The sequence below is a fragment of the Deefgea rivuli DSM 18356 genome (assembly GCF_000620145.1).
Lineage (GTDB): Bacteria > Pseudomonadota > Gammaproteobacteria > Burkholderiales > Chitinibacteraceae > Deefgea > Deefgea rivuli.
The window spans coordinates 372,028-427,467 of the sequence record NZ_KK211081.1 but is presented as its reverse complement, the minus strand read 5'-3'; the positions used below and the strand labels follow the sequence as shown (position 1 = coordinate 427,467).

General features: G+C 51.4%; 61 protein-coding genes and 4 tRNA genes (1 of these 65 only partly in view). 36 read left to right on the top strand and 29 right to left on the bottom strand.

Going from position 1 to position 55,440, the window contains the following annotated elements; all coding sequences use genetic code 11:
• From Q320_RS0112045 to Q320_RS0112035, 3 genes are all read left to right on the top strand, one after another.
• Positions 1-169, top strand: the 3' portion of a protein-coding gene (locus Q320_RS0112045; protein ID WP_027469206.1) for a DMT family transporter. The gene continues 719 nt to the left of window position 1, outside the view; only the last 169 of its 888 coding nucleotides appear in the window; its start codon lies off the left edge, out of view; the stop codon is at positions 167-169.
• A gap of 15 nt (positions 170-184) precedes the next feature.
• Positions 185-694 carry a bifunctional adenosylcobinamide kinase/adenosylcobinamide-phosphate guanylyltransferase gene (locus Q320_RS0112040; RefSeq protein WP_027469205.1) on the top strand — a complete coding sequence of 170 codons (510 nt, stop codon included), beginning with the start codon at positions 185-187 and terminating at the stop codon, positions 692-694.
• A 155-nt stretch (positions 695-849) separates the two neighbouring features.
• On the top strand, positions 850-1,101 hold the full coding sequence (locus tag Q320_RS0112035; protein WP_027469204.1) for a hypothetical protein: 252 nt from the start codon (positions 850-852) through the stop codon (positions 1,099-1,101).
• Between the two features lie 416 nt (positions 1,102-1,517).
• Here the strand turns inward: Q320_RS0112035 and Q320_RS0112025 are convergent, their stop codons facing one another.
• From Q320_RS0112025 to Q320_RS0112005, 5 genes are all read right to left on the bottom strand, one after another.
• Positions 1,518-2,171, bottom strand: a complete 654-nt coding sequence (locus tag Q320_RS0112025) for a hypothetical protein (protein ID WP_027469202.1) — start codon at positions 2,169-2,171, stop codon at positions 1,518-1,520.
• 95 nt (positions 2,172-2,266) lie between these two features.
• Positions 2,267-2,845, bottom strand: a complete 579-nt coding sequence (locus tag Q320_RS0112020; RefSeq protein ID WP_027469201.1) for a TMEM175 family protein — start codon at positions 2,843-2,845, stop codon at positions 2,267-2,269.
• 89 nt (positions 2,846-2,934) lie between these two features.
• Positions 2,935-3,999, bottom strand: coding sequence for a histidinol-phosphate transaminase (gene hisC, locus Q320_RS0112015; protein WP_027469200.1), 1,065 nt, complete (start codon positions 3,997-3,999; stop codon positions 2,935-2,937).
• Between the two features lie 136 nt (positions 4,000-4,135).
• Positions 4,136-5,494 (bottom strand): sensor domain-containing diguanylate cyclase, encoded by a 1,359-nt coding sequence (locus Q320_RS20915; RefSeq protein WP_051534697.1) that lies wholly within the window; start codon positions 5,492-5,494, stop codon positions 4,136-4,138.
• Positions 5,494-6,252: a GntR family transcriptional regulator gene (locus tag Q320_RS0112005; RefSeq protein ID WP_051534696.1), complete on the bottom strand. Its 759-nt coding sequence runs from the start codon at positions 6,250-6,252 to the stop codon at positions 5,494-5,496. The genes Q320_RS20915 and Q320_RS0112005 overlap by 1 nt, the downstream gene beginning before the upstream one ends.
• Before the next feature lie 265 nt (positions 6,253-6,517).
• Between Q320_RS0112005 and Q320_RS0111995 the strand changes: the two genes are divergently transcribed.
• On the top strand, positions 6,518-10,210 hold the full coding sequence (locus Q320_RS0111995; protein WP_027469198.1) for a sensor domain-containing diguanylate cyclase: 3,693 nt from the start codon (positions 6,518-6,520) through the stop codon (positions 10,208-10,210).
• 419 nt (positions 10,211-10,629) lie between these two features.
• Here Q320_RS0111995 and Q320_RS0111990 read toward each other — a convergent pair whose 3' ends face one another.
• The 7 genes from Q320_RS0111990 to Q320_RS19690 form a co-directional block, all read right to left on the bottom strand.
• On the bottom strand, positions 10,630-11,022 hold the full coding sequence (locus tag Q320_RS0111990) for a type II toxin-antitoxin system HicB family antitoxin (protein WP_027469197.1): 393 nt from the start codon (positions 11,020-11,022) through the stop codon (positions 10,630-10,632).
• Between the two features lie 43 nt (positions 11,023-11,065).
• Complete coding sequence (locus tag Q320_RS0111985; RefSeq protein ID WP_027469196.1) at positions 11,066-11,248, bottom strand: type II toxin-antitoxin system HicA family toxin; 183 nt, start codon at positions 11,246-11,248, stop codon at positions 11,066-11,068.
• Positions 11,249-11,328: 80 nt separating this feature from the next.
• Positions 11,329-13,044: a DNA cytosine methyltransferase gene (locus Q320_RS0111980; protein WP_027469195.1), complete on the bottom strand. Its 1,716-nt coding sequence runs from the start codon at positions 13,042-13,044 to the stop codon at positions 11,329-11,331.
• Positions 13,041-13,577, bottom strand: a complete 537-nt coding sequence (locus Q320_RS20910) for a hypothetical protein (protein WP_051534695.1) — start codon at positions 13,575-13,577, stop codon at positions 13,041-13,043. The genes Q320_RS0111980 and Q320_RS20910 overlap by 4 nt, the downstream gene beginning before the upstream one ends.
• Positions 13,571-14,233: a beta clamp domain-containing protein gene (locus Q320_RS20905; RefSeq protein WP_027469194.1), complete on the bottom strand. Its 663-nt coding sequence runs from the start codon at positions 14,231-14,233 to the stop codon at positions 13,571-13,573. Before Q320_RS20905 ends, Q320_RS20910 begins: the two co-directional genes overlap by 7 nt.
• Before the next feature lie 66 nt (positions 14,234-14,299).
• Positions 14,300-15,247: a phosphoadenosine phosphosulfate reductase domain-containing protein gene (locus Q320_RS0111965; RefSeq protein ID WP_027469193.1), complete on the bottom strand. Its 948-nt coding sequence runs from the start codon at positions 15,245-15,247 to the stop codon at positions 14,300-14,302.
• Between the two features lie 63 nt (positions 15,248-15,310).
• Complete coding sequence (locus Q320_RS19690) at positions 15,311-15,625, bottom strand: helix-turn-helix transcriptional regulator (RefSeq protein ID WP_035853522.1); 315 nt, start codon at positions 15,623-15,625, stop codon at positions 15,311-15,313.
• Between the two features lie 32 nt (positions 15,626-15,657).
• Here Q320_RS19690 and Q320_RS22135 point away from each other — a divergent pair, with 32 nt between their 5' ends.
• Positions 15,658-15,783 (top strand): hypothetical protein, encoded by a 126-nt coding sequence (locus tag Q320_RS22135; RefSeq protein ID WP_281174243.1) that lies wholly within the window; start codon positions 15,658-15,660, stop codon positions 15,781-15,783.
• A 100-nt stretch (positions 15,784-15,883) separates the two neighbouring features.
• On the opposite strand, the gene Q320_RS21620 is transcribed toward Q320_RS22135, so the two are convergent.
• The 8 genes from Q320_RS21620 to Q320_RS19680 form a co-directional block, all read right to left on the bottom strand.
• A complete protein-coding gene (locus Q320_RS21620) occupies positions 15,884-16,099 on the bottom strand; it encodes a hypothetical protein (RefSeq protein WP_156939057.1) in 216 nt (71 codons plus the stop codon).
• Entirely contained in the window at positions 16,100-16,321 is a 222-nt protein-coding gene (locus Q320_RS0111945; protein WP_027469191.1) for a hypothetical protein, read from the bottom strand. It abuts the gene before it with no gap.
• Between the two features lie 2 nt (positions 16,322-16,323).
• A complete protein-coding gene (locus tag Q320_RS0111940; RefSeq protein WP_027469190.1) occupies positions 16,324-16,893 on the bottom strand; it encodes a hypothetical protein in 570 nt (189 codons plus the stop codon).
• Between the two features lie 78 nt (positions 16,894-16,971).
• Positions 16,972-17,157: a hypothetical protein gene (locus Q320_RS0111935; protein WP_027469189.1), complete on the bottom strand. Its 186-nt coding sequence runs from the start codon at positions 17,155-17,157 to the stop codon at positions 16,972-16,974.
• Entirely contained in the window at positions 17,157-17,561 is a 405-nt protein-coding gene (locus Q320_RS0111930; protein WP_027469188.1) for a hypothetical protein, read from the bottom strand. The genes Q320_RS0111935 and Q320_RS0111930 overlap by 1 nt, the downstream gene beginning before the upstream one ends.
• Positions 17,562-17,721: 160 nt before the next feature.
• Entirely contained in the window at positions 17,722-18,297 is a 576-nt protein-coding gene (locus tag Q320_RS20900; protein WP_084282615.1) for a helix-turn-helix domain-containing protein, read from the bottom strand.
• 110 nt (positions 18,298-18,407) lie between these two features.
• A complete protein-coding gene (locus Q320_RS0111920; RefSeq protein WP_027469187.1) occupies positions 18,408-18,980 on the bottom strand; it encodes a hypothetical protein in 573 nt (190 codons plus the stop codon).
• An 88-nt stretch (positions 18,981-19,068) separates the two neighbouring features.
• Positions 19,069-19,842, bottom strand: coding sequence for an XRE family transcriptional regulator (locus Q320_RS19680; RefSeq protein ID WP_035853519.1), 774 nt, complete (start codon positions 19,840-19,842; stop codon positions 19,069-19,071).
• Between the two features lie 97 nt (positions 19,843-19,939).
• Between Q320_RS19680 and Q320_RS19675 the strand changes: the two genes are divergently transcribed.
• From Q320_RS19675 to Q320_RS21610, 21 genes are all read left to right on the top strand, one after another.
• Positions 19,940-20,152: a hypothetical protein gene (locus tag Q320_RS19675; RefSeq protein ID WP_035853517.1), complete on the top strand. Its 213-nt coding sequence runs from the start codon at positions 19,940-19,942 to the stop codon at positions 20,150-20,152.
• 121 nt (positions 20,153-20,273) lie between these two features.
• Positions 20,274-20,786 (top strand): phage regulatory CII family protein, encoded by a 513-nt coding sequence (locus Q320_RS0111905; RefSeq protein ID WP_027469186.1) that lies wholly within the window; start codon positions 20,274-20,276, stop codon positions 20,784-20,786.
• Between the two features lie 23 nt (positions 20,787-20,809).
• The gene (locus Q320_RS0111900; protein WP_156939056.1) at positions 20,810-21,007 is read left to right on the top strand and encodes a hypothetical protein; all 198 of its coding nucleotides are present in this window, start codon (positions 20,810-20,812) and stop codon (positions 21,005-21,007) included.
• Positions 21,004-21,972, top strand: coding sequence for a hypothetical protein (locus Q320_RS20895; protein WP_051534693.1), 969 nt, complete (start codon positions 21,004-21,006; stop codon positions 21,970-21,972). The genes Q320_RS0111900 and Q320_RS20895 overlap by 4 nt, the downstream gene beginning before the upstream one ends.
• Before the next feature lie 13 nt (positions 21,973-21,985).
• Positions 21,986-22,597: a hypothetical protein gene (locus tag Q320_RS20890; protein WP_027469184.1), complete on the top strand. Its 612-nt coding sequence runs from the start codon at positions 21,986-21,988 to the stop codon at positions 22,595-22,597.
• A 97-nt stretch (positions 22,598-22,694) separates the two neighbouring features.
• Complete coding sequence (locus tag Q320_RS0111885) at positions 22,695-23,147, top strand: hypothetical protein (protein ID WP_027469183.1); 453 nt, start codon at positions 22,695-22,697, stop codon at positions 23,145-23,147.
• A gap of 286 nt (positions 23,148-23,433) precedes the next feature.
• On the top strand, positions 23,434-23,802 hold the full coding sequence (locus Q320_RS0111880; RefSeq protein WP_027469182.1) for a DUF8602 domain-containing protein: 369 nt from the start codon (positions 23,434-23,436) through the stop codon (positions 23,800-23,802).
• A gap of 211 nt (positions 23,803-24,013) precedes the next feature.
• Positions 24,014-24,841, top strand: coding sequence for a hypothetical protein (locus Q320_RS0111875; protein ID WP_027469181.1), 828 nt, complete (start codon positions 24,014-24,016; stop codon positions 24,839-24,841).
• Positions 24,751-26,520, top strand: coding sequence for a terminase large subunit (locus Q320_RS19660; protein WP_084282613.1), 1,770 nt, complete (start codon positions 24,751-24,753; stop codon positions 26,518-26,520). The genes Q320_RS0111875 and Q320_RS19660 overlap by 91 nt, the downstream gene beginning before the upstream one ends.
• On the top strand, positions 26,520-27,743 hold the full coding sequence (locus Q320_RS19655; RefSeq protein ID WP_051534691.1) for a phage portal protein: 1,224 nt from the start codon (positions 26,520-26,522) through the stop codon (positions 27,741-27,743). Before Q320_RS19660 ends, Q320_RS19655 begins: the two co-directional genes overlap by 1 nt.
• Complete coding sequence (locus tag Q320_RS19650) at positions 27,733-28,269, top strand: HK97 family phage prohead protease (protein WP_051534690.1); 537 nt, start codon at positions 27,733-27,735, stop codon at positions 28,267-28,269. The genes Q320_RS19655 and Q320_RS19650 overlap by 11 nt, the downstream gene beginning before the upstream one ends.
• A 2-nt stretch (positions 28,270-28,271) precedes the next feature.
• Positions 28,272-29,507 (top strand): phage major capsid protein, encoded by a 1,236-nt coding sequence (locus tag Q320_RS0111855; RefSeq protein ID WP_051534689.1) that lies wholly within the window; start codon positions 28,272-28,274, stop codon positions 29,505-29,507.
• Between the two features lie 44 nt (positions 29,508-29,551).
• Positions 29,552-29,905 carry a hypothetical protein gene (locus Q320_RS0111850; RefSeq protein ID WP_027469179.1) on the top strand — a complete coding sequence of 118 codons (354 nt, stop codon included), beginning with the start codon at positions 29,552-29,554 and terminating at the stop codon, positions 29,903-29,905.
• 61 nt (positions 29,906-29,966) lie between these two features.
• Positions 29,967-30,515: a head-tail connector protein gene (locus Q320_RS20885; protein WP_051534688.1), complete on the top strand. Its 549-nt coding sequence runs from the start codon at positions 29,967-29,969 to the stop codon at positions 30,513-30,515.
• Positions 30,512-30,826 (top strand): phage head closure protein, encoded by a 315-nt coding sequence (locus tag Q320_RS0111840; RefSeq protein WP_027469178.1) that lies wholly within the window; start codon positions 30,512-30,514, stop codon positions 30,824-30,826. Before Q320_RS20885 ends, Q320_RS0111840 begins: the two co-directional genes overlap by 4 nt.
• Positions 30,823-31,311, top strand: a complete 489-nt coding sequence (locus Q320_RS0111835) for an HK97-gp10 family putative phage morphogenesis protein (RefSeq protein ID WP_027469177.1) — start codon at positions 30,823-30,825, stop codon at positions 31,309-31,311. Before Q320_RS0111840 ends, Q320_RS0111835 begins: the two co-directional genes overlap by 4 nt.
• The gene (locus Q320_RS0111830; RefSeq protein ID WP_027469176.1) at positions 31,308-31,712 is read left to right on the top strand and encodes a hypothetical protein; all 405 of its coding nucleotides are present in this window, start codon (positions 31,308-31,310) and stop codon (positions 31,710-31,712) included. Before Q320_RS0111835 ends, Q320_RS0111830 begins: the two co-directional genes overlap by 4 nt.
• Positions 31,713-31,715: 3 nt before the next feature.
• Complete coding sequence (locus tag Q320_RS0111825; protein ID WP_027469175.1) at positions 31,716-31,901, top strand: hypothetical protein; 186 nt, start codon at positions 31,716-31,718, stop codon at positions 31,899-31,901.
• Positions 31,885-32,811: a phage tail tube protein gene (locus Q320_RS0111820; RefSeq protein WP_027469174.1), complete on the top strand. Its 927-nt coding sequence runs from the start codon at positions 31,885-31,887 to the stop codon at positions 32,809-32,811. The genes Q320_RS0111825 and Q320_RS0111820 overlap by 17 nt, the downstream gene beginning before the upstream one ends.
• Positions 32,812-32,854: 43 nt before the next feature.
• Positions 32,855-33,190 carry a hypothetical protein gene (locus tag Q320_RS21615; RefSeq protein WP_027469173.1) on the top strand — a complete coding sequence of 112 codons (336 nt, stop codon included), beginning with the start codon at positions 32,855-32,857 and terminating at the stop codon, positions 33,188-33,190.
• Between the two features lie 62 nt (positions 33,191-33,252).
• A complete protein-coding gene (locus Q320_RS21610; RefSeq protein ID WP_035853515.1) occupies positions 33,253-33,525 on the top strand; it encodes a DUF1799 domain-containing protein in 273 nt (90 codons plus the stop codon).
• Between the two features lie 6 nt (positions 33,526-33,531).
• On the opposite strand, the gene Q320_RS21605 is transcribed toward Q320_RS21610, so the two are convergent.
• Positions 33,532-33,708 (bottom strand): hypothetical protein, encoded by a 177-nt coding sequence (locus Q320_RS21605; RefSeq protein WP_156939055.1) that lies wholly within the window; start codon positions 33,706-33,708, stop codon positions 33,532-33,534.
• Between the two features lie 12 nt (positions 33,709-33,720).
• Between Q320_RS21605 and Q320_RS0111800 the strand changes: the two genes are divergently transcribed.
• The 9 genes from Q320_RS0111800 to Q320_RS0111760 all read left to right on the top strand — a co-directional run bounded on the left by Q320_RS0111800 (position 33,721) and on the right by Q320_RS0111760 (position 46,992).
• Complete coding sequence (locus Q320_RS0111800; RefSeq protein WP_027469172.1) at positions 33,721-37,182, top strand: tape measure protein; 3,462 nt, start codon at positions 33,721-33,723, stop codon at positions 37,180-37,182.
• Between the two features lie 9 nt (positions 37,183-37,191).
• A complete protein-coding gene (locus Q320_RS0111795; protein ID WP_027469171.1) occupies positions 37,192-37,788 on the top strand; it encodes a hypothetical protein in 597 nt (198 codons plus the stop codon).
• Complete coding sequence (locus tag Q320_RS0111790) at positions 37,788-38,345, top strand: hypothetical protein (RefSeq protein ID WP_027469170.1); 558 nt, start codon at positions 37,788-37,790, stop codon at positions 38,343-38,345. Before Q320_RS0111795 ends, Q320_RS0111790 begins: the two co-directional genes overlap by 1 nt.
• The gene (locus tag Q320_RS0111785; protein WP_027469169.1) at positions 38,345-38,767 is read left to right on the top strand and encodes a DUF6950 family protein; all 423 of its coding nucleotides are present in this window, start codon (positions 38,345-38,347) and stop codon (positions 38,765-38,767) included. The genes Q320_RS0111790 and Q320_RS0111785 overlap by 1 nt, the downstream gene beginning before the upstream one ends.
• Before the next feature lie 2 nt (positions 38,768-38,769).
• Positions 38,770-44,940: a phage tail protein gene (locus Q320_RS0111780; RefSeq protein ID WP_027469168.1), complete on the top strand. Its 6,171-nt coding sequence runs from the start codon at positions 38,770-38,772 to the stop codon at positions 44,938-44,940.
• 2 nt (positions 44,941-44,942) lie between these two features.
• On the top strand, positions 44,943-45,476 hold the full coding sequence (locus tag Q320_RS0111775) for a DUF4376 domain-containing protein (protein ID WP_027469167.1): 534 nt from the start codon (positions 44,943-44,945) through the stop codon (positions 45,474-45,476).
• Positions 45,477-45,560: 84 nt separating this feature from the next.
• Entirely contained in the window at positions 45,561-45,845 is a 285-nt protein-coding gene (locus Q320_RS0111770) for a phage holin family protein (RefSeq protein WP_027469166.1), read from the top strand.
• Positions 45,845-46,387 (top strand): glycoside hydrolase family 19 protein, encoded by a 543-nt coding sequence (locus Q320_RS0111765; RefSeq protein ID WP_027469165.1) that lies wholly within the window; start codon positions 45,845-45,847, stop codon positions 46,385-46,387. Before Q320_RS0111770 ends, Q320_RS0111765 begins: the two co-directional genes overlap by 1 nt.
• A 92-nt stretch (positions 46,388-46,479) precedes the next feature.
• Positions 46,480-46,992: a hypothetical protein gene (locus Q320_RS0111760; RefSeq protein WP_027469164.1), complete on the top strand. Its 513-nt coding sequence runs from the start codon at positions 46,480-46,482 to the stop codon at positions 46,990-46,992.
• Positions 46,993-47,279: 287 nt separating this feature from the next.
• On the opposite strand, the gene Q320_RS19635 is transcribed toward Q320_RS0111760, so the two are convergent.
• The 3 genes from Q320_RS19635 to Q320_RS0111740 form a co-directional block, all read right to left on the bottom strand.
• Positions 47,280-47,585 (bottom strand): Arc family DNA-binding protein, encoded by a 306-nt coding sequence (locus Q320_RS19635; RefSeq protein WP_035853513.1) that lies wholly within the window; start codon positions 47,583-47,585, stop codon positions 47,280-47,282.
• A 259-nt stretch (positions 47,586-47,844) separates the two neighbouring features.
• Positions 47,845-48,843 (bottom strand): tyrosine-type recombinase/integrase, encoded by a 999-nt coding sequence (locus tag Q320_RS0111745; protein ID WP_027469163.1) that lies wholly within the window; start codon positions 48,841-48,843, stop codon positions 47,845-47,847.
• Positions 48,844-49,052: 209 nt separating this feature from the next.
• Positions 49,053-49,139 (bottom strand) — tRNA-Leu (locus Q320_RS0111740).
• Between the two features lie 357 nt (positions 49,140-49,496).
• Between Q320_RS0111740 and Q320_RS0111730 the strand changes: the two genes are divergently transcribed.
• Positions 49,497-49,994 carry a hypothetical protein gene (locus Q320_RS0111730; protein WP_027469161.1) on the top strand — a complete coding sequence of 166 codons (498 nt, stop codon included), beginning with the start codon at positions 49,497-49,499 and terminating at the stop codon, positions 49,992-49,994.
• Positions 49,995-50,093: 99 nt separating this feature from the next.
• Here the strand turns inward: Q320_RS0111730 and Q320_RS19630 are convergent, their stop codons facing one another.
• The 5 genes from Q320_RS19630 to Q320_RS0111705 form a co-directional block, all read right to left on the bottom strand.
• Complete coding sequence (locus tag Q320_RS19630) at positions 50,094-52,640, bottom strand: family 20 glycosylhydrolase (protein ID WP_035853511.1); 2,547 nt, start codon at positions 52,638-52,640, stop codon at positions 50,094-50,096.
• Between the two features lie 363 nt (positions 52,641-53,003).
• The gene (locus tag Q320_RS0111720) at positions 53,004-54,911 is read right to left on the bottom strand and encodes a B12-binding domain-containing radical SAM protein (protein WP_027469160.1); all 1,908 of its coding nucleotides are present in this window, start codon (positions 54,909-54,911) and stop codon (positions 53,004-53,006) included.
• Between the two features lie 191 nt (positions 54,912-55,102).
• Positions 55,103-55,187, bottom strand: a tRNA-Leu gene (locus Q320_RS0111715).
• Between the two features lie 57 nt (positions 55,188-55,244).
• Positions 55,245-55,318: transfer RNA gene (locus tag Q320_RS0111710), tRNA-Cys, on the bottom strand.
• 45 nt (positions 55,319-55,363) lie between these two features.
• A tRNA-Gly gene (locus Q320_RS0111705) sits at positions 55,364-55,439 on the bottom strand.
• Position 55,440 lies beyond the last annotated feature (1 nt).

Sequence of the window (55,440 nt, the reverse complement as noted above, 5' to 3'; positions counted from 1 at the left end):
CGCAGTGAAAGCCAGCAATTACATTTATTTGATCCCGCTGATTACGATGCTGACCGCCGTACTGATCTTGGGCGAGCGAATTACCGCCATCGGCGGCGCAGGGGCGCTATTGATCTTGATGGGGGTATATTACGCTGAGCATGGTATGAAAATGCCTACAATTAAGTAGATAGGGTAGGTATATATGAAACTCATTGTAGTAACCGGCGCACAAAAAAGCGGCAAAAGCCGCTACGCCGAACAGCGCGCTTTGGCGCTGTCGGATCGCCCGGCGTATTTGGCGACGTCGCGCGTTTGGGATGATGACTTTGCCGAGCGCATCCGCCGTCATCAAGTTGAGCGCGATTCGCGTTGGGTGAATTTAGAGCAAGAAACCGATCTGGCGGCGCATGGTTTTGCGGGCGACGTGATCGTGCTCGACTGCATTACCTTGTGGCTGACTAATCTATTTACCGATTGTGAATACGATAGAGACGCTACCTTGATTGAAGCGAAAACCCGCTGGGCGGATTTTGTTGCCGCGACACCGCAAACGGTGATTGCCGTCGGCAATGAAATCGGCTGGAGCCTACACGCCGAAACGCAAATGGGCCGCCATTTTGTCGACCTGCACGGCAACTTTATGCAATTCGCTACGGCGCAGGCTGAGGAAGTTGTGTTGATGGTGGCGGGGCTGCCGCTGAAGGTGAAGTAGCGAGTACGTCTGCCTAGAGGCTGATTTTTTACACCTTGAGTGTTTAAATTCCAGCTGTTGCTTTATCTCTAAAATTGCTCTGTTTCTAACACCAATCAATATTTAGACTGACTTGTCTTGTATTATTTTGATTTTTAATGATGCAGGGGATAGCAATGAAAAAGGTGAGTTGTTTTTTATTGTCTTTGATGTGTGCCAGTAGTTGGGCGCAAACCGTTACGATTCAGCAAGATGGTAAAGCGGTGGCAACCATTGAGCTAAGCAAGAATCTTGATATTAATATGCAAGGTGATCAATGTTTGGCTGACAAATTAACATCGAGTATACGTTGCACAGGTAATGTCAAACTAGACTCGCGCAACGGATCAATCAAATTGCAAGCTGAAGATATCGTCGTTAAAGATTGAGTATTTTTTGCGGCCAGCCAAAGAGATTATGCTTAGGTATAGAGTTGTAGCCTTTATAAATGAATAGCTTTAGCTCTATACCTAATTTTTAAATGAAATTTCATTTCATCATGTTCCCATAAGTAATAATGGCGATGATGCCATCGCTAAATGCTTCCACGCGATTCTTATTCATCGGCTTGGATTTGTTTGTCGCTGCTTGGGGCTACTGAGCTGGAACTGCATTTGCGAAACCCAGCGAATGTTGGGCTTCGCATCTTACTAATATTTTTTTGCAAAATTTATGTCAACGCTGTGACTAGCGCCGCGTATTTTGCATCGATACCAATCGAAATCCACAAGAATTGCTCAATTCGTGGTGCTTTGAAATGGCAAACCAAAATTGTGGGTTCGTGTAGTACTTGCGTCACTTATGTTTAGCGCAGTGGAAATCTCGCAGTGAGTTCGTTGGGTTTGCTGAGTAGCGCTTTAGCAAGGTCTTCGTACAATCCTGTGCTGCATTGTTCAGGCGTTAAAACTTGCCAGTCATCTTCAAATTTATTGAGATTGCGGATATTGAGCCGGATTGTTCCGGCTTTGTAGTCGTTTTCGAAACGGAGCCGAGTTGGGAATTCGGGCAGGATGGTAATGTTGGTTTTGAGTAATTTGCCATCGGCATTTTTAACGAATTTTTCTTCAATTTTGCAGCCAAAATTCCAGAGCCGATCTTTGAGGTATTTCACTTCATTCAGCGAGGTATAGCTCGCTTGCAGTGGCGCGCGCGCCAGCCAGTTAATTGAAAACTCAATGTATTCATAATAATTAATGTCTTCAACTTGAAAACTGCGCGCGCGGGTGATGCAATCTTTCATGGCCACGTGGCTAAACTCACCGAGGCCAAAAATAAGGTAAGCGTGTGGGCTTTGAGGTTTTAGAACTTGAAGCTGCTCAGCTAGGCTACGGAAGTATTCAAAGATTTGCCCCATTTGCTCTTGGATCAGCGCCAAATTTTGCGCATCTTTTTCACGCTCGGCCGCATTATCTTGCTGTAGGGCTTCGGCGTTTTGTTTGAGTTCGTTGAGTAAATCCATTCTTTGTTCGGCCTGTAAGTGTATCTACCTATTTTACATTGGATTGATCGTCAATGTTGGGTAAGTAATTATTCGATCCCAGTTGATTTCTGTCTTTATTTCTCCGCCAACGCCGTTTCAATCCGGCGATCCGGCACCAGCCACATTAGTGCGACAATGACGTACAAGGCGCCGGATATCCACGGTGCGTAAAAAGACAGCGCGATCCCGATTGCGTATAAAAGCGGTGAGATTTTGCCTTTTCTATCGTGACCAATCGCAGTCAGCAACTTCGAGCTGGCACAATCGGTGCTGATAATCGCGTATTGCAGCAGCCAATACGCAAATGAGGCCATTAGCAGTACGACGCCGTACACGGCCATTGTCGGCGCTGCAAAATGATTTTCACCCGCCCAAGCAGTGGCAAATGGAAATAGCGATAACCAAAACAAAAAGTGCAAATTCGCCCATAAGACGCGCCCGGTCACGTGCGGCGTGGCTTGCAGCATGTGGTGATGATTGTTCCAATAGATACCGACATAGGTAAAGCTGAGCAAATAGCTTAAGAACACCGGAATTAAAGGGCGCAAAGCGCTAAATTCAGCGCCGTGTGGCACTTTAAGTTCCAGCACCATGATGGTGATAATAATGGCGATGACGCCATCGCTGAATGCTTCCAAGCGATTCTTATTCATCGGTTTGGCCTTCGTGGGTTTGAGCTAGGTGACTGGGAACTACGTCTACAAAACCCTGCGAATGCAGGGCTTCGCATCATGCTAATGCTTTACTGCAAAATTTCCGTCAACGCCGCCACCAGCGCTGCACATTCTGCATCAGTGCCAATTGAAATCCGCAAAAATTGTTCAATCCGTGGCAGCTTGAAATGGCGAACCAAGATGGCGCGTTCGCGCAATGCTTGCGCGAGTTCTGCAGCATCGCGTTCTGGATGACGCGCAAAAACAAAATTAGCATGCGATGGCAACACGTCAAAGCCCAATTGCTGCAATTGAGTGGTTAGGGTATCGCGGCTAGTATTAATGGCTGCGCAGGTTCGGTTGAAATACCCTGTGTCTTCAATGGCAGAAACCGCGCCCGCCAGCGCGACGCGATCCAGTGGATAGGAATTGAAACTATTTTTCACGCGTTCTAAACCCGCAATTAAATCCACATGGCCAACGGCAAAACCGACGCGCATGCCGGCGAGCGAGCGCGATTTAGATAAGGTTTGCACCACCAATAGATTGTCGTAACGCGTCACCAGTTTGATGGCGCTCTCGCCACCAAAGTCCACATAAGCTTCATCCACAACGACGACTTGCTCAGGATGCGCTTGCAGCAGCGCTTCAATTTGCGCCAATGGCAGCAAAATTCCGGTCGGCGCATTGGGATTTGGGAAAATAATCGCGCCGCCGCCGGTGTAGTCGCTGGTGTCGATTTCAAAGTCGGCATTCAGTGGCACGGTACGATATTCAATGCCATACAGGCCGCAATACACCGGATAAAAGCTGTAGCTGATGTCGGGAAACAGCAGCGGCGCATCGTGTTTGAGCAGCGCTTGGAAAGTATGCGCCAGCACTTCGTCTGAGCTATTGCCAACAAACACATTGGCGCGCGTGATGCCGTCCGCGTGGTGGTAATGCGCCACTGCATCTTTGAGCGCGTCGCCATTCGGATCGGGATAGAGCCGCAAATGATCGTTCACCGCCTCACGCATCGCCATAATCGCTTTGGGCGACGGGCCATACGGATTTTCATTGGTGTTCAGTTTGATCAGATTGGTGATCTTCGGTTGCTCGCCCGGCGTATACGGCGTAAGGGCGTGAACAACAGGGCTCCAGAAACGGCTCATGGCTATGATCTTTTGACGTGGGCGAAAGCTGATTTTACCAAGAACACGTTAAATGGGAATGCCAGTTTGGCTTGCAGATGAAATATAGGCGTAGTTAAGCATTGGAACTGTAGCTCGCGCGGCGCGGCGTTTGTTTTTATTGCGTATCACTATTGGCGATGCAAACCTGATTTCTTCCCGATTTTTTGGCGGTATACATTGCGCTGTCGGCACGCACCATGACTTGGTTGAGCGTTTCGTTTGCCAAAGTTTGAGCTACACCTTGGCTGATGGTGTAGTGAAATGCGGCTTGGGCGGGGGGCTGAATCTGAGTGTTTTCAATCACGACCCTTAATCGCTCTGCGACTTCTTGCGCTTTGGCTAAATCGGTATCGGGTAATAGAATCACAAATTCTTCTCCGCCTGCTCTGGCCATTAAATCAGTTGATCTGAGGGTTTTTAGGCATTGGATGGCGAGTTTAAGTAAAGCTTGGTCGCCTACTTCATGGCCATATGTATCATTGATTTTTTTGAAATGATCGATATCCATCATGATGACAGACAGCGGTTTTTGGCTGCGTTTGGCACGATCAATTTCTTGATCTGCGCGTTCGTATAGCGCGCGGCGGTTTAATAAACCGGTGAGTGGGTCGGTGTGCGCGGCGACTTCTAATTTGGCAATTAATTCGGTGTTTTCGTTGATCAAGCGAATCAGGCTGTTATTGACGTCACCGAGGGCGACGGCGCTTTGTTTTTCCGAGGTGAGATCGGTGGCGAGTTCGAAAAAGATTTGTTCGGTAGATTGGGGAGATTGCAATGCAATCAGCAGTGATCTCGCCCAAAACGAGCTGCCATCGCTGCGCGTGCCGGTGAATTCAAAAGTGACCGGATTACCTTGTTCTGCCAGCGTCAGGTAATCGCTAGTTTCCATGCCGAAAGGCAGTAGGCCAAACTCAATGCGGCGGCGACCAAGCATCGCTTTGGCGGTATTGCCGGTCAGACGGGCAAATTGCTCGCTGACATAAGTAAAGCGGCCTTGCCGATCCAGCATGGTAATTAAGGCATGATCTTGTAGCGCTCGGAACCAGTTGGCTTGGCGGCTAACGAGGGTTTGTAATTCTTTGCGTAATGTATTTTCCGCAGAAACCTCGATGGCGAAGCCCGCCAGCCCCGTGAGTTCGCCTTGATCATCAAATAAACACGAACGATGAATACGAAAAATTCGAGTTTGGCCATGCCGGTCTTGCAGCTCTAGTTCCGAGGTCGCTGTTTGTAATCGAGCGATCAGGCGAAATTCTTCAAACTGAATATGTTCTACGATCCAGCGTGGCAAATAATCGGCATCTTGGCCGCTGGTTTCGGATGTTGTGACCGATTCAAGAATCGTTTGCCAAGCTTGGCTACGCCAGACGTAATTGAGCTGGATGTCTTTGACCCAGGCCGCCACAGAGAGCTGATCTAGCAAGGCAAAACTGCAAGTCTCAAAGGGCGATTGGAGTGGGGCTGTTGTATCCATCAGTCATTAAACTCGACGACATAACGATAATAATCGCTACGGAAATAGGAGTAGGTGAGTTCGAGTGCATGGCCGTTTTGCAGATAGCCCACTCGGGTGAGCCGCAGCAGAGCCTGGCCTTCTTGAAAACCGCACTGCAATGCCATATCGGCATCGCAGCGATAGGCGTCAATTTCTTCAATGGCTTTGGTAATAATGAGCTGATGCTCGGCCATGTAGGCATAGAGCGAGTTGCCAATTGACAGCGGGTCGGGCAGAAAATGGCTGGGCAGACTGCTGCACTCATAGCCAATTACTTGTTCATTGGCGGTGCGTAGGCGGGATAGGCGGCTCACTGTTTGACCGACCTGCAAATTAAGCCGCCATTGTTCGATTAAATCGGGTTCAGCAACTTCGCGTTTGAGCCAGACCGAGCCGGGTTTAAAGCCTCGTGCTCGAAGTAGATCGGAAAGGCTACTGAGTTTAGAAACGGGTTGGTCAATTTTGGGTGTGATTTGGTAATTGGCATCGGCGGTGAATTCGATCCAACTGTCATTCACCAGTAACGCATAGACTTGCTGTACGGCGTGCGCTGAAATATTAAAAATATCCGCCAACGTTTGCACTGCAGGGAGTAATTCGTTGGGTTGCCAGAAGCCCGCTGAAATCGCGATTTTAATTTTTTGCAGTAATTGAACTTCGATGAGTTGTGGGGAGGCTCTGTCCGGTGCCAGCGCCATCAGTTTTCGATTGCGATTATCTGCTGCCATTGCATTCATAGCGATCTATCCATTTCACGATGAACTTAGCATAGTCGAGTTGCCTAAATATCCAAGGCCAAAGCTTGGCAGCTGTGTGCAAGTCAGCGCAATGATTTCTAGTTTCCTATCTTACTTGAGATGGAAAATGGATAATATTGATGAATTCGGCCGCGATATTGGCATTGGACATGCAGCCTGTCATTTAGTGAATTTACCGTGCCAATTTGAATTGTAAACGCCTTGAGTGCGTTATCCATGATAAGCAAATCAATTGAAAAATAGAATGATGATTTTAAACTTCCAAGAATGGTCCAGTGTGATTCGGCGCAATTTGCTGCTGAGTACGCTGGTATTAAGTGCTGCCTATATTATTTGCGGCAAATTGAGTCTGTTATTGGCGATTCCGCCAGGCTACGCTTCTGCGATTTTCCCTCCGGCAGGTATTGCACTCGCCGCCGCGTTTATTGCCGGAAAACGCACTGCTCCCGGTATTTTGTTGGGCTCATTTTTACTCAATCTTTGGATTGGCTATGACAATAGTCAGCAATTAAGTTTACTCGGCTGCGGCGTGGCTTTTTTAATTGCCTGTGCTTCGCTGCTGCAAGCTATCGTGGGCGGCGTGTTATTACGCAAGGTGATTGGCTATCCAGCCGCGTTCGATAATTTACGGGATGTATTAAGCTTTCAAATATTGTCTCCCGTAATCTGCCTCATTAGCGCAACGTTGTCGGTGAGCAGCTTGATGCTGCTTGGTTTTTTGCCGAGCAGCAGTTTTATGCTGAGCTGGCTGATCTGGTGGGGCGGCGATACGCTGGGTGTGCTGGTGCTGTTGCCTCTCACCATGGTGGTGGCCGGCGAGCCAAGGGCATTGTGGCGCAAACGCTTGAGTACCGTTGCAATCCCGATGATCTTTGTATTTTCTATGCTGGTGATTTTGTATGTGAATGTGAGCCATTGGGAGCAAAAAGAATCGCTAGTCGAATTTCGCCTGCAATCCCAAAGAGTCGCCGATACGATTCAGGCGCGTTTTGATGAGCAGGAGTCATTATTGGAGCAGACCAAGGGTCTGTTTGCGGGTGACGATCATGTGACAGCGGACGAGTTTCAGCGCTTTACACAGCAAGCACTGAAGCGCTTTCCAATGATCAAAGCCATTGAATGGGCACCACGGATCGAATCGGTAAATCGACAGCAATTTGAAACGGCGCAACAGGCACAATGGCCTGATTTTAAAATTCGTGATCGCAATATCGCCAATACGCTGCAAGCGGCTGGCGAGCGGCCATTCTATTTCCCGATTACCTACGTTGAGCCCCGTCAGGGCAATCAGATTGCATTTGGTTTTGACATCGTTTCGACTCGTGAGCGCTCGGATACTGTACAGAAGGCTATCCGCACCGGCCGTAGCACTGCAACGCCGCCCCTGCATTTATTGCAATCCCCCAATCTGTATGGCTTTTTATTATTGCATGCGGTTCAAAATAGTCGGTCTGGCGATGGTGTGGTGCTGACTGTCATTCGTGCCGATGAATTTTTGGAAAAGTTGTTACCCAAAGACAAAGAGCTACTTTGGATACGCTTAACTGATGTGGGAACGGCTCAAGAGGTTTACAGCAACTTTCCCAAGGCGGCTCCAGCAGCGGCTTGGCAGCAAAAGTTGATTTTCGGGCAACGGGAGTTTTTATTTGAAACAGCGCCTAGCCCGATTTACTTAGCCAAACATCGCGGCTGGCAAAGTGCCTTGGTGTTGGCGGCGGGCGTTTTGGTCACTGGTTTGCTGGGCTCGTTTTTGATTTTAGGCACCGGTTACACCGCGCGTGTTGAAGCTTTGGTGGAGGAAAAAGTCGCAGAACTATCTGAAAGTACCGAAAAGCTGACTGGCCTGTATGAATTATCCCCACTAGGTATTGCGCTCACCGATATGCAAGGCCGCTATATTGATTTCAATGCTGCATTTCAACGGATTAGCGGTTATTCCGCAGAAGAGTTGCAAAGTTTAGATTACTGGGTTTTAACGCCCAGAAAGTATGAAGCACTGGAGGCTGAGCAATCGAAAGCGCTCAAAGCGCACGGTCGATATGGGCCGTATGAAAAAGAGTATTTACGCAAAGATGGTTCACTTGTGCCGATTAGCCTGAATGGTTTGTTATTGCATGGCAAAAATGGTGAGCAATATATTTGGTCGATTGTTGAAGATATTTCATCACGGAAAATCAGCGAACAAGCTTTGCGTGATAGTGAAGAGCGTTGGAAATTTGCACTTGAAGGTGCTGGTGACGGCGTATGGGATTGGAATTTGCAAACAGGAGAATTATTCCTATCCAAGCAGGAAATGGAGATTCTTGGCTATGCGGGTGAAGAAGCGCGGCAAACGACGATTGATTTCTGGGTTGCGCTACAGCACCCACAAGATTTGGTGCAACGCAAAGTTGCATTTGATGAGTATTTAGCTGGCAACACGCCGATTTATACTTATGAATTTCGCACCCAAACTAGCAGCGGGCGCTGGAAATGGATTCTGGCCCGTGGCATGTTGGTTAGCCGGAGCGATGACGGTCAGCCACTGCGTATGATCGGTACACATACCGATATTGACGATAGAAAGCGTAAGCAGGTGCAGAACACCACGCGTGCCACCGTAATGGAAATGCTGGCGCGTGGTGAAAAACTACGCCATGTGCTCGATATTATGCTGGTCAATTTAGGTGCCGAAAGTGATGAATTGGCCTACGTGGTATTTAGCATTGAGGGCGATGCGGCTCATGCGATTGCCAGCAGTCACATCGATTTATCCTGCTTTGAGTCGCCTATTTGTGTGGAGCAGTCTGCATTAGATGAACAGTCCATCGCATCGCCAAGTGCACCCATTCATCCAGCCATCTTGAACATTGCCTATCTACGCGGTTTGAATGAGCAAGCGCAAACGGCTGGATTCGAGCTGTGCTGGTCTGAGCCTATTGTCTCGGGCGAATCCACGCTTGAGGGCATGCTGGTGTCTTTCCGGCTACAGGCAGCCCAAGTTCTGCCTGATTTAGAAGAGCAGCATCAAGCCGCCAATGTGATCAGTATTGCCATGCAGCATGAACGCTCTGAAGAGCAGCTACTGCTTGCCAATTCGGTTTATGTCACCAGTAGCGAAGCGATTATGGTGGTCGACACACAAAACCATATTCTGGCGGTGAATCCCGCTTTTGAAGCCATTACCGGCTTTCTTTCCCATGAAGTGACTGGAAGAGATCCAAAGCTCTTACGCTCGGATCGACAAACTGCCGCTTTCTACGAAGAAATGTGGCAAACCCTAGGGGAAACGGGAGCTTGGCGTGGCGAACTATGGAATCAACGCAAGGATGGCAGTCTTTATCCTGTCGCGATGAGTATTGATACCATTCATGGTGACGATGCGGGCGTGCTGCGCCGGATTGCGGTGTTCTCGGATATTACGGTCCAAAAAATGGCCGAAGAGCAGGTGAGTTATTTAGCGCACCATGACTTACTAACCAATTTACCGAATCGACTCTTATTTGTGGATCGCCTGTCTTTAGCGCTGGTGACCGCGCAGCGCAGCCAAGCTCGGCTGGCCTTGCTGTATGTCGATCTGGATCAATTTAAACCGGTGAATGACAATCTAGGTCATGCCATCGGTGATAAATTATTGCAGCAAGTCGCCAGTCGTATGCTGGAATGCGTGAGGGAGTCGGATACCGTTGCGCGAATCGGCGGGGATGAGTTTGTGGTGATTTTGCCCGCAATACAGTCTGCCGAAAATGCACGGCGCGTCGCGGAAAAAATTCGTGTTGCACTGGAAAATGTATTTGAGATCGAGGGTCATGCAATCAATATCTCATCCAGTATCGGCGGCGCGCTCTACCCAGATCATGCCACTGACGAAGATCAATTGATGCAGCATGCCGACCACGTTATGTATCTCGCCAAGAAAAATGGCCGTAATGCGGTCTACTTTTATGGAGAAAGCTAAATCGCTTAGCGTGATTGAATGAATTACAGGGTTGTATCCTGCGCGAGCAGCCCTGTTTATTTCAACAGTTTTACGGTTTAGCAGTTTTTTTAGCAGTCGTCTTTTACGCGGTATTGTGATTGGTCTGCACGATTTTTTAGGCAACAAAAAACCCCGCAAAGCTGAGCTTGTCGGGGTTAATGTTTTTGTGGTGCGCAACACGTGCAACGCAAAGTGGCTTAGATAAAGGGCTGTGTTGATTTGCGGGACACTCAGGGGACTGGGTTAAAACAAAACGGGACAATTGGGTTTTATCTGGTGTTCCAAGTTCAGTTCGAGTCTCTGTTTGACACCGTACTTGGTGGGTAGATTACCCAGCTTTGCTCAAAAGATAAAGCCCGCGATGAGCGGGCTTTGTGTGTTTTGTTTTGAGTGTGTGTTTAGTGCGCATGAGCTAGTTTCTCTAGCGCAGCCTCAGCTAGCCAGCCGCTGCGATTTTTGGTTCTTTCATCAATCCGTTGAATTAAAAGCCCTGGCAGGGTGACGTTTACTTTTTCGGCCTTGCCTAGATAACGAGAAATGTCCATCTCAACAACGCCCCAAATAAAACCAGCGAACTCAGGATTGCTAACGTGTTTGCTAACGGGGCTGGGTACTGGAATAAGTTCGCCGTCTTCGGCTAGGCCTTCCAGATGTAAGGCAATCGCTTCTTTGGCTTGATTGATTGCGTCATCTAGGGTGTCGCTGGCTGAATAGCAGCCTGGCAAATCAGGCACGATCACGCCGAAAGCGTGTTGCTCGTCGCCTGGTTCAATAGCAATTGGATAAAACATGGTGTAACTCCTTACGCGTTTTCTGTGTCTGGAAAAACCAGCCTCATACGAGGCCGGCTTGTTTCTTAATGCTTTTTACTGTGCCGATTGGTAAGTCTTTTTTCGGGTGGGGTACTGTGACTCGCCCTGCTTTCGTTGGGTGCTTGTACTGCTGATGGCTCCCTTTCGTTGCGACTAAATACCAGCCGTCGGTGGTTAACATTTTGATTATTTCCTGACTTGTCATCGCGCTCCTTTATGTGTTGATGGGGTTACTATAACCCCAATTAAATCAAAAGGCAATAACTCTAGAGTTATCAATTATTTTTATGCTGCAATTCTCTCTAGTTCTTTGCGCTCTTTAGTGCTCCAAGCTGCCAGCTCAGGCAAGTTCGCACGGATAAACGCAGTGGCGGGTGGTGGCGGTACGCTATTGCCGCACATTTTCACTTGGTCGGATTTGGTGAAAATTCGTCCATCGTGGCCGCGATCAATGATGTAGTTGAGTGGGAAACCTTGGCAGGCGTACAGCTCGGCTGGCGACAGCATGCGCAGGCCGATATCGACAATTACCCAAGGATCGCCTTCGATCCAAACCGTGACCAGCGCTAAGCGATCGCGGGTTGTGATCGTCGCGGCGGGTTCGTCGAGCGATCGCATATTGTCTGTGCCGTAATAGCTAATCAGAAACGCAGCGCAACGTAATGCGCGCTCGGTATCTTCTGGTGCTAGCGTGTACTCAACCAAGGCGTGATGCGTGCCATTCGCGGTAATTGTTCCGAGTGGCTCGGCAATATCTTCGCTGTCACAGTTTTTACGGAGCGTCACTAAATTGGCGGTAACGAGCTGCTGTTGACTGCCCGTGTTCGTTATCGTGCTGGTCGGTTTGCGCGCGTCATGGCCTGGTGTTGTATTAAATCCGCCGTTGGCTTGCATCATGTAGGCGGTTGCTAGGGCGTGACCGCCGCCGCTGGCAACAACGGTGCCAAGTGGACCTTGAATATCGTTTGAGCCATGACTCCAGCGCCGTGCACCGGGCTTGCCTTCGCCGTGTCCGGCTTGAATGAGTATCGGAGCTGCAAGGGCAAAACTGCCACCCTTCGGCCATGCAGTCACTGTGCGCAATGGCTCCGTAGTCGCATGTAGCGTGTCGTTTGACCAGTTCGCAATCGGTACAATGAATGGCTCAGCCGCATCAATGACAAACTTCTGCATGCCTTTAGCTATTCGGCGCATGGTGGCGTCGGCCAGCGGTTTGCTGCGTTTAAAAATCGACGGGCAAGGCAGATTCCAATTGATGCACTCCGCCGCTGCGCGCCATTTCTTTTGACCTTTTGCTGGGTTTTTAAAGTGCGTCGGTTTAGCCCATTCAATCGCCTTGCCGTCGCGACGGGCAATCATATAGAGGCGTTCGCGAGTGGTTGGCGCGCCAAAGTCAGCGGCGTTGATGATTTTCCAATCGACCACGTAACCCATTGATTCCAGCGTGCGTACAAATTTGCGCCATGTTTGGCCTTCGTGCTTGCGATCAGGAATTAGGTGCTGATTATCAACGGGTACGCGCTCGCCTTTTGCTGCGACTGAGCCATCTAGCTTAATCACGCGGCCTGTTGTTTTGTCGCGCTTGGCAACTAATGGCCCCCATTTCAAAATTTGCTTTACGTTTTCAAGGCTAATCACGCGCGGCTTCACTTGCCCAGCCCATCGAGTGCCGACCCAAGCTAGTCCGCGAATTTTCTTGCTGCGTGGTTGTCCGCCTGCAGCTTGGCTGTGATGTGTACAATCTGGCGACATGTGCAAATAGCCGACGGCCACGCCGTTCGTGGCTTCGTGTGGGCAAACCTCGAATACATCGGCAATGTAATGCGCTGTTTGTGGGTGGTTCGCCTGGTGCATGCTGAGCGCTTGCTCGTTGTGGTTGATCGCAATGTCTGGGGCGCGGCCTAGTGCTTGCTCGATTGCCGTGCTCATGCCACCGCCACCGGCGAATAGATCAACGATTAATTCTTGATCGATTGGAAGGCGGAATTGTTCGCGGATCATGCTGGGGCTCCTTCATATTGCTGAGCTTTTTCCTTGCGTTGCAGCATGTCGGCTTTGTAGCTGGCTTTGGCTTCTTTCTTGGTGGGTTTCCATTCGCCGCAGCCTCGTGATGATTTCATGCGGTAGCGCCATAATTTACGGAAATAGTTGCGCGTATCGGTGGTGTATTCGGCCTCGACCTCTGGCTTATCAAATCCCAAGAAGTGCGCAAAATTGTCGTAGCACTCGCTGATGCTGCAATAATCATCGTAAGTTTTTTTGCTCTTGGGGATTGCAGGTGGGGCAGGGCTTTCTTGTGCGACGGTATCAATGCCTTTGTCGGTAACGCAAAAGCAAAACTCGCTTTCTCCTCCGATTAAGGCCGGATTAATTTTGCGGCGGGTTATGTGGCCGCTGGCTTCAAGTGCTAGGAGTTCAGGCCATGAGTGATGGCCTTCGCCTGCGACATAGTGGTTGCGGTATTGTCGGCCTTGGCCGTATTCATCTAGGCCAAGGGAGTGTTGCAGAATGTGAAGGGCTTTTTTGCTTAGCATTGGGCGGCCTCTTGCGGTTCGGCCTGTTCGCCCCAGAACCAGCGTGGGGTATCGAGGGTTGGTTTGCCGCGCAGTGGCATGACAATCACAAAGGCGTCTTCTTCGTCGTTGGTGAAAATCGCGGCGGGTTGGTAGTGGCTGTCTGGTGGTGTTTCGCCGTTATTGCTGTGAAATACGCGTACAGAGTCGTAGCCGCCATGCAGGCGTGGGAAAAACTGCAAGGCCTCGATGATGAATTGGCGCTGCCAGTCTGTACCTGGCATGCCTGCTTTGAGGTTTTCTGGGCGGGGTAATACGCGCTGTAGGTCGGGGAATTTGCCTTCGAGCGTGATTTCTGAAAAGCTCATTTTGAGTTTGCCGCGCTGGCTTGGCTCAAAGCTCAGGCTGTCGTCATCGTAAAACGTGACGGTGCCGTTTTGGGGTAGGGCTTTGATGATGTCGCGGCGCACGATGATGGATGTGTCGTTGGCGCTGCCGCTTTTGTCGTGCAGCACGACGGCCATGTGGCCGTTGCTGGCCTCGATAATGCAGCCGTCGCCGTTGACTGTGGCGCGCAAGTGGATGCCGTTGAGGTAATAGCGTGGATCTTGCTTGGCGGCAAAAGCAAGTGCGGCGTGAAGTAGTCTTGCGTCTGCGGTGTGAGTGATATTAGCCATGATTTTTCCTTTGGATTAGTTGGGTATCCGTATTCTGTGGTTGATAGATTTCAAGTGGTATTAACATCATTCACATAATCCGTAAGAAGAAGCGCAGGTCGCTAACTCTGTCAGATCGCCCAGCAGGTCATATTGCCGACCGCCACGAGTGGTTTTTGCCCACTCGACAACGCTATAAATGCCATGCTGCCCTGCATCTTTAGTCGCAATGCCTGGCGCAGGTACAAAAGTTGCGGCCTGTCGTTTTGATGCTGAGGCCACTAAATTCTCCCATTCTGAAATTCGTGCAATATGCTGTGGAAAGCGTTTCGCAATTTGTGAAAACTCAGCTTTTGAGGCGTTGATGCACGGCATGCAACCAACTCGACCCATACCCTGCTTGTAAAGCGGATTTGGTTCTATTTTGTGCTGGGCGCAAAATGAAAAAACCTGTTCAGCAGTCCAATCAACAAGCGGCCTAAATGTTCTTAATTTAAGAGTGATTCGCTCAGATTTTTTTGCGTTCCGACGTGCAAAGCTTTCGTCACGGCGCACGCCTTGCCAACTAACCACTTGATAACCTTGGTCTAATAAATTTAATTGATATTCAACAGCAGGGTTACGCTTTAATTCTTCAGTGCAAAACTGAGTCTTGCGACCTGGGAAGCGCCCCTTCCATAAGCAAAGGTCCAAGTACGGGTTGCCAGTTGGGTTGAGGACTTCCAAAGCACGGCGTTTAGCCTTGTTAGTCCAACGAAGTTTGCGGCCTTTTTTGTCACGTTTTACTCGTTGATCACGCGCAATAAACATCCGTTTGCGACGAATTTCATCGCTAAAATCAGACTTAAGTCGATCAATTTTTATATCTAAAGCCAGCTCAAGATAATCAAGATATTCATAGACGGCCTCATGCTCGTTTCCTGTGTCGCAGAAAATCGCACATAGGTTTTCGCGAGATACGCGCTGGAGAGCAACAAGCAAAGTAGCCGTCGAATCTTTGCCCCCAGAAACAGAAACAACATGTTTGATTTTCATCTTGATATCACCCAATGGTATTTATACTTTTTTGGCTAACAACCACGAAATACGGATACCCGATTAGTTGAGTGATCTTTTTGACTCTTGGCGGCGTTCTGCCCAGCGGCGGATGTCGGTGGGTTTCCAGCGGCGCTGGGCTTTGCTTTCGCTGCTGGTGGGTAGCAGCATTGCAGCGGGGAAGTCGGGTAGGCAGGCGTAGCGCTCGATGACGTGGCGGCGGGTGACGCTCAGATAGTCGGCGACGGTGTCGGCATCCCATAGGCGGTCATCGGGCTTGAGGGTGCGCGGTGGGTTTTTTAGCGCTTCGGCCAAGCCTTGTAGGGTGAGCAGTAGGGCGTGGGTGTCGATTAGCGCGGTTTGATTTGACTGATTCATACGGCCTCCGATTTGTGTGACGGGGTGATCGTGTGGGCGGCAGGGTTGTTGGCCTTGGCTTGGTGATCGCGTTTTTGTTGGTCAAAGCGCCAGCTGGCGCGGCTGTTGCGCTGTTTGCGCGCTTGGGTCTGTGTGTTGCATGGTTTGCGTGGCATTAATCGGCTCGGCCTATGATGTCGATGGATTGGCAATTGCTGCAGTGCTTGGGTAGCACTGCGCCACGGCCAAAAATCGTGCGGCAGCTGCGGCAATAAAATTTCAGTTCGCGCATCGGATGCCTTGCTTTTGCTGTTTTTCGATGCGGGTTTGGCATTCAAAGCAGCTGCCGTATACCTGGCGATGCGGCTCAAGATCGTCGCCACAATGGCGGCATTCAGTGGCAAAGCGCATGCGAGCAGCGCTGCGGGTTTTTTCGATTGCGGTATCGCGGTTGGCTTGCTCGATATCGCTGGCGAGGTCGTTTGGATCTGACATTTAGATGGGGTACTCCGTGTTGAGGAATTCTTCGCGGCGGTTTTTACGGTGCCAGTATTCGATTTGCAAATGGTGGTAGCGGTTGATTTCGGCTTTGATTTGGATCCAGCTGTAGGGCGGCTCTTGCCAGTCTTTTCCAGCTAAGAGACGTGCCATTGCTTCGGTGTGGGTTTTGACCATTTTGAGCTGGCGCGTGAATGAGCGGCGTAGTCGGCGATTCATGTTTAGGCCGCCTTTTGTTCGATGATGGACGCTTGGTGCTGGCCGTTGGCTTGGCGGCTGATGTGTAGCAAAACTTTGACGGTATGATCGGCTAGCGCTATATCTGCATGATTTACAGCGATATGCACCGTAGAGGTATTGTTGTTTCCAATGCCTTGTAGGTCGTCTAGTTTTTCTTGCAGATCGTCGTTTTCGTCGGCTAGATCGGTAAGGCGAGTGTTGAGTTTGGCGATTTCTTGGTCGCGTAAACCAAGCGCTTTGTTGGCGGCATTGAGTGCGGATTGCAGCTGTTGGATTTGCTCGGGCGTATAGCTTTCTGCGGCTGCGGCGTCTTCGAGCTGCTTGGTGTTGTGGGCTGCTTTAGCGCTGTCGGTCATTTGCCAGCGGCAGAGATCGCCATTGCGTAGTGGGGCGATTTTTTCGATATCGCCGTTGTTGAGTAGGGTGTTGAGTGAGCGGCTAATTTGGTCGAAGGTTTCAGCCAGATCGCAGTGGTTGTAAATGGCTTTGCGATCCATCGGCTCGCGGGCGGCAGCGAGTGTGCTGCGAACTTGCTCAATCAGTGTGTTCATGTTGATTGCCTTAGTGTTTGATTAAAAGCCAGCCGATTCCGGCGGCAGTCCAGAGCGCCGCAATTGCGGCCATCACGATTAATTCTTTAAGCTTTTGCATTTGCGTGTGGCCCAGTACCAGCCAGCGCGATCGTCGATTTCGGTGACGCGCCAGCCGTGGCGGGTTAGGTAATTGAGTAGCGTGTAATCGTTGGAAACATCGCGTACCAGCTGCGCGCCTTTGGGGCGCAAATTGATGTTGGGGATTTTGTGGGCGGCGATCATTACTGCACCTCTTTGGCGAGGTATTCGATCGCAAAGCCGTGTAGGCGGTGTTCTTGTGCTGAGTCATCAAGGTTGGTGCTGATCTTTGTGTCTCGCGCCATCCAGACTTGATAGTGGGCGTGCGGCTCAATAGAAGGGTGAAGGTCGCACTTTGACCAGCCGTGCGATTCGATCAATGCATTGATGGTTTTAATCTGCTCGATGTGCTCGATTTGAATTTCGATGCCTGGTGTGCCGTAGGTGTGATTGCGGAGCGCCGGTGCTGCTTGGATATTGTCGAGCTGGTTGATTTGGTCGATAAGGCGCTCTTGCAAGTCGATGCTGTGTTGCATCGCTTCTAGTTCGTGCAGGGCGCGTAAATAGCCTTGCTGAGTGGCTAGCTGGGTCAGTTGATAGAGTTGCATGGTTTCACCTCACTTGTGTTGTGAGGCAAATATCACATATGAGTTTTTATTTGTCAAACTCATTTGAGTTTATTTTGGTTGGCCGTGTGTTTTTTTGTGGTTTTTTGTGATTAAAAAAACACAATAGGGATAGACGGTGGCTTCAGTTTTGGCTGGGGTGTTAAAAAATCAGCTTAGTTTTGATTTGTTCGAATTCTGACTTAGTTAGAAGGCCTTTTTCGAAAAGGGTAGATAGTCTTTCAAGTAGATGAATGGTGTTCTCGGTGTGGGTAGATTCTTCTGGCTTTTTCTTGGAGGACGGGTCGTTTTCGCCAGTTGCTAGCCAGTGGGGGTCTACGTCTAGAATTAGTGCTAACTGTGCCAGTTTGGTGGTGCTTTTCCTTGTGCCATTTTCTAATTGAGAAATGTGGTTTTGAGATAGTCCTGATTGTGTGGCAATTTCAAGTTGTGTGAAATTTTTAATGCTCCGAGCTGATCTCAGTCGATCAGCTAGCGATGATGTGGTGGCGGTTGTTTCTTGGTTTAGCATCGAGCCGCTGCCATCAGCTAGCCAGATGGCTGATACTCCAAGGGTTTGTGCTGCTCTAATGCAGGTTGCGGCATCTAGATTTTTTGTGTTGCCATTGCACCATTGGGTGATCGCGCTGCGAGTGACTTTTGCTGCTTTAGCGAGGTGTGTATTGTTGATTTTGCTGTGTTTCATAGCGGTATTGATTCGATCGGCAAGGGTGCTCATGGATTTTGTACTGTGTTTGGGGTTGATTTAAATTATAGCAATTTAAGGGTTTAGATGATCTGGGGAGGTTTTGGCGCGCAAAAGAAAGCCCGCCGAGGCGGGTTGCGGGGTTAAAAGTCTTTCTGAGTACCATCTTCATAAATAATGCTTTGTACTTTGTAAATGGCTTTCATATCATTTTTATCAGTGTCTTTCATCCATATGTGCTCGCTTTTGAACTCATTGAAATCAAAGCCTGTTGCGTATTCGTATGTTGATTCATTGGGTGCTGGCGGCGAGTTGAGCGTCCACAATAGTTTGTGTTGGGTTTCGCCAAATAGGTCTTGAAATAACATAATTCCTTTGATGGCTCTAGCTGGTTTTTCTAGGCTTACCGCAGTGAGCTCTATGTCGAAATAAATGCCGCTTTTGTACTTTTGAGTTTTGTATTCTTTGTGAAGAATTTTGGCTGAGATGATCTTTTCTGATTCAGTTAAGGTTTTTTTCTTGTCTGATTTAAGGGTAGCTGCTGCTGTTGTTTGTGTTGTTGGTGTAGTGTTGATTGCCGTGGCGGCGGCGGCCACCTTGTCAAAACATTCAAGTCTTTTTTTGTCTGGTTTGATATTAATGCAATCAGTGAATTGAATTGCATTTGCGCTGTTTGCTAATAGAACTAATGACATCAGGGTGATTGTCTTAAACATAGGCTGCTCCAAAGTTGGTAGGGTGAAATTTACGCTCGTTGCAAGCAAAAGAAAACCCGCCGAGGCGGGTTGTTGCTTGCTTGTGCCCTTATAGCATCGTGGGTGGGGTGTGGGCTTGGCGGACGCGTCCGATGAGCTTCATTTGCCCGATTTGCTCGGTGGTGATCAGTGTGTCGCGGTGGTTTTCGCTATTGTCACTTTTTACCAGTAGGCTGCCATCCATTTGCCGGATCAGGCGTTTGCAAAATAGCTCTCCATTCCAGCTGAATAGATAAATTCGGTTATTGAGGATGTCGGTTAGGCTGTGGCCGTCGAGCTGCTCGACGAGGAGGCGGTCGCCATCTTTGACGGTGGGCTCCATGCTGTCGCCAGCGGCGCGGCACCAAAAAGTGTGTTCAGGTTTAAGTCCCAGTCTATTTAACTCATTCTTGTCAGTGAAGTATTGGTGTGAAATCACTTCAAAAGTGAGTTCGCCGGTGCCGCAGCTGGCTTTAATCTCGTAAAAGGGTAGCGCGATTGAGTTGGTATGCTCTGCGTATTCTTCTAGGCTAATTTCGCCTGCTTTGAGGGCTTGGTTTGCGGCCAAAATTCTTGTTGCTTCATCATTATCGATGCTAAGTGACGCGTTGCTTTGTCCGCCAAGAGGGTTGTTGCTGATCATTGGACCCTTACCTTCGGCTAGCCATAGGGCGCTAATGCCGAGCGCGTCCGCAAGCTGGGGTAGGAATGTGGCGCTTCGATTGCGGCCAGATTCGATATTCCCAATTGATGATTGGCTGACGCCGATTTTCTTCCCAAGATCCTCTTGTGAGAGCTTGAGTTCTTTTCGGCGGTGGCGGAGGCGATCTGCAAGTGTGTTCATAATCTCGATTGTATTAGAAGTCGTTGCCACATTGGAGTTTACAAAACAAACACAAATGAGTTATAAATGCGTCAATTAATTCATTGGTGTTATTTTTATGAGTCCAAATTGGCAAGAAATCGTCGCTAATTTGCTTAGTTCTGGCCTTGGTCGTGCTGAGTTGGCCGAGCAAATTCAGTGTTCTAAGTCGATGGTTGATCAACTTGCTCGCGGTGATCGTGGCGAGCGATTGAGTTATTCAATTGGGACTAAGTTGGTTTCTTTGCATTTGGCTCGTTGCCCTGTTTCCTCATCGGCCCTTACTGAATAGGGGCTGATTTTTGCCGGCCTCTTGTGGGCTGGCTTTTTTTATTTGTAGTCGATGCCACAAAGGCATTTTGATTTAAATAGCGCGCGGAGTCAGCGCACAACAAGCTAGTGAGGTGTGTGAAATGGATGTGAAAGCGAGTGTAGTTGATGCAGCGCGGGCGGATTGTCGGTTGTGGGCGTATTCGCAAGAAGATTTGAGCCAGAAAGTAACGGGCTATCCGCAAACCTTGCGACATAAGCTGACGGGACATAATCGCGCGGTGTTGGGTGTGGATGATGCGTTGTCGGTGATGGAATTGACAGGTGGGCGCAATACGATTGCGGCGATGGCGCGGCAGTTGAATGGCGTGTTCGTGCAATTGCCCGAGCTGGGCGCAATTGAGGACGATGAGGATTTGCTGGTGGCGCTGATGCATATCAGTACGGCATTTGGTGAGTTGTCGACCAGGGCGCAGCAGGCCGTGGGCAATGATGGGCGGGTGGATGTGCGCGAGCGTGCAGGTTTGCTCAATACCGCGCAGACGGTACATGCCAAGGTGCTGCATTACCTGGCGTTGTTGGATCGTGTGTATGGCGATGATGAAGTGCAGGATTTGTTGCGCCATGAGAGCCGTAGCGGCGTTGTGGTGGCGTGATTTTCGGAGTGTGGGGTGGGGATATGAGTCGTATGCGTTTGAAGGTGGAATCGTATGTGAGTAATGACAAAACACTGTGGGCGTATTCGCTGCTCAAAGGTGGGCGTGATGAGGTGTATTCGACGTCGAGCGGCTATTTGTCTAAGGATGCTGCGCATACGGCGGGTAAAGATAAGCTGGCAGAGCTTGAGGCTCTGCGATTGGGGCGGGTGGGTGCATGAGTCGATTTTTTATTAATGATGATGAGTGGCAGGCGCTGATGGGTTTGCCGCATATGCCGCACCGTCTTTATGTCGCATTGCGGCGGCGGATGGATTTTAGAACTGGGACGGTGGGTGCGCGGCCTAAGATCAGCTATCAGGCCTTGCGTGAGGATTTGTATATTGAGCCGTGCCAAGGTCGGGCGGCGAATGAGTCGGGTTCGCCGAAGCTTGAGGCGTTGCGGCATGCTGTGAAGTTGCTCGAGCGGGCGGGGTTGTTGCGGGTGGTTCCTGCTGATCGGCAGCTTATTTTTTCGCTTATTTTGGCTGATACATCAGAGTCACGTTCTGTAGAAGTACCCCAGATTAACAACAGATTAACAACAGACCAAGAGCAACAGAGCGAAAGCCAATCAGATCAAGGGTTTGCGGAAGATGTGCCACAGATTAACCCCATAGCCAAAAGCAACGAAGTACCCCATACATCAGAGTTCGGTGATCTGAGAAAACCTTCTTATTCAATAGAATCATCATCTCAAACTGTAAATAGTGTTGCTGTGGATAACTCGCCGATGATGAAGGATGGGTTTGGCAAGATTAAAAAAGCGAGTGATTGGGTTCCGATCATGCTTGAGCTAGGGTTCGAGCAAAAAGCGGTTGGCAGTGATGAGGCGGCGAAGGTCTTTTACCGTTGGTTTGCTGATGGCGTGTTGCCTGCTGAGGTTTTTGAGGCAAGGCGTGGTGCTGGATCCGTGGCAAAAACGGTGATGTATTTGGCTAAGGTGGTTGAAACGCGACGGCTCGAGGGTGGTGGGCGAGATAGCCAAGGCAAGCCTTTGCCTGTGTTGTCTTGGATGGAATCATGGTCTGGCATTGTTTCGGCTGGCGCTGAGTATGGGCTTGAGCAAGGGAAAGATGAGCACGCTTGGTCGTTTAAGCAACGGGTATTTGCGCGGGCTGGTTTGCCGCCGCCGGTGATGCATTGAGAGGAGGTGTGTGATGGCAGTAAAAAATGCGTGGACTCGCCCTGCTGGGGCGGATGGGTATTTACCGATTGTGATGTTGCGGCAGCGTTTGGCGGCGATGTATGGGGCGCGTTGGTCGGCTTTGTTTGCGGATGAGTCGGCGATGATTGCTTGGCAGGATGAGGCGGCGGCGTTTTTGTATGCGCAGGGTGTGAAGTGGATTTGGATGCGGGCGGCGTTGGATCGTTTGCGTTCGAGCTTGAAGGCGGATTCTATGCCGCCATCGTTGGGCGAATTGGCGGCGATGTGCAGGCCAGAGGCGGATTACAAGGCGGCGTTTGTCGAGGCGCAGCGTAAGGCGCATGCACCGGATGCGTTGGTGGCGGATTGGTCGAGCCCTGCGGTGTATTGGGCGGCGTATGATTTTGGCTTGAGTTCAATTCGTTCGGCGAGTTTTCGCGGGGTGGGTAAGGTGCGCTGGATTGAGTGTTTGGCGCGGCGGTTGGAGGGCAATTGCCCGCCGATTCCTGAGCGGCCACCGGAGAAGGTGTATGCGCGGGGTGATGTGGCTGCGGCTAAGGCGGCGTTGGGTGGATTGGCAGAAATGTTGAATCAGAAGGTGAATGGCAAGGCGGTTGTGCGGTAAAATAGCGGTTCAAAATAAAGCCCTGCTGATTGCTGTGTATGCAGCGACGGACGGCGGCTAGAGGTCCCTATTCAGGTGGTCAGCACGCGGGGGCAGAATGATCGAATTTATTGATAAGCAGTTGAAGGATTGGGCGGATTGGGCTGGGCGACGTGATGATTGTGGCTTGGGTTATGTGCAGAGCCAGTTGGCTCGGTTAGGTCAGGCAGCAGGTGGTGGGAAGTTTGCAGGGTTGCCGCATGATGTGTGTGAGGATGACATGCATGAGTTGCAAAAGATTGTGGCATATTTGCCGTTTGAATTGCATCAGGCGGTTTGGCAGTGTTACATGATGCCTGGTACGGCGGGGCAGCATGCACTGGCTTGTGGTTGCCATCGTGATACGTATTACACGCGCTTGCATCGGGCGCATGTTTTGGTGATGGAAGCTTTGCAGGTTGGGATTGATGAGGTGCCTTTGTTGGTGGTGGGGCGTGCGGCGATGGCTGCGTGCTTGGGGGCTGGAAATGTGGTGGTGGTAAATAATTTAAAAAAAGTATTGACGGCTTAGCTCCGACACTTTAACCTTCAAACCGCTATGAGTTGATTACTACGTCTAGCGAAAGAAACCCCGCCCGAAAGGTGGGGTTTTGTCGTTTCTAAGCCCTGCCTTTGCGCGGGGTTTTTGTGTTTCTGGCGCTGGCGGATGTAGTGGACAGTCGCGACAACAATCCCAATTCTTGCCCCCGCTTGATTGATTGTCGTTGGCTGTCCAGTGCGTCTGCTGTGAGTGGTCGATGCTTTGCCAGTTCCCGTTTGGGGCTGGCTTTTTTTATGCCTGCTGTTTGGAGTGAGTAATGCCAGTTGCAGCAAAGAAGCCCTGTTCGCATGTAGGTTGCAAGTCGTTAGTGAGTGGCGGACAGGGCAAGTGCGAGGTGCATAAGAAGCAGGCTCGCAAGGAGTTTGATGATCGACGTGGGTCGGCTAGTGAACGTGGTTATAACCATGTTTGGGCTAAGGCGCGTGCAACCTATTTGCGGCGCAATCCTTTGTGCGTGATGTGCAAAGCGGCTGGACGATTGACGCCTGCGAATGTGGTCGATCACATCGTGCCGCATAAGGGCGACCAAGAGTTGTTTTGGGATACGGACGGCAATTGGCAGTCGCTTTGCACGACCTGCCACAGCATGCACAAGCAGCGACTCGAGCGTTCGGGTGGCTGCTGATTCTGACGGCTTGGCGTGGATTCTTACAGGTTGCCGCAGGTTGTGGGGTGGGGGGGGGGTAAAAAGTCTATGCCCTCACCATTCAGAACCGGTAGCTTAGCCATTAACAAATTATTCCTTGATTTTCATAGGGGGGGGTCTGAATCGCCTTCCATTGTGAGATCGCTTCATTTTTCATTTGATTTGATGTTTTGCTGCTTTGGAGTTCGCTATGGGGCTTGAAACCCGCAAAGCTGGCGGCTCCAAGCATGGATACCGTCCGCCCAAGTTTTTAAAAACTCGCAGATCGCGTCAAGTTTGGTCGTATTTGATTGATGCGCTCGACCAAGCGAAGATCGATTACACCTCGGCGCTGATGTCGATCGCGATGTTGGCCGACAAGATTGACGGCTGGCGCGAACATGCCGACGCAGTTTATGCCGAAGGTGACCGATACGAAGAAGATCGTAACAAGGGCTCGCTCGAGTCCGACGAATCGATGGCCGAACGCCGCGCTCGCGTCGAAGTGCTGAAAGACCTCGATCAAACGGGCCTGACGGTTTTATCCGTGGCGCAAGTTCGCGCCATTGATCGCTTGGCGAATCAAAACGATTTGTTCAACCCCTTTGAGCTGATTGGTCAACTGGATCAGGCCTCTGCAGGCTTAATGCCATCGCCCCCACCGTGGACGATGCGCCCGAAAGAAAAACAAATATGGAAAGAGCTCTTGCCACTGCTTGAACCCAGCGGCTTTGATTTTTCTACGGCTGGTATTTCACTTGGCCTGCTGTGTGCCGCGATTGCCGATTGGCAAGATTGCAAAGAATGGATTTCTGATCACGGTGGTCGGCATTTTGCCGCCAGCGCGGAAACAGGTCGCACCTACGAAATTAGTGCCAGTTACAACAGGGCAAAAATCGCCAAACAAATTCGCGAGCTACTCAAGAAAAACGGGATGACAGTCTACTCATGCGCCAAGAACAAAGCGATCAGCAAGGGCAAGATCATCAGCCCCGAGCTGGCCGAGATTCTGGGCTTCATCGGGGATCGGGTGGATTAATACCCGCTGGCTATCAGCAACAACTCTGGGACCAATACGGCCTCGATGTGCTCGACGGCAAAATCAACACCTGTCGCTACACGCAGCTGGCTGTTGAGCGTCACTTTCGTGATCTGCGTGAGGCTGGCGATAAAAGCTTGGTGTTCAACATCGCCCACGCCCAGCACGTTATTGATTTTATTCAAAAGCATTGCCGACAAAGTAAGGGGCAATGGGCAGGCCAAACGATTGATCTGCAACCGTGGCAGCAATTTTGGATTGCCGTCACGTTTGGCTGGCGCCGAATTGATGGCACACGCCGCTTTCGTACCTGGTACGAAGAAGTTGCCCGTAAAAACGGCAAATCGACCAAGCTATCCGGCATCGGTTTATACCTGTTTGCTGCCGACAAAGAGCCTGGTGCCGAGGTCTACACCGCTGCCACCAAACTCGAACAAGCCAAGATTACCCACGCCGAATCAGAAATGATGGTTCGGCAATCACCTGGCCTGCGCCAGTTGATCACCAGTCAAAACAACAAACTGTTTATTGCGGGAACGTCGAACAAATACGTCCCACTCGGTGCCGACGCTAAAACTGCCGACGGCTTGAACGTGCATGGCGCGATCATCGATGAACTACACGCCCACCCAAGTCGTGAGCTTTGGGACGTGCTCGATACCGCACGCGGTGCGCGGCGCAATAGTTTGATGTGCGCGATTACCACGGCGGGTTTCAATCAAGAGGGCTCAATCTGCCTCGAGCAGCGCAAATACTTAATCGATATTTTGGAGGGTACGACCGATGACGATTCGTTTGGTGGTGTTATCTACACCCTTGATGCAGAAGATGATTGGCGCGATGAGCAGCATTGGGGAAAAGCTAATCCAAATCTCGGAATCTCAGTGTTTGTCGATGAACTGCGCGACGCCGCTCGGAAGGCTGCCCAAGTACCTGCCGCTTTATTCAATTTCCTTACCAAACGACTCAATGTTTGGACGCAACAAGTCGAGGCTTGGCTCAATCTTGACGATTGGGACCAAGGCGCGGCGGTATTTGATGAGACAGCACTGCACGGGCGTGCGTGTTTTGGGGGGTTGGATCTGGCCAGTACCACCGATTTAACCGCGTGGGTGCTGGTATTTCCGCCCACAGGTAACGATCCAAATTGGTATGTGCTGCCACGTTTCTTTGTCCCTGAAGACAATATGGATCGCCGCGAAGTCAAAGATCGCGTGCCGTATCGCGCTTGGCATAAGCAAGGCTATCTCATCGCCACGCCAGGCAATGTGGTCGATCAAGAATATATCCGGCAACAAATCCTGCAAGACGCCCGCGACTTTGATTTGCAAGAGGTCGCGTACGACGAATGGAACGCCGCCAAGATCGCCACTGAACTGATGGACGACAGTATCAACATGGTCAAACTGCCGCAAAACTTCCAAATGCTCACTGCGCCCACCAAGCATCTCGAAGGCCTGGTGCTTTCAGGGCGCTTGGCGCACGGTGGGCATCCGGTGTTGCGCTGGAATGCCGGTAATGTCGTGCTGCTGTGCGATACCAATGACAACTATCGCCCCAACAAAAAGAAATCGCGTGATCGAATCGACGGCATCGTCGCCACGATCATGGCGATGAATCGCGCCTTGTTTGGTGAAGAGTTAAGTATTTATGAGTCTCAAGGCATTAGGACGGTGTGATGAAATTCAACTTTAAATGGCCTTGGGGCGCTAAAAATTCCGTAGCGTTGCTCAATGAGGCGATGGTTCGTGATGTTTACGGTGGCGGACTTTCTAAAGTCGGTCTTTCAGTTAACTCAAAAACGGTATTGCGAGTAAGTGCGTGTTATGCCTGTGTTCGCAATATTAGTGAGGATTTAGCCAAGCTTAATTTGCATTTATATCGACGTAAATCGCGTGGTAAAGAACGTGCTGTCGATCATTCCTTGTATGCCGTATTGGTTGCCAAGCCCAATGGCTGGCAAACGCCATTCGAGTTCGTGCAATTGCTGACTGCGTTTATGTTGCTGCGTGGTAATGGTTATGCGCTGATTGTGCGTGGTTACGGAGGACGGGTGATCGAGTTGTTGCCACTACATCCTGATCGAGTGGAGGTAAAGCAAGGCTTGGATTTGACCTTGAGTTATGTCTATACGGCCAGCAATGGGGCACGCAAAACATATCAGCAGCCTGACATCTTGCACTTGCGCGGGTTTACCTTGAATGGCTGGATGGGTGTTACGCCGCTTGAATATGCGCGTGACTCGTTCGGATTGGCAATGGCCGCTGAAGAGCATGGTGCTCGGATGTTTGGCGGCCGTGTTACTGGCCCAGGTGTTCTGAAAACGCCGAATAAATTGAGCGATCCGGCCTACAAACGTTTGCGAGAGAGTTGGGAAGAAAACGCAGATGGTTTAGAAAATGCTGCCAAGCCGTTAATTCTTGAAGAAAACTTAAGTTGGGAATCGCTTGGTTTGAAGTTGACCGATTTGCAGTTTCTTGAAACGCGGCGTTTTCAGGTGGAAGAAATTGCACGGCTGTTTCGTATGCCTCTGCATAAGATTGGGCAATTAGATCGGGCTACGTTCAGCAATATCGAGCATCAGTCGCAAGAATATGTAACCGATACGTTGTTGCCTTGGGCGCGGCGCTGGGAGCAGTCTGCGGCGCGTGATTTGCTGAGTGATAAAGATCGCCCTCTCTATTACATGGCGTTTATGTTTAACAGCCTACTACGTGGCGATATGAAAGCGCGTGGTGAATTCTACGGCAAGCTATTTTCAGTTGCTGCCTTGTCTCCAAATGATATTCGCGAAATGGAAGACCTCGATTCGTACGAAGAGGGCGACGGCTATTTCGTGCCTGCAAATTATTTACCAATCGCACAATCTGGGCAGCAAAAGGGGGTCGCCAATGGCACTTGAGGAAAAGGGGTTCTCGTTTGAGATTAAGGCCATTAGTGATGATGGCGTGTTTAGTGGTTACGGCTCGGTCTTTGCGTTGGTCGATAGCTGGAACGACATTGTGCAAAAGGGTGCATTTACTGCCTCTTTGGAGAAGTGGCGGGGTGAAAAGCGACTTCCTGCGATGTTGTGGCAGCACCGCCAAGGTGAGCCTATCGGTGTTTATACCGCGATGCGTGAAGACGATGTGGGTCTGTATGTCGAGGGTAAGTTGGCCTTAAAAACTGCTCGCGGCGCAGAGGCTTACGAGCTGATGAAAATGGGCGCGATTGGTGGTCTGTCGATTGGTTATGTGAGTCGTGATGATAGTTATGATCGTGTAACGGGCGTGCGAACGCTCAAGCAAATTGATCTTTACGAAGTATCGGTGGTGACCTTTCCGGCCAATGAGGCGGCTCGGGTTACTGGTGTGAAAGGGCTTCAAGCGGCGGCTGCTGCTGAGGCAAATGCAGTTCAGTCGTTGATTAATATTTTACGTGGAGCCTGAGAATGAACCGTTTTGAAACAAAAAATGCACCTGCTGGTGCAAATCCTGCTGACTTGCCACGCGTGATCGCTGAGTTGGGTCAGGCATTTAATGAATTTAAATCAACTAATGAGCAGCGCTTAAAGGCTGTTGAGCAAAACAAGCCAACTGGTGATTTTGAGGCCAAACTGGCTAACATCGACAAGGCATTAACTGATCTTGATGGTGTCAAATCTGCAATTGATGAACTCAGTAAGCGCAGTGCACGTGATGGTTTGGGTGGTGATGCACAAGCGCAAGAGCACAAAAAAGCATTTAATCGCATGATGCGCAAGGGCGATGACGATGGTTTGATGGACTTGCAGGCTAAGGCATTAAATTTAGGTACTGATACTGATGGTGGTTATGCGGTGCCTGAAGAAATCGACCGCAGCATTATCCAGCTTGAGCGTAATTTGGTGCCGATGCGTCAAATTGCCAATGTAATTACGGTGGGTACCGAAGATTACAAAAAGCTAGTCAATTCGGGTGGTGCTGTTGCTGGTTGGGTAGGTGAAACCGCTGCTCGCCCTGAGACTGCCGCTCCAAAACTGGGTCAGGTGGCACCGTTCTTTGGTGAGCTCTACGCGAATCCGGCCGCTACGCAAAAGATGCTGGATGATGTGTTTTTTGATGCCGAAGCATGGCTGGCGAGTGAGTTGTCCATCACCTTCGGCGAAAAAGAGAATGCGGCATTCACATCGGGTGATGGTGTTAGTAAGGCCAAGGGTATTTTGGCGTATGCCAATGCAGTAACTAGTGATGCAACTCGTGCCTTGGGTACGTTGCAGTACGTTGTTTCTGGTGCGGCGGCCACGATCAATGCCGATGCTTTGCTTGATTTGGTATATGCCTTGAAATCAGGTTATCGCGCCAACGCCAGCTGGATGATGAATCCATTGACGATTTCCATTTTGCGTAAGTTGAAAGACGTCGATGGTCAATACATTTGGCGTCCAGGTCTTGACGCTGGTGAGCCTTCAACTTTGTTGTCCAAGGCGATTGTTGAAAACGATGACATGCCAATTGTAGCGGCAAACTCTTTGCCGATCGCCTTTGGTGATTTCAAGCGTGGTTACACCATCGCTGATGTGCGTGGCACGCGTGTATTGCGTGATCCGTACACTAATAAGCCGTATGTGAGCTTCTATACCACCAAACGCGTCGGCGGCGGCGTGATGGATTCTAATGCCATCAAGTTGCTGAAGGTTTCTGTTTAATTGATATCTGCCCAGCTTCGGCTGGGCGATGAATGAGGTGTGAGATGGATGCAATCATTGTGTTAATTGTGGTGCTGACTGCTTTTAAATGGTCGCCAGATGGAATTGAAGTCATTGAATATCAGAAGGGTGATGATCCAGTTGGTATTGATGAGAAGGGTGCGGCGGTGGCGCTTGAAAATGGTTGGGCGAAGCTGCCTGATCTGATGGAAGTAGCGTCAGAGCTTTTGGTGAATGAGTCGTCATTGGTGGCAGATCGGTCTGGTGATGGGGTTTTGCTTGATCCTGAGGGGGGCTTGCCAGATGGTTCGCAGGCGGTGTTGGTGGCTGATCAGTCAGTTGAGGCGCAGGCGACAAAAGAAGCTTCGGCAAAGCCAGTAAAATCAAGCAAACCGTAATTATCTTCAACTAAGTAACCCGCCTCGGCGGGTTTTTTTACGCCTATCACATTGGATTGCCATGATTACCCAGCTCACGCTTCCGGCCTCTGAGCCGGTGAGTCTTGCCGATATGAAATCGTATCTCAAGGTCGATCACACCGATGAAGATGCGCTAATTAATATCTTGATTCCCGCAGCACGCCGCCGTGCAGAGCATTTAACTGGGCAAATCATCGCCCAGCGTACTTTTCGCGTCGATGCTTGCAAGTTTGGTGATGGTGTATTGCCGCTGAGTCCAGTTCAATCAGTGTCTGCGGTGCAATACCTAGATATAAATGGCGCGTTGCAAACGTTGCTTGGGGTCGATTTCTTTCCTTATCCACTCTCGCCGCAAATTTTTGCACCTACCACTGGCTGGCCCACGGTTAAAAGTGGCAAGCCCAACGCGGTGCAGGTTATTTGTACGGCGGGAATGAGCCCAGTGCCCGAGGATATTGTGGCTTGGGTGATGTTGCGCGTATCGACTGCTTTTGAAAATCGCAACGCAATCACTGATCTCAAAGTGGGTGAGTTGCCCGATTCATTTGTAGATGGGCTGCTCGATGCCTATTGCGTGGTGCGCGTATGAATCCCGCCAAGATGAAAGACAAAATCAACATCCAGCAGCGCACCAGCCAGAAAAACAGCTATGGCGAATCGACCGAAGTCTGGGTCGGTGTCGCTGTTGTCTGGGCAGAAGTGCATTCCTTGCGTGGCTTTGAGCGCACCGAATCTTATTTGGCCGATGCGCGTGCCGGTTGGCGGGTGGTGATTCGTACTCGCCCAGGCATTACGTCCGCGATGCGCGTCGTGACGCGCGGCATGATTTTAGAAATTAAATCAGCCTTGCCGATTGGCGCGACGGCCTTCACTGAGTTGATTTGTGAGGCCAACGCATGAGTGCCAATCTCAGTACCGATTCCAAGCAGGTCAAGCAAATGCTGGCTGATCTGGCTGATGTCGGCAAGCGGCGGCATGTGCTGGCGGCGCTATATCAGGGGGCGCAGGTCTATCGCAAAGAGATTGATCGCCGTGTTCCGCGTGGTGAAACACAATTTCTAAGCAAGAACATCAACGCATGGCGGGTACCCAAGCGCTATCAAATCGATGCCGAAGTGCCAGAGGCCAGAGCAGGGGTGATTCGCAATGTATTTCGGCTGAATAAGCCGCGTCGCGTAGCGCTGACGGGGCGCCGTTTTAAGCATAAATCGATGCGCGGGTCTGCTGCTGTCGTCAATGCGTTTTACGCCAAATACCTCGAGGGAGGCACTAAAAAAATGAGTGCTAGGCCGTTTATTCGCCCTGCTTATCAAGCGGCGCAAGCCTCAGCTTTTGCCGCCATCGAAACCAATATTAATAAATCCATCACGAAGCTCACCAAATGACCCATCTCGAACTCATCGTGCAAGCCATGTACACCAAATTGGCCGCATTGCCTGGGTTGTATGTGATGCGGCTTAGGCCGTTTGAAGAAGACGAGCTGCCCGCCAGTAATGTGCTGATTGAGGAGGTGTCGCCGATTGAAACACGGGTGATTGGTCCTCAAGACTGGCAATTGCAATTTAGCGTGGTGTCGATTGTGGCGGGTGATGCGCCGTTTGCTGAGTTGGAAGGTCGCCGCTCTGTGATTCACACCGCGCTACTGCCCGATACATCGTGGGGTGGCTTAATCGTTGATATCACCGCCAACGGATTTAAAAACGAGCCCGACCCCGAGTTGCCGCTGGTGCGGCTGTGGCAGCACTTCACCCTGCAATACCGTAATTCAACCCCTTTGGAGCCTTAGCGCATGAGCAAGAAACCAGCCGATCAGGCCTCGTCCGATCAAACCACTCAGCCCGCCGATGCGGGTTTTTTAACGCCTGCTGTTTCTGAGGTCACACCCCAAGAGGGTGGTAGCTATACCCGCGACCCTGAGACGGGCAAATTAACCAAAATCAGTACAGTCGAGGTAGAAAATGCCCTTAACCCGTAAAAAACTCCTGGTCGCCAAGATTGAAGCAACGTATGGCGTTGATGCTGTGCCGACCGGTGCGCAGGCGATTCAGGTCAATGATCTGTCAATCACGCCGCTCGATAATGATTTGGTTGATCGGAATCTGATCCGTGCCCATCTGGGTAGCTCGGATAAATTGCCAGGCGGTGCGCGGGTCAAGATCGATTGCACGGTCGAAATGACTGGCTCAGGCGCGGCGGGCACTGTGCCGAATATCGACGTATTGCTGCGTGCCTGCGGCATGGCGGCTGTGATCACAGCATCGATTAAGGTGGAGTACACCCCAGTTTCAGGTGCTTTTGAGTCGGCCACGCTGTATTACAACCAAGATGGCTTGCTGCATAAAGCCACAGGTTGTCGCGGCACCTGGTCGCTTGATCTGACAGCGAAAGACATTGCCAAGCTCAAACTTAGCTTCACTGGTATTTATTCGCCTGTGACTGATGCTGCGATGCTCGTACCAACGTATGCAGCAGTGCAAACGCCAGTAGTGGTCTCTGCCGCCAGTACTGCCGTCACGCTGCATGGCTTTGCGGGCAAGGTCGAGTCAATGTCGGCCGATTGCGGTAACGAAGTGGTTTATCGCGAGCTGATTGGTGTCAATGCCAAGTCAGTTGAAATCACCAATCGTGCCGTGGTGGGTGAGATCACAATGGAAATGCCAACCGTTACCGCTAAGGACTGGTTTGCTATTGCGATGGCTGCCACTTCTGGTGTGCTGGCGATTCAGCACGGCACGGTAGCGGGCAATATCGTTGCGATTGATGCCCCAAAAGTCTCGGTGAATAACCCTTCGTATCAAGATTCCGACGGCTACACCATGCTCAAAATGGGTTTGGCGATCACGCCGAATGCGGGTAACGACGAAATCAAGCTGACGTTTAAATAAACCCAAGGGCGGCGCTGTCGCCCTGTTCTAGATAGGTAATCCCATGTTGAAACTCGCTGCGCTCGCCATTTTTTGGCGCGAAATTACCGTGCTCGAACAAAGCACCCCCGATGTAGAAACCGAACTCAAATTCAAAGTGGCGTTTAAGCGCTTGCCTGCCGAGCAGTTGGCGCAGCGTACTTCGCCCGATGCCACTGAATCGGTCAACGACTTTTTGGCCAATGTGATTGCCGATTGGCAAGGTGTTGCCGATGAATCAGGCGAGCCGCTGGCCTACAGCGCAAACAATCTGCGCTACGTGCTGAGCGTGCCGGGCATGAGCCAGTTGCTGTTTGCCCGCTACCTGACCGAAGTCGGGAATTTGCGCGAAAAAAACTAATCGCGGCGGCGCAGCGGATCGTCGCTGGGTCGCCCAGCAAAGAAAATGCGTTTGAAACCGATTTGAGTTTGTTCGGGATCGAACTGCCAGTCGCCGAACTCCCCATCGATGACGATGCCGTATGGCCAGAATTGCAGCCCGTTATCGGGCTGTTTTCACGTTGCCAAACTCAGTGGCGAGTTGCGCCGATGGGTGGGGTGGTGGGCTTGGATTACGGTGGTGTGGCGCAAGTGCTGGTGATGTATGGCATTAGCGATGCAGATCGGCCGCAGTGCTGGGTTGATCTGCAAACGATGGAATATGCCGCGCTGGCAGTCATCAATGCGAAGTCTTAGTACGGATTATTTCTTCTTCAGGCTTTGCCGTAGGCCATATCCGAAAGCCAGCGGAACGCTCAACAGCATGATCCATGCCGCGCCAGATCCAGTGGCGAATAAAGCCCAAACGATATACAGCCAGATTGCAATGCCGATCAGCGTGACCGCGTTGCTCAATAACAAACCAACTACTTTCAGCATGGAATACTCTTTATGGCGAATAACGAAGTTCAGATCCGCATTACGGGTGATGGCCGTGTATTAGTTGCGGAGGCAGGCAAAGCCAGCCGTGCGCTTGAAAGTATAGGGCATTCTGCGCAAAAAGCGGGCGCTGATACGCAGTTAGGCTTTAGTAAAACCCGCAAGGGCCTAGAGTCGATTTCAAATCAGCTCGCTGATATTAAATCGCAAATGGTCGGTTTCTTTGCTGCCAGTTTATTTACCAATGGTCTTGGCGGCATTATTGCGACCAATGACGCACTGACCAATCTTGATAGCCGTCTGAAATTAGTCACCAATGGGAGTGCAAATTTAGTCGCGGTGCAGCAAATCTTATTTGCTCAATCGCAATCCTCACAAACGTCGTATCAAGCCAATGCCGATTTATATGTGCAAATGGCACGTGCCACCAAGGATTTGGGCGTTGCACAATCTCGGGTGATTGATTTTACCCAAAAAGTCAGCAAAGGGCTGGTCGTTGCCGGTGCGTCAACCGAGGGTAGTAAGGCCGCGCTGGTTCAGTTTTCGCAAGCCATGCAGTCTGGCGTGTTGCGCGGCGAAGAATTCAATTCGATCAACGAGCAAGCCCCGTTTCTACTGGATGCATTGGCAGCGGGCTTGGGTCGCGCGCGCGGCGAACTCAAAAACATGGCCGATAACGGCAAGCTCACTGCCGATATTGTGTTTCCAGCCATGTTGAAAGGCTTATCAACCGTCGATGCTCAGTTTGCGCAGATGGGGCCAACGGTGCTGCGTGCCACGCAAATGCTGTCCGATAACGCCGCAATGCAATTACATCACCTCAATGAGGCGCAAGGTGCGTCTGCGGCATTGGCGCAAGGCATTGTGTTTGTTTCTAATCACCTTGGCGTTATGGCGCAAGCTGCTGTGGTGGCCGCCGGTATTGTTGGGGTGAAATACGTTGGGGCGCTAGCGGCAAGTACTGGCGCAACTGTCATCGACATTCAAGCCAAGCGTGCAGCATTAGCCGCCGAGGCTGAATTAACCGCAGGTGCAGTGGTTCGCGCTGAACGTATGGCAGCGCTGGCCGTGCAAGATATGAATCGTGCTGGAGCGGCAGTGCAGGCCGCTGAGCTGCAAGTTGCGTCACAACGCGCCGTTGCGCTGGGCGAGCAGCAAACCACCGTGGTGGTCTTGGCTGCTGATGCAGAGCGCTACGCGTCTACGGTTCGCACGATTCAAGGTGAAATTCAGCTCGAACAAGTGCGCTTACGAGCGCAAATCAATGAAATTGGTCGCGCGCAGCGTACGGCAGCGCTGGCGGGGCTGTCGTTGGAATTAGCTGCTGCGACAACAGGTTTGGCGCGCGCAGAAGCGGCCTTAGCCACCGCCCAAGCTGATGCAACATTAACGACCAATGCGCTTACTGCTGCACAAGCTCGCTTAGATGCTGCTTTGGTCGCCAAGACTGCGGCTACCGGCACGGCGGCGACCGCGACGGCAGGTTTGAGTGCAGCACAAGGTGCTGCGGCAGGTGCGGCCACTGCGATGGCAGGGGCGACTACGGTAGCAGGGCGTGCTTTGGCATTAATTGGTGGCCCCATTGGGATTGCCGTTGGTGCTTTGGTCGTGCTGTGGCAAAACTGGGATTTAGTTGCCTCTAAGGCGGGAAACGCGGCGGCGGCAAGCCGTGAGGCGGCCAGGGATATTAAAGAAGCTTTGGCGGGCGGCAATCGCGCAAAAGCCGCTGATGCGCGCAATGTCATCGCCGATTCAAATGACAAGATTCAGGGCAAGATCAATGGCATAGAAAACGATTTGCGCAATTTAAAGCCACAAGATGCGCCAAGTCAGCGTGTGTTTGAGATGCGCAAAAAGATTCTGAATGACGGGCTTGAAGATTATAAAGCGCAGTTATTTAAAGGCAAAAAAGACCTTGAGGCCGCCGATAAAATCTTTGCGGAATTCAATACCGCAAATCCAGTCGAGCGGACACAAGGGGTTGCTACTGGATCTATCGATCAAACGACAGGGCAGGTGATCGGCCTTAAAAAGACTAATACGGTAGCTGATGCCTTTATTGCGGATAACGTGAGCAAGAAAGAGGCGTTGAGTGCGGCAATTGAAAAAGCGCGAGGCGATTATCGTGTCTTACTGCAAGACGCTAAAGATGGCGGTGCGACTCCTGAATATTTAGCAAAACTGGACAAGGCATTTAATAACAAAATCGCCAAGTTAGAGTCTGAAATGCCTAAGGAGAAAAAATCCAAAGGCGTTGCTGGCGCTATTCATGCGCCAACGGATACCGCCATTGCCAGCTTGCAAGCCAAGTTAGAAACCGCACGGCAAGAGGGCGCGGGGCAGGAAAAACTCAATGAAGGCGAAAAAGAAGGCATTCGCCTCGCCAAAGCCTACGCCCTAGCCAAAGACGATAAAACCCGCGCTGGCCTGCAAGCGCAAATGGCAGTCGCCAAAGAGATCGCCCAGCAGCTCGATGTGAATCAAGCCGCCAAAGCTTATCGCGACGATCAAGAAAAGCTCGCTGAGAACCGTGCCAAAGAGTTGGCGCAGCTTGGGCAGGATAGCGAGGTTTGGCAGCTCAAATTGCGCTTTTACGGCATGGAGCAAAGCGCGATTGAAGAAGTCGCGCTGGCGAAAACCGAGGCAAGGATTGCTGAGCTCGAAGCGCAGAAGGTCGGCGAGGCGGGGGTATCAATTCAGGCACGACTCAATGATGAAAATGAGCGTGAGCTCGCATTTTATCGCGAAAAAGCCGTGCAGCAAAAAGCCGCAATCGATGCACGCAAAGGTGTTGAAGGGCTAGAAGCTGCCGACAAAGCAGCCAAAGACTTCGCTGAGCAGCGCAAGAAAGAGGCTGATGATCTCAAAGGTATGTACACCGGTGTATTCCAAAATATGGAAGACGCGATGGTGAATTTCACAACCGGCGGCAAAACCAATTTCAAGGGCATGATTGATTCAATGGTGAGCGATTTGATTCGCTATCAAATTCGCCAATCCATTATTAAACCGATGTCAGATCTGCTGGGCGGCACATCCAGTGGTGGTGGCTTGCTGGGTAATGTAGGTGGGCTATTGGGCACGATTGGTGGTTTCTTGGGCGTCGGTTCATCAAACGTAAGCGCATTTGGCGGCACTTCTTCAGTATTTAAGCCTTCTTTTGCTGCTGCAAAGGGCTTTGATGTGCCAAGTGGCGTCAACCCCATTACTCAATTGCATCAAGAAGAAATGGTCTTGCCTGCGCATTTGGCTAATCCCATCCGCGCAATGGCAAAAAATGGTGGCGGCAATAGCGCTTCGAGCGGCGAAGTTACCCTGCATTTTTCACCGACGATTGACGCTCGAGGTGCGGATGCCGAGGCTGTTGCTCGAATCGAAGCTGGCATGGCTGAAATGGCAAAAAACTTCGACACGATGGTCACTAGTGCAATGCGTAGCGCCATGCTACGCAGCCGCCAAACACCACAATTTTAAGGGGCGAACATGCCGCAATTTCCGGTATTAGCGCCCAGCGCAATCTCGCCAGGCAGTCAAAGTAGTAACTATGACAGCAAGACTCAATCCGGCAAAAGTCAAACCCGCAAGGCTGGCACTACTTTACTCACCTTTGATGTGAGTTGGTTAAAGCTAACGCGGGCTCAGGCCGCGCCTTTGTGGGGATTCATTCAGGCACAGAATGGTACTTTTGGCAGGTTTGATTTTTTACCCGCACTGTGGGGTGATAGTTCAAATCCAAATGCGCCCAGTACTGCCAGTGTGAATGCAACGGCGGCCGCTCGGCAGCAAACGGTGCTGCTGGGTGGTTTGCCGATCAATAAGACCGTGCTCAATGCCGGTGATTTGATCCGCTTTGCCAATCACAATAAAACTTATGTTTTAGCCGCAGATGCGGTGAGCAATGCCTCTGGAATAGCAACCTTGACGCTGGCATTTGACTTGATCGCGGTGGTGCCCGCATCAACAGTGGCGACACTGAAAGGCGTTTTGGTGCGCTGCGCGCTGGCTGAAAATGCCCAGAATATGCCGATTGCCGCGCCATTCTTTCACGATATTTCTGTGAAACTCATCGAGACACCTTAATGCGAAATTTACCCGCAGGCACACTCAACGAAATGAGCGCCGCTCAGCAGCGCTACGTGCATTTATTAGATATCGCGCTCGATGGCAATACGGTGCGCTTAACCGACGACATCACCAATGTGACGCTCGGCATCAATACCTATATGGCCTCGGGGCATTTTCTCGACTTTCAGCATGATGGTGATGGCGACGGAATGAACATCAACACGCTGACCGTCACGCTATCCGGTGTCGATCAGGCTTTGATTTCCGCCACGCTGCAATACAGCTTTCTCGGGCGTCGCCTGACGCTCTGGCGGGCGTACTTTGATGCTGCTGGCACGATGCAAACGCCATTCACTTTGTTTGATGGTCGCTGCGATGGGCCACTGACGGAAGACGATCCCGATACAGGCAAATGCACGATCCAAGTGCGTGCATCGAATCACTTTGTCGATTTCGAGCGCGTGCGCGGCCGGCTAACGAATCACGAAGCGCAGCAGGTTCACTTCCCTGGTGATATGGGTTTTGAATTTGTATCGCAGCTGAATAAAGAACTGCAATGGGGTGGCACGTAATGGAATTTACACAACAACTCTGTGATTTTGCGGCCAGTGTGCTCGGTCAGCCCTATGAGCGCCCGAATACCGTCTGCATGGCTTTGGCGTTTCGCGGTTTGGACGCGGCCACGGGCAACACGCTGTACGCCGATCATCAGCAGCACTTCAAATCCGCAGCCGCGATGCGTCGTTTTTTGGGCGACGACGGTTTGGATGGCTTGATTGAATACCTGGGCACGATTGGCTTTGTTGAAGTACCAGTCACACAAATGCAAGTCGGTGACATCGGCTTTACAGGTCAGCCGCCATTCGGTATCGGTGCAGCGCTTCTGGTGGGCTCAAGGCTGCTGACAGCCCATCCTGAAACAGGCGTGGTTTTGTATTCTTTGAGCGATGTGCCGTTTGTTCGCGCCGTTCGTTTAAACCGATTTGAGAGTTAATTATGCCTATTCTTGCAGCCATCGGTATCGGCGGCCCTCAGCTCGCAGGGCTATTCGCCACCACAATCTTTGGTCGGCACACGGCCAAGCGCGCCAAGAAAAAAGCCGATGCGGTCGCCCGCGATCAGGCCGAAGCCGCGCGCGCGGCAATGAATCTGAAATTCAATACCACTTCCAACGTCGGCAATTTGCCAGTGGTTTATGGCGCAGTACGCATGGGCGGTTTTTATTGCTTGCAGGAAGTTTCCGCAGATAAAAAGTTTTTGCACATCGTGATTGCCCATGCCGAAGGCCAGTGTGGCGCGGCAACGATGTTGTATTTAGATGGCACCGCTTATACCGATCCTAAGTTTAAGAAAAAAACCAAAGCGCAGGTGAAATCGGGCACGGTGATTGAAATCCGTACGCCGGTGAACGGGCCACCTTACCCCGTTGAAGTTGATCGCTACATCGAGCAGGAAACCGCGCAGGATTTAGTCGTGTGGGAGTATTTTGATGGTGCCGACGATCAAGCCGCCTGCGCTAGCTTGATTGCGGCCTTGCCCGCAAAGTGGACTGCCGCGCATAAATTATCCGGTGTGGCCTATAGCTACGTGCGCTTAGAGTGGAATCCTGATGTGTGGCGCGCAGTGCCAATCATCACGGTCGATATGACCGGCAAGCTGGTTTACGACCCACGCAACGGCACAACGACCGCATCAAAAAATCCAGCATTGGCACTGCGTGATTACTTGCTCAGCCCGCGTTATGGTCGTGGCTTGACGGTCGGCGGCGTGAACGATAGCGCGATCATTGCCGAGGCCAATTATTGTGACCAGTTGATTGATATGGGGCACGCTGCCCCTGTGCCACGCTATGCGATTAGCGGCATGATTGATACGTCAAAAGCGTGCTTGGACAATGTGCAAGAGCTGATGGAACACATGCGCGGCTCGCTGCTGTACATCGATGATGTGTATTCGCTCGTACTCGATAAAGCCGATGTGCCGGTGATGTCGCTCGATAGCGATATTCTCGTCGGCAAAGTGCAAATCAAGGCCGCAGATCGGCGCGACAAACTCAATCAGCTCGTCGGTCGCTTCATCGATCCCGCGCGCAATTTTGAAGAATCGACCGTCACACTGCCTAATGCCACTTGGCGCGCAGAAGACGGTGGCACTTTGCTGGAATCGCAGCGTGATTACTCACTGGCTTACGATGAGCGCCGTGCGCGCTATTTGGCGGTGCGAGATCTACGTGCGTCACGCAATGCGCTGAGCTTGAGCTTTACTGCGCTCTCCCAAGCGCAAAGACTATTGCCGACCGATGTCATCAGTGTTTCGTATGAGACGACAGGCTGGGTGAATAAACAATTTCGCGTCTTAACGGTGAAGCCTTTGCCATCGGGTGACGTTGAAATTACTGCGCATGAATACGATGCGGGGCTCTATACCGATGCGCCATTGTCGGCATTGCCACCACCCCCTGCAACCAATCTGCCCGATCCATTTGCGATTTTGGCCGCACCCGCGAGCTTGGTGGTAACGACAGATAATCAATATTCATGGGCAGGCGAAGTGCAATGCCGCTTGAAAGCGGTTTGGCCTGCTGTGCCAGGGCTAGTCGTTGATTATTTGGTGCGCTGGCGCAAGCAATCTGAAGCCACGTGGCAAAGTATGTCCACCCGCGACTTATCGGCGCTGCTGCCCGTAATTCCCAACGCGCCGTATTTTGTATCTGTGGCGGGGGTTTCGGCACTGGGTCGCGTTGGTAATGCAATCACGGTCGAAGCCAGCGGCGTTGCCCCTAGCGGATCTTTGCCGGATGTGACGGGGCTGGTGTGTGAGTTTGGCCCCTTGGGTGAGTTTATTTTTACCTGGGCAAAAAGCGCCGATGCCGTCAAATACGCCATTGAGATTTCAACCGGCGGCATTACGCGGCGTAGTGATGTGATTGCTGCTGAGAGTTATGTTTACACGCTCGCGATGAACACCGCAGACAGCATCAACCGCACCGTGACGATTCGCATCAAAGCCGTCTCTGGGTTGGGGCTGATTTCAGTCAATTGGGCAGAAAAAACCGAAACCAATGCCGTGCCTGCGGCATTGAATGGCCTTGAGGTCTGGTCTAACTTTTTAGCGATTGCATTCCGTTGCCTCCCGCCTGCCGAGACCGATGTGGATGGGGTGATGATCCACCTGAGCCCGACCCCTACCTTTACCCCAAGTGCTGAAACGCTGGCGTATAAGGGGCGGCTGGATGATCCGGTGTTAGTCAATGCCGTCAATAAAGTGCCAGTGACGGTCGGCAATACCTATTACTTACGCGCTGCCGCCTATGACGTATTCGGCGATGTTGGTTTGAATTACAGCAGTAGCTACGTGGTCACCATCACCAATTTAGATGCGGCCTTACTCGAATTAGGATCGATTAAAAAAGGCGCATTAGCGGCAGAGATTCAAGATTCGGTCGACAACGCGAACACTGCATTTGCTGCGCTAGAGGGTACGTCACTGCCTAAAGTGGTGGGAGCCTTGCCCGCAGTGAAGTCGTCTGACTTCGTGGTTTTTGCTGGGGCAATGTATCGCTGGGACGGCACGAAGTACACCGCTGAAATTAAAAGCGAGTGGCTTGCGGCGGACATTGCCGCGCCCAAGGTGGTCGCGACGAAGCCAATAACAAAAGTTGCTGATGTGATTTTTGTTATCGCGGATAAAGCGATCTATCGCTGGGACGGCACGAAGTACACCGATTCGGTAGCGGTGGCTAGTTTGGTCGGCAAAGTGGCGCGCTCACAGCTCGAAGATTCGGTCGCGAATGATGTGGCGACGGCGTTGGGTTACAACTCGCGCATCGTGGCCGTAGAAAACGACAAAGCCAGCACGCAAAGCGTCAACACGCTTGCGGCCAAAGTTGCGGCAGGCACTTCGGGCAATCTATTGCTGAATGCTGACTTTTTAGCCGTCAGCAATGGTGCGCCGAATGCTTGGAGCTTCGCGGGCAATTTGCCGAATATCAGCGTCGGGGTGAATGTCGACTCTGATTGGACTGTCGCACCAGCACTCACGGCCAATACGCTATCAATTCGGCAAATCGGCGCAGGTGCAGGCGACTTCCATTACGCACAGCAAACGGTGGCGGTTGAGGCGGGTAAAACCTACGCACTTTCAGTTTACTCTGGGGCGCACCGTAGTCGAGGTTGGCAAACACTCTCATTTGTTGATGCCGCAGGTTCCCAAGTCGGCTACGCCGAAGATCTGAACGCCGAAGAAGCAGGCGGGGGTAAAGCGCTAACGGGCTATAAGCGGATGAAGTGTTTGTTGCTTGCTCCGCCCACGGCAGTTTCAGCCATTGTGAGGATTGGTAAACACGTCACCGCCGCTGGCCAAGCCGATAGCTGGCATTTCTTCACCCGTCCGCAGCTTGAAATCGTTCCCGCTGGCGCGACTCAGCCGACAGAGTGGCGCACCGGCCAAACCGATGTCGCCGCGCTTAACAATGCCGCGAGCAAAGCAGAGCTGACCGCCAGCATCACCACCGTCAATCAAGCGATTGTCGACGCGACGCAAAACAAAGCCGAAGCCAGCACGGTCACGAACTTGTCGGCGGCTGTGGCGCAGAATCAGGCCACAGTTAACAACAGCCTCACCGCACTAGCAGATGCCGACGTGGCGATGTCGACGCGTATCGACAATATTATTTTGGTGTCGGGCAACAACTCGGCGGCGGCGATTGACGCTGAAGCACAGGCTCGAGTGGCGGCGGATGCGGCGCAAGTGATCCAAACTAACGCCATTTCGGCGCGGCTTAATGTGGGCGGCGATGTCAAAAACGCCATCACCGCCGCAGCGACGGCGGCGACCGCAGCGCAAGCCACGGCGGATGGTCGAGCAACTGTAGAAAGCGTGGCTGGGCTAAAGGCACGGCTAGATAACGCGGGCGGCCGCAGTGTCGAAGCGATGAATCAGCAGTTGGATGTCATCGCGATTGATATGAGTGGCAAGGCCAGTACGCAAAGCGTCAACACGCTCGCTGCAAAAGGTGCGGCAGGCACTTCGGGCAATCTATTGCTGAATGCGGACTTTTTAGCCGTCAGCAGCGGTATGCCCAATGCTTGGGGCTTTGCAGGCAATTTGCCGAACATCAGTGTCGCGATCAACGCTCAACCGGAATGGACGGTCACGCCCGCACTCACCGCCAATACGCTATCAATTCGGCAAATCGGTGTAGGTGCTGGTGACTACCATTACACCGAGCAATCTGTGGCGGTTGAGGCGGGTAAAACCTACGTTTTTTCCGTCTATTCTGGTGCTCATCGCGCCCGAGGCTGGATCACGCTGGCATTTTTTGATGCGCAGGGCGTGGCGGTCGGCTACGCCGAAGATCTGAACGCCGAAGAAGCTGGCGGGGGTAAAGCGCTAACGGGCTATAAGCGGATGAAGTGTTTGTTGCTTGCTCCTCCTACGGCCGTTTTAGCCATGGTGAGGATTGGTAAACACATCACTACCAGCGGCCAAGCCGATAGCTGGCATTTCTTCACCCGCCCGCAGCTTGAAATCGTTCCCGCAGGCGCGACTCAACCCACCGAGTGGCGCACCGGCCAAACCGATGTCGCCGCGCTTAACAATGCGGCGAGCAAAGCAGAGCTGACCGCCAGCATCACCACCGTCAATCAAGCGATTGTCGACGCGACGCAAAACAAGGCCGAAGCCAGCAGCGTGACGAGCTTGGCTGCGGTGGTCGATGGGGTGAGTTCGACGGCAAGCAGTGCGCTGTCGGTCGGCAATGCCGCAACGGGCAAGTTGGCGTCGACGTGGCAGGTGACGCTCAATGCGGCAGGCAAGATTGCAGGCATGAAGGCGTTCAATGATGGCGCTACATCGGCATTTTTGCTGAGTGCCGATCAAGTATTGATCAGCAATTCCAGCAATTTGATCCCGAACACGACGTTTCAAGACTTGGCTTGGTGGGGCTTTCCTGCGAACCAAGAGATTGAAACGGTAGTGACCCCTGGCGCACTGGGCTCGGTACGCCGCGCTATTCTTCGCCCTGGCATTGGCACGGACTGCTCTAGTTCGCTGATGCCAGTTGAGGCCGGCGCCAAGTACAGAATCAAGCTGATTGCAGAAGGTGTGGGGGTCGTTGGGGCGGTCAATCCGGTGCTTCATATTCCTGGGCTAATTTGGCTGGGCTTTAATGGTGTAGCGATTGATCCCGAGGGCGCCAGCCAGATCGTCAATGGCATGAACGTGCTGACTGGCGTTTATACAATGCCTGAAAATGTGACGTACGGCGCGATTCAGATCCGCATCCGCAACAAATTGACGGCTGGGTATGTGCGCATAGGCGCTGTCTCAATCACCAAGATGTCGTCTGCTGAGCTGATCGTTGATGGCGCAGTGAAGACGCAGCACCTCGAAGCAGCGGCGATCACCGCTGAAAAACTGGCTGCGCTCGCGGTTAAAGCGCAGCACATCTACGCGGGGGCAGTTCAAGCGCAGCACATCGCGGTCGCCAATTTAGCGGCGATCACGACAAGCACCGGAGAGCTGTACGTTTCTGGCAACTTGCACATGACTGCTGGGGCGATTTTGGGTGGTGCGCGTGCTGGTTGGAGTTGGCCTGTCAGTGGCGCGCAGAATATGTACCTTGGTCCAAGTGGTTTTTTGCTGGGCAACTACTATGCCGGTAAGTCACTGGAATACAACGCTGCTAACGGTACATTGTTACTGACTGGGGGCAGGATTGTTGCTGGCGCGATTATGGGTGGCGCGTATTCGGGTTATGCGTGGGCGGCTGGCGGCTATTACTTAGGTCCCGAAGGAATGCTACTCGGGAACTCAAGCACGGGCGCTTACTTGCAGTGGGATCAAGCGAGCGGTCAATTGATTATTCGCGGGAATGTTCAAGCGACTTCAATTGCCGCTGGCGCGATTACCGCAGGCACGATCACAGCAGATCACATCGTTGCACGCGGCATATCTAGGGGATATTCCGGCGTGAACTCAGTGTGGTATGGCGTGAGCTATGCCGAGTCGCTTGTGATTAAGTTCTCAAAAGGAACCATTCAAGGGCAGGCGGTTTCGTTTGTCGAGTACGCGATTGAAAACCCTGGGTCGTACAACTTTGCCCCGTCGTGGAGTGGCAATTCGCCGTCCGTGCAATCCGTTTGCGTGATGGTCTTTTCGAGGTAGCTATGAAGTTAAGCAAACAATACATCGTCGTCAATGCGGCGGGCGTCGTGGTCAATGCGGGGCATTTCCCCATCGGTGATCCTGCTGTGGTGATCGCAGGGGAAGCCGCACGCGGCAATACTGCAATTTTTGGGATTGATGGGTTCGATCATGTTGGCTGCATCTATCAAGACGGGGAGTTCGTACCGCAACCCAAATCACGCGCTGCAATTGCTACCGAAATTGCGGATCGCCGCTGGCAAAAGGAAGTCGGTGGCACGATTTGGAATGGCCATCCGGTCAACACCGAGCGCGAAGCCCAGTCCAAGCTGAATGCCGCAATCACATCCGGGGTCACACTGGGCGTCTGGACGGCGGGCTGGAAGTTTGATGACGGGGTTTTTCGAACAGTCACGCAAGACGAACTCAAATCCATCGGCGCTGCTGTTGCTACACATGTGGGTAATGCTTATGCGTGGGAAGCGACAGAGCTGCATCGGCTATCCATGATGGCCGATAGTGATTTGATTTACTTTGAAATGGATGGGGGTGCTTAATGCGCTGATTAGGTGCTGTGAATGATTCATGTTGTTTGTTACGCCGGATTGAGTCCGGTTTTTTTACGCCCAAAGGAAACGTAAATGCAGGAATACGAAAAGAATTTTATCTGGCTGCTGTGTCTTGGCGCATTTATTGGAGTGGGTAAATTGCTAGTTTCGAGCGAAAAACTAACCGTCCGGCTGTGTTTGGGTCGGGCAATTTTGGGTAGCGCCACAACAGCTGTCGCAGGCGCTGCGCTGATTCAAGTCCCCAATATTCAACCGCTGGCATTGATGGCGATTGGTTCGGGTTTGGGGATTGTTGGCGCGCAGTTCCTTGAGTTGTGGCTGAAAAAGCAGGTCAATAAAATTAACGGGGGTGGCTGATGCAAATCACTGAACATCAGCTTCGCGCTATGTACCCAGGGGCAGGGCGGCGCGCGGCGCTATTTCTGCCGCACCTCAATGCCGCGCTGATTGAGTTTGCGATTGATACGCCTGCTCGAGCGGCTGCGTTTCTGGCGCAAGTTGGGCATGAATCAGGGCAGCTTTTGTACGTTAAAGAGCTGGCCAGTGGCGCTGCTTATGATACGGGCAGCAAAGCCAAGGCGCTGGGCAATACGCCCGCTGCCGATGGTGATGGTCGGCTCTACAAAGGGCGCGGACTAATCCAGATCACAGGTCGCAGCAATTACGCCGCTTGCAGCAAAGCGCTCGGGGTCGATCTATTGGCTAACCCATCCAAACTCGAAACGCCCGAACTGGCGGCACGTTCGGCAGGGTGGTTTTGGGCGAGCAATGATCTGAATCGTTACGCCGACAAAGGTGATTTTGTTGGGCTCACGCGGCGTATCAACGGCGGCACCAATGGCCTTACCGATCGCCAAGCTATTTGGGCACGCGCTAAAGCGGTGCTCATCGGAAAATAATCCACAGGCGTTGGGGGTAAATCGAGTGAATCAGGATGCAAAACCGTGATTCATTTGGCGTGCACTGCGCTGCTTAAAAAGGTATCGAACGTATGTTCAAGTTAATTCCTGAAGAATATCGCTTGTTGGCTTGCGTGCTGGCATTGCTCGCTGTTTTTGCGCTTGGGCTGCGTGTTGGGTGGGTGAGCGCCAGCAATAGCAAGGATGCGGTAGAGCTAAAGGTTGTGAAAAAGGCTGCGGTCAAAACTGAGCAAAAGCAAGCCTCGGCGATGGTGGCTGCGGTAGCTAATGCCAGTGCCATCGAGCGTACGCGGGTGATTTACAAAACAGTAACGAAAGAGGTGGTGAAGTATGCGCAATCTGAAAATGCGGCTGTATCAACGGCTGGTGGTGTGTGTGATCAGCGGCTGGATTCTGAGTGGGTGCGGATCCACGACATTGCTGCAAGCCCTGGCACCGCCGCCAGCGCACCTGATGAATCACCCGAGCCAGTTGGAAAAGCTGACGCCCTCGGCGTCATCGCCCGCAATTACGAAACCTGCCAACAGTGGCGCAATGAAGTGATCGGCTGGCAGGCGTGGTGGGTGAGTCAAAACTCTGAGTGAGTTCGGCTTTTTTGGAGCCTTTTTTCGCCGGTTCAATTTTTATAAGCTTGCTTGGGTGTGGGGTTAAGTTTTAGGATTTTTGTTGCTGTAAGGGTATTTAGCAGTGGGTTGGATCAATCAATTTTTTTGCCTTTGGGTACTTGTAGGTGATTACCCTAGGTTGGAAATGCTTGATCCTCCGTAAATCTGGGCTTAAGGTGTTGTCACTTTTTTGTAATGTGATGTTTTTTTGGGTGGCGTCGAATGAAGCTGTTGTTTATCGATGCCCGTTTGAATTGTTTGGTTTGTTAGGATTTCTCGATGCTTATCAGGAGTCTGTTGATTGATTCCCTTAATAGATCAATTTGCTGGCTCTGGCGGCTTAGCTCTTGTCTGATGTCATCAATATTAGGTTGTGGCGACAGGCTTGCTTGCAGGCGCTGGACAAGCTCAGCGTTGAGGCTGATGCCGTTTTCTGTGGCTTGCGTTTGTAGTGCTTCGTAAAGCGCCCAAGGCAGGCGAAATTGGGATCGGTATAGGTCATTCATCCTGCCGATTTTGGCGCGGATAAACTTTTCAGTATAGTGACACTTTGTCACTTCGCAAGCTAACATTAAGAAGTTTTATGTTTATAGGGGTGAGTAAAAGCGGCTGCAACCGCCTTTACTCGTGCCATTCGAAAGCCAAAGGAAAGAATGACTCATGGATGTTGCCATTTTAGAGCGTGAATCACAAGTAATCAAAAACACATATGTCCATGAAAATGAGGGGGTTTTAGTCGGAGGGGTGTTGGTTTTTTTGCGAATTGCACCCTGTCAGTCTCAGGGGTTTGATGATCTATAAAAATGAAAGCCCGCAGATGCGGGCTTATTTTTAACCTAATTTATCGACGAGTGAGGCGGGGTCTTCTCGGTAATAGGTGTTGAGTAAGATGCGTAAATCACGGTGGCCGCTGACTTTTGCTAATTCCATCGGGGATAGTTTTTTTGCTAGGCGGGTTAATCCTTCGGCGCGACTGTCGTGAAAACGCACGCCTTCAATCATTGCTCGGTCGCGAGCTTTGCGAAAGAGCGCATCCAGTGATCCGGATGAGATTGAGAAAACAGCCGCTTTAGGTGGGGCAATGCCATCAAGTTGCTGCAATAGGCGGATTGCTTCTTTTGATAACGGCACATCACGGGGGTGGCCGTTTTTGGTTTTCGGTAAGTGTACGATGCGGCGGGTAAGATCGATGTGTTCTGGTTTGATGCCGACGATTTCGCCCGCGCGCATGCCTGTTTCAAATGCAAATAATAGAGCTGAGCCGACACGGGATTGCATTGTGATCGGTTTTTCGTTGTGGTCGTAGCCACAGGCTAGTAATAGCCGGTCAATCTCGTCCTGTGCGTATCTACGGGTGCGTGGCGGTGATGAGTCAGGTTTGTTGATCGCATGGCATGGATTGAGCCTGATCCATCCCCATTCCTTCATCGCGATCGTAAATGCGTGGCTTAAAGTGGATAGCTCGCGCAATACGCTGGCCGATGAGACTTTCGCAAGGCGTCGATCGCGCCATTCGGCGATATCGGATGGGGCGATGACTCGCAGTGAAACGTCTGCTAGTAGTTCGTCGCGCTGGATTCGGCGCATACGTAGCGTGTCTTGGCGTTCGCCGCGCTTCTTCGGCAATTCTTCTATAATGTATTTTTCTAGCATTTCGCCGACTGTTCGATTGGGTGTGCTGCCCGATCGCACTGCGGAAATTTCGGTTTCAAGTGAGCTGGCCCAGCTGGTAGCTTCGCCCTTGGTGCGAAATGTGGCGGATCTGGTATTGCCGTTGATGCGGATTTTGGCTTGCCACTTGCCAGATTCACGTTTTGTTATCGTTGCCATAGTTCGCGCTCCATGAGGATGGGATTTTTTCGAAGTATAGCAAGCAGTGACAGAGTAGTGACACTGAAAGAGACAAAACGGGGACAGTGCGGTGTGGGTTTTATGTATTTTGTGGGGTTTGTTGTGGTGTAGCAGAAATAAAAAAAGCCCCTAAAACCTAGTAAATACGTGGCTTTAGGGGCTATTCTCTGTTTCCTGCAAAATACTTGTGGTGCGCAACACGAGACTCGAACTCGCACGCCCGTAAAGGCACAGCGACCTCAACGCTGCGTGTCTACCAATTCCACCAATCGCGCACTACATACTGAAATGAGCTGTTCTTGGTTAAAAGTTCAGCTCACAAATCAGTGAGGAAGCGCATTCTAACTAGACTGCTCGGCCTTGTCTAGCCTTTGTGGCAAATTTTTTTCATTTTTACGGCGTTTTTGCGTTGCGGAGTTCGGGCTGCGTCGGGTAGTGTGTTGGATTGTCGTTCTTGCTTGATGCTTATTAAAAGCGGCGTCACACTGTTGGGATACACTTGCGGCACAGACAAGCAAAAGTTTTCTTGCAGCGTAGTGTCCCAAGTCGTACTCATCCTGTACTGCCTGCGGTTTCTACGCTTTGCCATACAATTTCTGCACGGGAATGCAATTTCAAGATAGGGGATTTAGATGAGTAATACTGTTCGTTATAAAGTGGGCGCACGCGCCAGTAATCGTTTGCCAGAGGCTTTGAAATCCAGTGATGGTATTCGCCAGGCGCTGAAAGCGGTGGGTGAGTATTTTCCAATGGATTTAACTGTTGATGATCTGGAGCTGGAATTGCTGCTGAAATCATCGAAAACGCTGTCACGCTTTTTTGTTCCTGGTAGCAAAATTGATGTGGCGATTCAGTTTGCTGAATTGTGCGAAATTTCGAGCGATTTATTTAAGGAAGTGAAGGATATTCGCAAAAAAGTAAAAGGAATTATCAGCGATCACGAAGATGAATTGGAAAGCGATCATGTGGGCGCTTTGCAGTACGTGACTGAGTTCCGCTCAGAAATGGGACCCGCTTTGGCCAATTCGATTGTATTGCGTCGTTTTGCGAATTTTGTCGATGCGGTATTGCTGGCGCAAATCCAGTATTCGGCAGAGAACGTTGAGATTGAATTGTATTTTTCTGCATAAGTATTTAGATGTAGATCTTATTTAGTAAGACCTACAGCAATATACCCAAATATAAAAAAGCCCCGCAGAGTATGCGGGGCTTTTTGCTGTTGATTCGTTTTAGTTCACGGTGATGGTCACGCTCTTGCGATTGCTGCTGCTAAACGTCGCCAATTTCACGCCGCCAAAATTGGCGTGTTGGCGTATCGCTTGGTAATCCAGCGCGCCAGTGTAGAGCGCTGAATTGGCCGTTGGTTCGCTGCCGTCGACGGTGTAACGAATCGCCAAGCCCGGTGCTGAAACGTTGGCGAGCAACTTGCCGCCTTCGACTTTCGCGCCTGGTAGTGGGATGCGGTAGCCGTAGCCATCCAAGAAGCCATCCAAGCGTGCTAATTCGCGTTGGCCGAGGCGGTTGGCAAACTCATTCCAATCGCTGTCCATTTTCGCTTGGCGAGTGGCTACATCGGCGATAAACGTCCATTTTGGATCAACGGCCCAAGCACGTTCGGCCAGTGCAATAATCCGTGGCATCGCGAGGTATTCGAGGCGGCCTTGGTCGCGGATATTTTCTGCCCACAATTGGCCTTGGATACCGATAATGTTTTTGGTGCCCTCCGCAGTTAAACGCACTTTACTGGCGATATTGTCTTGATCGAGTGGATGACCCATCAAGTTAACCGTCGCTGTCGTGAAGATATCGAGCGGGCAGAATTCATACGCGCCGCGCGTTTCGATAAAGCCGCCCCAGTAGTAGCCTGGCTCGGCTGGATCTTTGGCGTAGGCTAAATCAAAGTACAGATTCGTTACATTTGACAACACGGTTTTGTAGCCAGCGTTGGCCAGTTGATAAGCGAAGTCTTCTTGACCCCAGCCCCAGACGTTATTCCACACATAAGGGCGGAAGTTGGCGTTGACGAATTCTGGGTTCGGGCCGTGCGTGTGCGCGCCGTTGACTTCTTTTTTGACCAGTGCGATTTCTTCCCAGCCGCCAAACACCAAGCCGTATTTTTTCAATAAGTCGCGGTAGCGGGCGAGGAAGTAGTTTTGCAATTCAAGAATCGTCGTCATGCCTTGTGCTTGCATAAAGGCTTGGCAGACGGGTGATTTTTCCCATGCCCCGTGCGGCACTTCATCGCCACCGGTGTGCATCGTGGTGAACGGTGCGCCGGCTTCATCGAACATCGCTTTAACGTCGTGCAGCACGGTTTCAATAAAGTTGTAGCAAGACTCTTGGCCAATGCAGATCACATTGTCGTGCCACAACTGAACAGATTCGTAGAGTGAGGCATCATCAAAATCGCAGAGCAAATATTGCTTGGCTTCAGCCTCGCGACCTTGTGCCATCAAACGCGTGTAGCGAACATTCATCGCTTTGATCGCGGCGCGAGCATGGCCCGGTACGTCGATTTCTGGCACGACTTCGATATGACGCGCAGTGGCGAATTTCAGGATTTCGATAAAGTCAGCTTTGCTGTAAAAACCCGTTCCAGCGGGATTGCTGACGTCGCCGCCCGAGCCAAAGCACGGTACCAGATTGTCGGTTTCAGTTTGCGTAAAGCCGCGTTTGCTACCGATTTCAGTCAATTCTGGCAGGCTAGGGATTTCTAAACGCCAGCCTTCATCATCAGTCACGTGGAAATGAAATTGATTGAGTTTGTAGAGCGCCATGCAGTCTAGTAGACGTAGCACGCTTTCTTTGCTGCTAAAGTTGCGGCCCACATCCAAATGCATACCGCGATACGCAAAGCGCGGCGCGTCGATCACTTTGCCGCAAGGCACGGCCAAGGTGCTTTGTGGGTTCAGGAAGGCGGCAACAGGCATCAATTGGCGCAAGCTTTGCAGCGCATTAAATACGCCGTGCGCGCTGGCGCCAGTAATGACGATTTCATTGACGCTGATATTGAGTGAGTAGGCTTCGTTCGGTGCGAGTGTGTCGCTGACTGCGACTTGGCCAATTTGCAAAATAATCGCTTGGCGGCCAGCAGGGCGAGTCGCAGCGCGTTGCAAATACACGTGGCTTAAATCATGCACAGCGGCACGCAAAAAGGCAGCTTCGGCGGCCAAATCGCTGGAGTGAACGATGAGCGTGTCTTTGTTGATGACAAATTGACCGTTCAACCACTCGCTAGAAATCGGCGTTGGCGTGATTTTGCCAACTTGCTCGGCAGGCAATAAGGTCAGGTCTTTATTGTGCTCGAAAGTGAGTGCTGGGCTGCTCAGTGGCACTTGATCGTTGGCATTGCGATTGCGCTGTGCTTCGCTGATAAACGGTGCGATTTCAGGATCGCCAATCGTTTCAAAATGCGCATCGGCTTGGCCGTCGTTGTAAACGATGTAAAAACCCAATGGTGCGTCGGTTTCTGCAATCACCCAGAACAAGCCTTCATAAGCAAAAGTGCGGGTTTCGCCCGGCGCAACGACGCCAAAATTGGCTTTCGGTGCTAATCGCCAAAAGTCGCCATTCACATGAGTGACATCGACATTGCCGCCGACGGTTTCAGGTTTGATTTTGCGGCAGGTATTGAAATACAGTGCCCAACCTTGAGCAGGGAGTGGCTGATCCGATAAATTCGTTAAGCTCAATTCGGCCAAAAAATTATCGCCGTTATGCGCATTGGTCGTGCAAGACCATTTCAGTTGTAGGTGGCTGCCTGATGGCTGAGTCATTCTTATTCTCCCTCTTGCTGGTCGGTAACATCGAACGTTGGGGTGCTGGAGCACCCAATCGAAATCAAGTTTAGAAGCCTTGCTGCGGCTTCGCCAATGAAAGTTGTTGCTGTCGGCAAAATCAGCACATATTAATATTCCAAATGGGTATTGTCGTGGCGACTCACTTGGATTTGCCTGATATTCACATTGAGTATTGCTTGGAATGAAAAGGAAAAAATCCTGCTTAAGAGAGATTTCATCCTTTTTTGGATTTTTTGTAGAGTAGGGATTTTGAGGTGAGATTTTGCTGTGGGTCTTGGGTTGGGTGTGGTGCAAGAGCGGCGCTCGGCCTTGTTGTCGATGGCGCCGCTTTATGGTCAATCAATATTGCTGTAAAGCCTTCGCCAGTTTGTGCTTCGCAATCGTAGTTCGCGGCACTTTACCGCTAAACCACACGCGCACATCGTCGTCCAGACCAATGCCGTGCATATAGTTGTACAGCGCTTTATTCAGCGCTTGGCCGAGTTCGTCGTGATCGACGCCGGTCGGGTCAATAAAGCCAACGTCGTTGGTCGCAAAGCCGATTTCGGGCAGTTTTTCGAGCGTTACGCCGAATTCCTCAGGGTTTTGCCCAACGGGCGAATGCACGGTGCAGGCAAAACGGTGGAAAAAGCCCGATTGAATGCAGCCGTTATCAAACAATTGCCGCACATATTCGAGCGCATCGACGGTGTCTTGCACCGTTTGCGTCGGGAAGCCGTACATCAAATAGGCGTGAACCAGTACGCCGGCTTCGGTAAAGCTTTGCGTCACTTTGGCGACTTGCTCGACCGAAACGCCTTTTTTCATGAGTGTGAGTAAGCGATCGGAAGCGACTTCCAGTCCGCCCGAAATCGCGATGCAGCCGCTCTCGGCGAGTAATCGGCATAAATCAGGGCTGAAGGTTTTTTCAAAGCGGATATTGCCCCACCAAGAAATCGAGATATTGCGGCGAATGAGTTCTTCGGCTAGCGCTTTCAGTGCTTTTGGCGGCGCGGCTTCGTCGACAAAGTGAAAACCCGTTTGCCCCGTCTCGGCAATAATCGCTTCGATACGGTCGACCAAGACTTCGGCGGTGGTGGTTTCATAGCGCGAAATATAATCGAGCGTAATATCGCAGAAACTACATTTTTTCCAATAACAGCCGTGCGCGACGGTGAGCTTGTTCCAGCGCCCATCCGACCAGAGTCGGTGCATTGGGTTCAGCATATCGAGCAAGGATAAGTAGCGATCCAGCGGCAAGCCATCCCACGTCGGCGTGCCGACTTCGCCAAACGGCACTTCAGGTTCGACGAAATTAATGTACTTCACCGCGCCGTCGACACGTATGAAAGTGCGCACCAAACGTTGTTGCGAGCGCTTGCCTTTGAGGTGGTCGAGCAGCGCAAGCAGCGGGCGTTCACCTGCATCGAGCATCACGTAATCAAAGAAATCAAATACACGCGGCTCTTTGAGCTCGCGCAGTTCGGTATTGGCAAAACCGCCACCGAGCGCGATGACCATATCGGGGTATTGCTTTCTGATCGTTTGTGCAATTCGGAAAGCGGCATATACCGCGCCGGGGAAAGGCACAGACAGCAACACGATATTAGGCTGGTGCTGTGTGACCGAGGCGAGCGTGAGTTCGGCCAGATAATCATCGACCAAGGTCGTCGGTGCAGCGAGTGCGCGGGCGAGTGGATCAAACGTCGGTTGCGACATTGCCAAGGATTCGGCGTAGCGCACAAATTCAAAGCGCGAATCGACCGCATCGCGCAATACATCGGCGATGTCGTTCAAATACAGCGTGCCCAAATGCCGCGCGCGGTCTTGCATGCCGAGCGCGCCAAACGCCCATGCCAGTGGATCGCCACCATCGTCATCGACATATGCATCCAGCGGCGCAAAGCGCTCGCCCTCGGGCAGAAAATTGCGGCTGCAAATGCGATGGCCGATGGTTGAATCGCGGCCTTGCAAGAAGGCAATCGTCGGCGTGATCGTCGTCAAGTAGCGATCAAACGTCGCATCAAACAGCGCCACTTGCGGCGTGCGTTTTTTCGGCGGGATTTTGTCGACTTTTTTGCGAACGTCGAGCAAGCCGTCTTTGGAAAACAGTTTCAGCATCAAAGCCAGCGCCAGATCCGCTTGCTGCGCCTCAATATTTTGCGAGCGTAAAAAGCCAGTCAAGTAGGCCGTTGATGGGTAGGGTGTGTTGAGCTGCGTCATCGGCGGGATGATGGACAAAACGCGGGCTGTTTGTATCGTGCTCATGGTTCTGTCCTTGTGATGCAAGCGCGTGTTTTTCAATGTTGCTGATGGGTATTTCATTGTGGCAACCATCATGTAATGCCTACAGATCAATACCCTAAGAGTTTGATTTTAAAATGCAATACAAACAAAAAACCCCAGAAGCAATTGCTTGACTGGGGTTTGTAGGTTCAGTGTTAAGCTGAACTTGGGTTTGGTGCTCGGAGCGGGACTTGAACCCGCACACCTTGCGGCGAGGGATTTTAAGTCCCTTGTGTCTACCAATTTCACCATCCGAGCGCTGGGCATTGCTGCTGCAGCATTTTTTTAAAAGTCCGAACTTGCGAACTTTTGATATGGAGGCGGGGGTCGGAATCGAACCGGCGTAAACGGCTTTGCAGGCCGCGGCATAACCATTTTGCTACCCCGCCAGGGGCCTTGCTGATTCATGAAAAATGGCTTCATGATTCAATATTTGGAGCGGGATAAGAGACTCGAACTCTCGACCTATACCTTGGCAAGGTATCGCTCTACCAACTGAGCTAATCCCGCA

Bases quoted from the DNA above. Each gene is read 5' to 3' on its own strand.
- Q320_RS0112040 (WP_027469205.1), top strand. From the start codon at position 185: ATGAAACTCATTGTAGTAACCGGCGCACAAAAAAGCGGCAAAAGCCGC.
- Q320_RS0112035 (WP_027469204.1), top strand. From the start codon at position 850: ATGAAAAAGGTGAGTTGTTTTTTATTGTCTTTGATGTGTGCCAGTAGT.
- Q320_RS0112025 (WP_027469202.1), bottom strand. From the start codon at position 2,171: ATGGATTTACTCAACGAACTCAAACAAAACGCCGAAGCCCTACAGCAA.
- Q320_RS0112020 (WP_027469201.1), bottom strand. From the start codon at position 2,845: ATGAATAAGAATCGCTTGGAAGCATTCAGCGATGGCGTCATCGCCATT.
- hisC (WP_027469200.1), bottom strand. From the start codon at position 3,999: ATGAGCCGTTTCTGGAGCCCTGTTGTTCACGCCCTTACGCCGTATACG.
- Q320_RS20915 (WP_051534697.1), bottom strand. From the start codon at position 5,494: ATGGATACAACAGCCCCACTCCAATCGCCCTTTGAGACTTGCAGTTTT.
- Q320_RS0112005 (WP_051534696.1), bottom strand. From the start codon at position 6,252: ATGAATGCAATGGCAGCAGATAATCGCAATCGAAAACTGATGGCGCTG.
- Q320_RS0111995 (WP_027469198.1), top strand. From the start codon at position 6,518: ATGATGATTTTAAACTTCCAAGAATGGTCCAGTGTGATTCGGCGCAAT.
- Q320_RS0111990 (WP_027469197.1), bottom strand. From the start codon at position 11,022: ATGTTTTATCCAATTGCTATTGAACCAGGCGACGAGCAACACGCTTTC.
- Q320_RS0111985 (WP_027469196.1), bottom strand. From the start codon at position 11,248: ATGACAAGTCAGGAAATAATCAAAATGTTAACCACCGACGGCTGGTAT.
- Q320_RS0111980 (WP_027469195.1), bottom strand. From the start codon at position 13,044: ATGATCCGCGAACAATTCCGCCTTCCAATCGATCAAGAATTAATCGTT.
- Q320_RS20910 (WP_051534695.1), bottom strand. From the start codon at position 13,577: ATGCTAAGCAAAAAAGCCCTTCACATTCTGCAACACTCCCTTGGCCTA.
- Q320_RS20905 (WP_027469194.1), bottom strand. From the start codon at position 14,233: ATGGCTAATATCACTCACACCGCAGACGCAAGACTACTTCACGCCGCA.
- Q320_RS0111965 (WP_027469193.1), bottom strand. From the start codon at position 15,247: ATGAAAATCAAACATGTTGTTTCTGTTTCTGGGGGCAAAGATTCGACG.
- Q320_RS19690 (WP_035853522.1), bottom strand. From the start codon at position 15,625: ATGAATCAGTCAAATCAAACCGCGCTAATCGACACCCACGCCCTACTG.
- Q320_RS21620 (WP_156939057.1), bottom strand. From the start codon at position 16,099: ATGTCAGATCCAAACGACCTCGCCAGCGATATCGAGCAAGCCAACCGC.
- Q320_RS0111945 (WP_027469191.1), bottom strand. From the start codon at position 16,321: ATGAATCGCCGACTACGCCGCTCATTCACGCGCCAGCTCAAAATGGTC.
- Q320_RS0111940 (WP_027469190.1), bottom strand. From the start codon at position 16,893: ATGAACACACTGATTGAGCAAGTTCGCAGCACACTCGCTGCCGCCCGC.
- Q320_RS0111935 (WP_027469189.1), bottom strand. From the start codon at position 17,157: ATGATCGCCGCCCACAAAATCCCCAACATCAATTTGCGCCCCAAAGGC.
- Q320_RS0111930 (WP_027469188.1), bottom strand. From the start codon at position 17,561: ATGCAACTCTATCAACTGACCCAGCTAGCCACTCAGCAAGGCTATTTA.
- Q320_RS20900 (WP_084282615.1), bottom strand. From the start codon at position 18,297: ATGAGCACCCTTGCCGATCGAATCAATACCGCTATGAAACACAGCAAA.
- Q320_RS0111920 (WP_027469187.1), bottom strand. From the start codon at position 18,980: ATGTTTAAGACAATCACCCTGATGTCATTAGTTCTATTAGCAAACAGC.
- Q320_RS19680 (WP_035853519.1), bottom strand. From the start codon at position 19,842: ATGAACACACTTGCAGATCGCCTCCGCCACCGCCGAAAAGAACTCAAG.
- Q320_RS19675 (WP_035853517.1), top strand. From the start codon at position 19,940: ATGAGTCCAAATTGGCAAGAAATCGTCGCTAATTTGCTTAGTTCTGGC.
- Q320_RS0111905 (WP_027469186.1), top strand. From the start codon at position 20,274: ATGGATGTGAAAGCGAGTGTAGTTGATGCAGCGCGGGCGGATTGTCGG.
- Q320_RS0111900 (WP_156939056.1), top strand. From the start codon at position 20,810: ATGAGTCGTATGCGTTTGAAGGTGGAATCGTATGTGAGTAATGACAAA.
- Q320_RS20895 (WP_051534693.1), top strand. From the start codon at position 21,004: ATGAGTCGATTTTTTATTAATGATGATGAGTGGCAGGCGCTGATGGGT.
- Q320_RS20890 (WP_027469184.1), top strand. From the start codon at position 21,986: ATGGCAGTAAAAAATGCGTGGACTCGCCCTGCTGGGGCGGATGGGTAT.
- Q320_RS0111885 (WP_027469183.1), top strand. From the start codon at position 22,695: ATGATCGAATTTATTGATAAGCAGTTGAAGGATTGGGCGGATTGGGCT.
- Q320_RS0111880 (WP_027469182.1), top strand. From the start codon at position 23,434: ATGCCAGTTGCAGCAAAGAAGCCCTGTTCGCATGTAGGTTGCAAGTCG.
- Q320_RS0111875 (WP_027469181.1), top strand. From the start codon at position 24,014: ATGGGGCTTGAAACCCGCAAAGCTGGCGGCTCCAAGCATGGATACCGT.
- Q320_RS19660 (WP_084282613.1), top strand. From the start codon at position 24,751: ATGCGCCAAGAACAAAGCGATCAGCAAGGGCAAGATCATCAGCCCCGA.
- Q320_RS19655 (WP_051534691.1), top strand. From the start codon at position 26,520: ATGAAATTCAACTTTAAATGGCCTTGGGGCGCTAAAAATTCCGTAGCG.
- Q320_RS19650 (WP_051534690.1), top strand. From the start codon at position 27,733: ATGGCACTTGAGGAAAAGGGGTTCTCGTTTGAGATTAAGGCCATTAGT.
- Q320_RS0111855 (WP_051534689.1), top strand. From the start codon at position 28,272: ATGAACCGTTTTGAAACAAAAAATGCACCTGCTGGTGCAAATCCTGCT.
- Q320_RS0111850 (WP_027469179.1), top strand. From the start codon at position 29,552: ATGGATGCAATCATTGTGTTAATTGTGGTGCTGACTGCTTTTAAATGG.
- Q320_RS20885 (WP_051534688.1), top strand. From the start codon at position 29,967: ATGATTACCCAGCTCACGCTTCCGGCCTCTGAGCCGGTGAGTCTTGCC.
- Q320_RS0111840 (WP_027469178.1), top strand. From the start codon at position 30,512: ATGAATCCCGCCAAGATGAAAGACAAAATCAACATCCAGCAGCGCACC.
- Q320_RS0111835 (WP_027469177.1), top strand. From the start codon at position 30,823: ATGAGTGCCAATCTCAGTACCGATTCCAAGCAGGTCAAGCAAATGCTG.
- Q320_RS0111830 (WP_027469176.1), top strand. From the start codon at position 31,308: ATGACCCATCTCGAACTCATCGTGCAAGCCATGTACACCAAATTGGCC.
- Q320_RS0111825 (WP_027469175.1), top strand. From the start codon at position 31,716: ATGAGCAAGAAACCAGCCGATCAGGCCTCGTCCGATCAAACCACTCAG.
- Q320_RS0111820 (WP_027469174.1), top strand. From the start codon at position 31,885: ATGCCCTTAACCCGTAAAAAACTCCTGGTCGCCAAGATTGAAGCAACG.
- Q320_RS21615 (WP_027469173.1), top strand. From the start codon at position 32,855: ATGTTGAAACTCGCTGCGCTCGCCATTTTTTGGCGCGAAATTACCGTG.
- Q320_RS21605 (WP_156939055.1), bottom strand. From the start codon at position 33,708: ATGCTGAAAGTAGTTGGTTTGTTATTGAGCAACGCGGTCACGCTGATC.
- Q320_RS0111800 (WP_027469172.1), top strand. From the start codon at position 33,721: ATGGCGAATAACGAAGTTCAGATCCGCATTACGGGTGATGGCCGTGTA.
- Q320_RS0111795 (WP_027469171.1), top strand. From the start codon at position 37,192: ATGCCGCAATTTCCGGTATTAGCGCCCAGCGCAATCTCGCCAGGCAGT.
- Q320_RS0111790 (WP_027469170.1), top strand. From the start codon at position 37,788: ATGCGAAATTTACCCGCAGGCACACTCAACGAAATGAGCGCCGCTCAG.
- Q320_RS0111785 (WP_027469169.1), top strand. From the start codon at position 38,345: ATGGAATTTACACAACAACTCTGTGATTTTGCGGCCAGTGTGCTCGGT.
- Q320_RS0111780 (WP_027469168.1), top strand. From the start codon at position 38,770: ATGCCTATTCTTGCAGCCATCGGTATCGGCGGCCCTCAGCTCGCAGGG.
- Q320_RS0111775 (WP_027469167.1), top strand. From the start codon at position 44,943: ATGAAGTTAAGCAAACAATACATCGTCGTCAATGCGGCGGGCGTCGTG.
- Q320_RS0111770 (WP_027469166.1), top strand. From the start codon at position 45,561: ATGCAGGAATACGAAAAGAATTTTATCTGGCTGCTGTGTCTTGGCGCA.
- Q320_RS0111765 (WP_027469165.1), top strand. From the start codon at position 45,845: ATGCAAATCACTGAACATCAGCTTCGCGCTATGTACCCAGGGGCAGGG.
- Q320_RS0111760 (WP_027469164.1), top strand. From the start codon at position 46,480: ATGTTCAAGTTAATTCCTGAAGAATATCGCTTGTTGGCTTGCGTGCTG.
- Q320_RS19635 (WP_035853513.1), bottom strand. From the start codon at position 47,585: ATGTTAGCTTGCGAAGTGACAAAGTGTCACTATACTGAAAAGTTTATC.
- Q320_RS0111745 (WP_027469163.1), bottom strand. From the start codon at position 48,843: ATGGCAACGATAACAAAACGTGAATCTGGCAAGTGGCAAGCCAAAATC.
- Q320_RS0111730 (WP_027469161.1), top strand. From the start codon at position 49,497: ATGAGTAATACTGTTCGTTATAAAGTGGGCGCACGCGCCAGTAATCGT.
- Q320_RS19630 (WP_035853511.1), bottom strand. From the start codon at position 52,640: ATGACTCAGCCATCAGGCAGCCACCTACAACTGAAATGGTCTTGCACG.
- Q320_RS0111720 (WP_027469160.1), bottom strand. From the start codon at position 54,911: ATGAGCACGATACAAACAGCCCGCGTTTTGTCCATCATCCCGCCGATG.